At 59.9% G+C, this 49627-nt stretch carries 52 protein-coding genes and 1 pseudogene; 14 read left to right on the forward strand and 39 right to left on the reverse strand.

The annotated features are described in order from the left end of the window. Window positions 1–106: 106 nt before the first annotated feature. Window positions 107–397, reverse strand: coding sequence for a hypothetical protein (locus tag ACR3FE_RS26090; protein WP_458210769.1), 291 nt, complete (start codon window positions 395–397; stop codon window positions 107–109). Window positions 398–677: 280 nt separating this feature from the next. On the opposite strand from ACR3FE_RS26090, the gene ACR3FE_RS26095 reads away from it, so the two are divergent. From ACR3FE_RS26095 to ACR3FE_RS26110, 4 genes are all read left to right on the forward strand, one after another. Next, window positions 678–1028 carry a HalOD1 output domain-containing protein gene (locus tag ACR3FE_RS26095; RefSeq protein ID WP_458210771.1) on the forward strand — a complete coding sequence of 117 codons (351 nt, stop codon included), beginning with the start codon at window positions 678–680 and terminating at the stop codon, window positions 1026–1028. 95 nt (window positions 1029–1123) lie between these two features. Beyond that, entirely contained in the window at window positions 1124–1324 is a 201-nt protein-coding gene (locus ACR3FE_RS26100; protein WP_458210773.1) for a DUF7576 family protein, read from the forward strand. 143 nt (window positions 1325–1467) lie between these two features. Next, on the forward strand, window positions 1468–1779 hold the full coding sequence (locus tag ACR3FE_RS26105) for a hypothetical protein (protein ID WP_458210774.1): 312 nt from the start codon (window positions 1468–1470) through the stop codon (window positions 1777–1779). Window positions 1780–1853: 74 nt separating this feature from the next. After that, window positions 1854–2588 (forward strand): CPBP family intramembrane glutamic endopeptidase, encoded by a 735-nt coding sequence (locus tag ACR3FE_RS26110; RefSeq protein WP_458210775.1) that lies wholly within the window; start codon window positions 1854–1856, stop codon window positions 2586–2588. Between the two features lie 55 nt (window positions 2589–2643). On the opposite strand, the gene ACR3FE_RS26115 is transcribed toward ACR3FE_RS26110, so the two are convergent. After that, complete coding sequence (locus ACR3FE_RS26115; protein ID WP_458210776.1) at window positions 2644–2808, reverse strand: hypothetical protein; 165 nt, start codon at window positions 2806–2808, stop codon at window positions 2644–2646. 490 nt (window positions 2809–3298) lie between these two features. Between ACR3FE_RS26115 and ACR3FE_RS26120 the strand changes: the two genes are divergently transcribed. Beyond that, window positions 3299–4489: an MFS transporter gene (locus ACR3FE_RS26120; RefSeq protein WP_458210777.1), complete on the forward strand. Its 1191-nt coding sequence runs from the start codon at window positions 3299–3301 to the stop codon at window positions 4487–4489. Window positions 4490–4655: 166 nt separating this feature from the next. On the opposite strand, the gene ACR3FE_RS26125 is transcribed toward ACR3FE_RS26120, so the two are convergent. Continuing rightward, window positions 4656–5948, reverse strand: a complete 1293-nt coding sequence (locus tag ACR3FE_RS26125) for a TIGR00341 family protein (protein ID WP_458210778.1) — start codon at window positions 5946–5948, stop codon at window positions 4656–4658. 351 nt (window positions 5949–6299) lie between these two features. On the opposite strand from ACR3FE_RS26125, the gene ACR3FE_RS26130 reads away from it, so the two are divergent. Next, window positions 6300–7247, forward strand: a complete 948-nt coding sequence (locus ACR3FE_RS26130) for a zinc-binding dehydrogenase (protein ID WP_458210779.1) — start codon at window positions 6300–6302, stop codon at window positions 7245–7247. A gap of 49 nt (window positions 7248–7296) precedes the next feature. Here the strand turns inward: ACR3FE_RS26130 and ACR3FE_RS26135 are convergent, their stop codons facing one another. Genes ACR3FE_RS26135 through ACR3FE_RS26145 form a run of 3 tightly spaced genes read right to left on the reverse strand, consistent with a single transcriptional unit; the run spans window position 7297 to window position 8272 of the window. Next, window positions 7297–7632 carry a DUF7521 family protein gene (locus ACR3FE_RS26135; protein WP_458210781.1) on the reverse strand — a complete coding sequence of 112 codons (336 nt, stop codon included), beginning with the start codon at window positions 7630–7632 and terminating at the stop codon, window positions 7297–7299. Then, window positions 7565–7900 (reverse strand): DUF7521 family protein, encoded by a 336-nt coding sequence (locus ACR3FE_RS26140; RefSeq protein WP_458210782.1) that lies wholly within the window; start codon window positions 7898–7900, stop codon window positions 7565–7567. The genes ACR3FE_RS26135 and ACR3FE_RS26140 overlap by 68 nt, the downstream gene beginning before the upstream one ends. Next, window positions 7901–8272: an ArsR/SmtB family transcription factor gene (locus ACR3FE_RS26145; protein ID WP_458210783.1), complete on the reverse strand. Its 372-nt coding sequence runs from the start codon at window positions 8270–8272 to the stop codon at window positions 7901–7903. A 115-nt stretch (window positions 8273–8387) separates the two neighbouring features. Between ACR3FE_RS26145 and ACR3FE_RS26150 the strand changes: the two genes are divergently transcribed. Then, window positions 8388–9077, forward strand: coding sequence for a plastocyanin/azurin family copper-binding protein (locus ACR3FE_RS26150; RefSeq protein ID WP_458210784.1), 690 nt, complete (start codon window positions 8388–8390; stop codon window positions 9075–9077). 150 nt (window positions 9078–9227) lie between these two features. On the opposite strand, the gene ACR3FE_RS26155 is transcribed toward ACR3FE_RS26150, so the two are convergent. Next, complete coding sequence (locus ACR3FE_RS26155) at window positions 9228–10208, reverse strand: endonuclease/exonuclease/phosphatase family protein (protein WP_458210785.1); 981 nt, start codon at window positions 10206–10208, stop codon at window positions 9228–9230. 255 nt (window positions 10209–10463) lie between these two features. Here ACR3FE_RS26155 and ACR3FE_RS26160 point away from each other — a divergent pair, with 255 nt between their 5' ends. Continuing rightward, window positions 10464–10700 carry a hypothetical protein gene (locus ACR3FE_RS26160; protein WP_458210786.1) on the forward strand — a complete coding sequence of 79 codons (237 nt, stop codon included), beginning with the start codon at window positions 10464–10466 and terminating at the stop codon, window positions 10698–10700. A gap of 5 nt (window positions 10701–10705) precedes the next feature. Then, window positions 10706–10996, forward strand: coding sequence for a hypothetical protein (locus ACR3FE_RS26165; protein ID WP_458210787.1), 291 nt, complete (start codon window positions 10706–10708; stop codon window positions 10994–10996). A gap of 78 nt (window positions 10997–11074) precedes the next feature. On the opposite strand, the gene ACR3FE_RS26170 is transcribed toward ACR3FE_RS26165, so the two are convergent. From ACR3FE_RS26170 to ACR3FE_RS26215, 10 genes are all read right to left on the reverse strand, one after another. Further along, window positions 11075–11764 (reverse strand): ABC transporter permease, encoded by a 690-nt coding sequence (locus tag ACR3FE_RS26170; protein ID WP_458210788.1) that lies wholly within the window; start codon window positions 11762–11764, stop codon window positions 11075–11077. Window position 11765: 1 nt separating this feature from the next. Beyond that, the gene (locus ACR3FE_RS26175) at window positions 11766–12722 is read right to left on the reverse strand and encodes an ABC transporter ATP-binding protein (protein WP_458210789.1); all 957 of its coding nucleotides are present in this window, start codon (window positions 12720–12722) and stop codon (window positions 11766–11768) included. After that, window positions 12719–13528, reverse strand: a complete 810-nt coding sequence (locus ACR3FE_RS26180) for an ABC transporter permease (RefSeq protein ID WP_458210790.1) — start codon at window positions 13526–13528, stop codon at window positions 12719–12721. The genes ACR3FE_RS26175 and ACR3FE_RS26180 overlap by 4 nt, the downstream gene beginning before the upstream one ends. Before the next feature lie 4 nt (window positions 13529–13532). Then, window positions 13533–14492, reverse strand: a complete 960-nt coding sequence (locus ACR3FE_RS26185) for a glycine betaine ABC transporter substrate-binding protein (protein WP_458210791.1) — start codon at window positions 14490–14492, stop codon at window positions 13533–13535. Between the two features lie 99 nt (window positions 14493–14591). Then, entirely contained in the window at window positions 14592–15038 is a 447-nt protein-coding gene (locus tag ACR3FE_RS26190) for a universal stress protein (RefSeq protein ID WP_458210792.1), read from the reverse strand. 77 nt (window positions 15039–15115) lie between these two features. Continuing rightward, a complete protein-coding gene (locus ACR3FE_RS26195) occupies window positions 15116–15814 on the reverse strand; it encodes a helix-turn-helix domain-containing protein (protein ID WP_458210793.1) in 699 nt (232 codons plus the stop codon). A gap of 25 nt (window positions 15815–15839) precedes the next feature. Continuing rightward, window positions 15840–17177 (reverse strand): MmgE/PrpD family protein, encoded by a 1338-nt coding sequence (locus ACR3FE_RS26200; protein WP_458210794.1) that lies wholly within the window; start codon window positions 17175–17177, stop codon window positions 15840–15842. A 73-nt stretch (window positions 17178–17250) separates the two neighbouring features. Continuing rightward, complete coding sequence (locus tag ACR3FE_RS26205; protein ID WP_458210795.1) at window positions 17251–18072, reverse strand: amidohydrolase family protein; 822 nt, start codon at window positions 18070–18072, stop codon at window positions 17251–17253. 102 nt (window positions 18073–18174) lie between these two features. Then, window positions 18175–19038: a DUF6282 family protein gene (locus ACR3FE_RS26210; protein ID WP_458210796.1), complete on the reverse strand. Its 864-nt coding sequence runs from the start codon at window positions 19036–19038 to the stop codon at window positions 18175–18177. Between the two features lie 55 nt (window positions 19039–19093). After that, the gene (locus ACR3FE_RS26215; protein WP_458210797.1) at window positions 19094–21958 is read right to left on the reverse strand and encodes an FAD-binding and (Fe-S)-binding domain-containing protein; all 2865 of its coding nucleotides are present in this window, start codon (window positions 21956–21958) and stop codon (window positions 19094–19096) included. Window positions 21959–22088: 130 nt separating this feature from the next. On the opposite strand from ACR3FE_RS26215, the gene ACR3FE_RS26220 reads away from it, so the two are divergent. After that, window positions 22089–22856, forward strand: coding sequence for a carbon-nitrogen hydrolase family protein (locus ACR3FE_RS26220; protein ID WP_458210798.1), 768 nt, complete (start codon window positions 22089–22091; stop codon window positions 22854–22856). A 22-nt stretch (window positions 22857–22878) separates the two neighbouring features. Here the strand turns inward: ACR3FE_RS26220 and ACR3FE_RS26225 are convergent, their stop codons facing one another. Next, window positions 22879–23889 (reverse strand): aldo/keto reductase, encoded by a 1011-nt coding sequence (locus ACR3FE_RS26225; protein ID WP_458210799.1) that lies wholly within the window; start codon window positions 23887–23889, stop codon window positions 22879–22881. Window positions 23890–24114: 225 nt separating this feature from the next. Between ACR3FE_RS26225 and thrS the strand changes: the two genes are divergently transcribed. Continuing rightward, on the forward strand, window positions 24115–26055 hold the full coding sequence (gene thrS, locus ACR3FE_RS26230; protein WP_458210800.1) for a threonine--tRNA ligase: 1941 nt from the start codon (window positions 24115–24117) through the stop codon (window positions 26053–26055). Between the two features lie 40 nt (window positions 26056–26095). On the opposite strand, the gene ACR3FE_RS26235 is transcribed toward thrS, so the two are convergent. Beyond that, complete coding sequence (locus tag ACR3FE_RS26235) at window positions 26096–27925, reverse strand: acyl-CoA dehydrogenase family protein (RefSeq protein WP_458210801.1); 1830 nt, start codon at window positions 27923–27925, stop codon at window positions 26096–26098. Window positions 27926–27990: 65 nt separating this feature from the next. Beyond that, window positions 27991–28143 carry a hypothetical protein gene (locus ACR3FE_RS26240; protein ID WP_458210802.1) on the reverse strand — a complete coding sequence of 51 codons (153 nt, stop codon included), beginning with the start codon at window positions 28141–28143 and terminating at the stop codon, window positions 27991–27993. An 80-nt stretch (window positions 28144–28223) separates the two neighbouring features. Here ACR3FE_RS26240 and ACR3FE_RS26245 point away from each other — a divergent pair. Then, window positions 28224–28295 (forward strand): annotated as a pseudogene (locus ACR3FE_RS26245) (IS200/IS605 family transposase); the annotation flags it as partial. Here ACR3FE_RS26245 and ACR3FE_RS26250 read toward each other — a convergent pair. The 3 genes from ACR3FE_RS26250 to ACR3FE_RS26260 form a co-directional block, all read right to left on the reverse strand. Continuing rightward, window positions 28292–29026: an MFS transporter gene (locus ACR3FE_RS26250; protein ID WP_458210804.1), complete on the reverse strand. Its 735-nt coding sequence runs from the start codon at window positions 29024–29026 to the stop codon at window positions 28292–28294. The pseudogene ACR3FE_RS26245 and the gene ACR3FE_RS26250 sit on opposite strands and share 4 nt — an antisense overlap. Before the next feature lie 111 nt (window positions 29027–29137). Further along, entirely contained in the window at window positions 29138–29767 is a 630-nt protein-coding gene (locus tag ACR3FE_RS26255) for a hypothetical protein (protein WP_458210805.1), read from the reverse strand. A 62-nt stretch (window positions 29768–29829) separates the two neighbouring features. Next, window positions 29830–30237, reverse strand: a complete 408-nt coding sequence (locus ACR3FE_RS26260) for a nuclear transport factor 2 family protein (protein ID WP_458210806.1) — start codon at window positions 30235–30237, stop codon at window positions 29830–29832. 372 nt (window positions 30238–30609) lie between these two features. Between ACR3FE_RS26260 and ACR3FE_RS26265 the strand changes: the two genes are divergently transcribed. Then, the gene (locus ACR3FE_RS26265) at window positions 30610–30798 is read left to right on the forward strand and encodes an HVO_2922 family protein (RefSeq protein ID WP_458210808.1); all 189 of its coding nucleotides are present in this window, start codon (window positions 30610–30612) and stop codon (window positions 30796–30798) included. 78 nt (window positions 30799–30876) lie between these two features. Here ACR3FE_RS26265 and ACR3FE_RS26270 read toward each other — a convergent pair whose 3' ends face one another. Continuing rightward, window positions 30877–32022 carry a PrnB family protein gene (locus tag ACR3FE_RS26270; RefSeq protein ID WP_458210809.1) on the reverse strand — a complete coding sequence of 382 codons (1146 nt, stop codon included), beginning with the start codon at window positions 32020–32022 and terminating at the stop codon, window positions 30877–30879. A 207-nt stretch (window positions 32023–32229) separates the two neighbouring features. After that, window positions 32230–33156 carry an alpha/beta hydrolase gene (locus tag ACR3FE_RS26275; protein WP_458210811.1) on the reverse strand — a complete coding sequence of 309 codons (927 nt, stop codon included), beginning with the start codon at window positions 33154–33156 and terminating at the stop codon, window positions 32230–32232. 161 nt (window positions 33157–33317) lie between these two features. Between ACR3FE_RS26275 and kynU the strand changes: the two genes are divergently transcribed. Further along, complete coding sequence (kynU, locus tag ACR3FE_RS26280) at window positions 33318–34601, forward strand: kynureninase (protein WP_458210812.1); 1284 nt, start codon at window positions 33318–33320, stop codon at window positions 34599–34601. A gap of 683 nt (window positions 34602–35284) precedes the next feature. On the opposite strand, the gene trpB is transcribed toward kynU, so the two are convergent. From trpB to ACR3FE_RS26350, 14 genes are all read right to left on the reverse strand, one after another. Then, window positions 35285–36457: a tryptophan synthase subunit beta gene (gene trpB / locus ACR3FE_RS26285; protein WP_458210813.1), complete on the reverse strand. Its 1173-nt coding sequence runs from the start codon at window positions 36455–36457 to the stop codon at window positions 35285–35287. 123 nt (window positions 36458–36580) lie between these two features. After that, window positions 36581–37354, reverse strand: a complete 774-nt coding sequence (locus ACR3FE_RS26290) for an enoyl-CoA hydratase/isomerase family protein (protein ID WP_458210814.1) — start codon at window positions 37352–37354, stop codon at window positions 36581–36583. A 74-nt stretch (window positions 37355–37428) separates the two neighbouring features. Beyond that, window positions 37429–38196, reverse strand: coding sequence for an SDR family NAD(P)-dependent oxidoreductase (locus ACR3FE_RS26295; protein ID WP_458210815.1), 768 nt, complete (start codon window positions 38194–38196; stop codon window positions 37429–37431). Between the two features lie 60 nt (window positions 38197–38256). Next, window positions 38257–38712: a MaoC/PaaZ C-terminal domain-containing protein gene (locus ACR3FE_RS26300; RefSeq protein WP_458210816.1), complete on the reverse strand. Its 456-nt coding sequence runs from the start codon at window positions 38710–38712 to the stop codon at window positions 38257–38259. Next, window positions 38709–39899: an acyl-CoA dehydrogenase family protein gene (locus ACR3FE_RS26305; protein ID WP_458210817.1), complete on the reverse strand. Its 1191-nt coding sequence runs from the start codon at window positions 39897–39899 to the stop codon at window positions 38709–38711. Before ACR3FE_RS26305 ends, ACR3FE_RS26300 begins: the two co-directional genes overlap by 4 nt. After that, window positions 39889–40308, reverse strand: a complete 420-nt coding sequence (locus tag ACR3FE_RS26310) for a RidA family protein (protein ID WP_458210818.1) — start codon at window positions 40306–40308, stop codon at window positions 39889–39891. The genes ACR3FE_RS26305 and ACR3FE_RS26310 overlap by 11 nt, the downstream gene beginning before the upstream one ends. Window positions 40309–40953: 645 nt before the next feature. Next, window positions 40954–43110: an oxidoreductase gene (locus tag ACR3FE_RS26315; protein ID WP_458210819.1), complete on the reverse strand. Its 2157-nt coding sequence runs from the start codon at window positions 43108–43110 to the stop codon at window positions 40954–40956. Then, on the reverse strand, window positions 43107–43979 hold the full coding sequence (locus ACR3FE_RS26320) for an LLM class flavin-dependent oxidoreductase (RefSeq protein ID WP_458210820.1): 873 nt from the start codon (window positions 43977–43979) through the stop codon (window positions 43107–43109). Before ACR3FE_RS26320 ends, ACR3FE_RS26315 begins: the two co-directional genes overlap by 4 nt. Before the next feature lie 182 nt (window positions 43980–44161). Further along, window positions 44162–45814, reverse strand: coding sequence for an acyl-CoA synthetase (locus ACR3FE_RS26325; RefSeq protein WP_458210826.1), 1653 nt, complete (start codon window positions 45812–45814; stop codon window positions 44162–44164). Between the two features lie 148 nt (window positions 45815–45962). Next, a complete protein-coding gene (locus tag ACR3FE_RS26330; protein ID WP_458210821.1) occupies window positions 45963–46322 on the reverse strand; it encodes a group I truncated hemoglobin in 360 nt (119 codons plus the stop codon). Window positions 46323–46532: 210 nt separating this feature from the next. Next, entirely contained in the window at window positions 46533–47018 is a 486-nt protein-coding gene (locus ACR3FE_RS26335; RefSeq protein ID WP_458210822.1) for a plastocyanin/azurin family copper-binding protein, read from the reverse strand. A gap of 95 nt (window positions 47019–47113) precedes the next feature. Beyond that, the gene (locus ACR3FE_RS26340) at window positions 47114–47968 is read right to left on the reverse strand and encodes an RNA ligase family protein (protein ID WP_458210823.1); all 855 of its coding nucleotides are present in this window, start codon (window positions 47966–47968) and stop codon (window positions 47114–47116) included. After that, window positions 47969–48703, reverse strand: a complete 735-nt coding sequence (locus tag ACR3FE_RS26345; RefSeq protein ID WP_458210824.1) for a S1 family peptidase — start codon at window positions 48701–48703, stop codon at window positions 47969–47971. It abuts the gene before it with no gap. A gap of 117 nt (window positions 48704–48820) precedes the next feature. Then, window positions 48821–49414, reverse strand: a complete 594-nt coding sequence (locus tag ACR3FE_RS26350; protein WP_458210825.1) for a GNAT family N-acetyltransferase — start codon at window positions 49412–49414, stop codon at window positions 48821–48823. Window positions 49415–49627: the final 213 nt, after the last annotated feature.

Here is a 49627-nt window from a genome sequence, read left to right on the forward strand (position 1 = left end):
TTCTCCCAACATTCAAGATTCGCCGTCTCTAACGTTTCACTGAGCAGTTCTTGGTTGAGCATGAACACCAAAACCACGGAACTGCTCGCTTCTTAAACTGGCCTAACTAGACAGTGCCCTCGAATTCGAGCTGCCAGAAGAGATACTGGCTTGCAAACGACTCGAAATGGTTGTGACCGCAACCCGGACATTCGAATCCAGCGACCTCCCCGACGCTCGCCGAAAACGTATAGCCACATTGGTCACGACAGCTTTCGCCGGCGAACTCCGTCGCAAATACCTCCGAAAATTCCTCGTAATGGTTGTTCTCGAGGTGTTCTTTTCCGAGTTCTCTCACATCCCCCGCAGTGTCCGCTTCGATGGTCGATCGACAAAACTCACAGTCCTGTAAGCACATACAATATCGATACGGACAGTACACCAAAGGGATTCGCCCAATACGTATTGCCCCACCTCACCCCCCTCCCCGCATATGCAAACCCCCCGAGTGCCGCGAATCTCCTGTCCGACCAAACGATCCCGATACACCACAGTTGCCGAAGCAGCACACTGCTCACGAACAGTTCGGGTCGTCTCGAATGGTTGTATGATTATATGGGGGCTGTCTGACTGGGGCATACACATATACGTCCTAGTGCTATGCCGATGGCGACGTGACGATGTGACGAGTCGAGCCAATGGCACCTGTAACGATACAGACGACAGAGGAAGACGACATCTGCCGCACAGTCATCGAGACGGTCGCCGAGATAACGGGAACGTCGCCCCTCGACCTCGAACCCCTCTACGAGAGTATCGATCCAGACGCGCTCACCTCCCTCTTCGGACAGTCACACCCGGCCCGAAGCGGACCGAGGATGGTGTTCTTCGAGATGGCTGGGTGCACCGTCGTCGTCTCCAGCACTGGCACGGTCACCGTGACCGAAGGAACCGATCACCTTGCCGATATCGAGTCGAGTAACTCCCTTCCGATAGCTCCGTCACAGACGAACTCGACCGACTCACCACCGAACCAGGTATCCGACTGATCACGTAGACTACCCCCGCACGAGACGATGCACACGAACATCCCACCGAAATGGCTGAATCCCAGACCTGAATACGGGACGAGGGAAGGCAACTGATGGTTCCCGATTCCGACGAGACGATCGCTGACAGATCGCTCCGCGAGGAGACAGACGGCAACGTCGTGAAGATATGTACCGAGTGTGGACAAGAACTGGACCCAGCCGCGTGGACGCCCACGGTAGCATCAGTCGATGAGGAGGTGACCGTGTATCTGTTCTGTGATGAGGAGTGCCGAATGGCATGGCAAACCGACTGAAATCGTCGCCACGGCGACGGGGGACGGTGGAACGAGTTCTGGCACAACTAACCAATTCTTACAGTGTTTTGACAGAGCATGGTCACCGGTGTAATGTCTCGGAGTCGAAAATGTTAATCGAGCCAACCGATACATAGATATCGATGGATACGCGCTCTCGGGATGCGAGAACGGGAGATCCAGAACCCGAAGAAGGCTCGGTTCGTTGGGGATGGGTCGCCGGGTTCGGGACCGCAGTTGTCGCATTCGGAGGACTCGTCGGTGCAGTCCTTCTCACTCCAGGCGATCCCTTCGTCTGCAATCTACCGAATCCGCGTGGATGGCTGCTCTGTAACTGGACACGAGCATTTGCCGCAAATCTCGTATCGATCACCGTCGCACTCGTCGTGGGAAGCACCCTACTGGCGTTGCTGGTCGGCATCCCGCGAGCGGTTCTCCGAGCGATTCGAAACTGACTGTCCGCCACAACACCAGGGTCGGCCACGTGGTAATCGAAAGTGGCAGGTGGAAGTACACGAAAGTGATAGCGATGAGCGATTCGAACGATAAACTCCGCACGATAGGTGCCGGACTGTTGCTCGGGTTCGGTGCGTATGGGATCGGCCAGATCGTCGTCGTCGCCATCGTCCTCGGATCGATGGCCGCAGGAATCGATCTCAGATCCCGACCGGCCCTGCTACTGGGCACCAGTATCGTCATGCTTCAGGGTGTCACCTTCGGAGGCGTTGCACTCGCCTATCTTTCGTACAAAGACCGTGGAATCGGGTTCATTCGCGCTCGTGTCCCATCGCTTCGGGATATCGGACTCACCGTCGGTGGTTTTGGAGCACTTCTCGCCGGTCTCTACGTGATATCGGCGGTGATCTCCGCACTCGGCCTGCAGTCGGCCGAGAACGCGATCGTCGACATCGGAAGTCGAAACCCGGAAGTGTTCTTGCTACTCGTACCTCTCTCGTTTCTCCTCATCGGGCCGGGGGAAGAACTGTTGTTCCGGGGACTCATCCAGGGCTTACTGCGTGAATCGTTCAGCCCTGCTCGTGCGATCGTCTTGGCGAGTGCTCTGTTCGCCGTCGTACACGTGTTCTCGCTTCAGGGAGAGGGAAAACTCGTGTACCTGAGCGTCGTCTTCTTGCTCGCGCTGATTTTGGGTGGACTGTACGAGTATACGGATAATCTGGTCGTACCGTCACTCGTTCACGGTGGGTACAACGCGACGTTGTTCGGCATCCAGTATCTCGCTGCCACTGGGTCGATTCCGACGTGAACGACTCTATCGAAGAGCCATCGTTTGACATTACACTGCTATCGTTCTGACCGAGTCACGATGGATGCTGATGTCTGAGTTTCTCGGCTATCTGCCCCGGAACCGGTGTCCCGCAGTCCTTACACTTCCACGTCGGATAGACCTCGCCCTGCTCTTTCGTCAGGTCTTGTTTGAACTGGAGGGTCGCACCACACGTACACCGGTACGATGTGGGTGACATACTCGGAGGTTCTCGTTGCGATCGAATAAACCACACGCCAACGGTGAACACACCTGACGAAACGATCCGTCCGAGCGGAACTGTTCGACTTCTATTTGCGGTTTCACACCCAGAAGGACCGATTACGACCGGTGATGCGGACACTGCCGACCCGGAAATGGGACGACACATTGGCATGGGCCGTCTGATGTCTGATCGACGTGTCCACAGATCGGTTGTCCCATCGGGTTCGTTGGAGGATCACTGCTAGCCATACCCTGCTTGTTTCACCAGCACCGATATGTATATTTTCGACTTTTCCTGAGGTATGTCTGACGGCTGTCTAACGGTGGTCGTGAAGATGCACGTATCTGAATGGATCACACCACGAGCGTTGGAATGTTCTTAGTTGTCAAAGATCAAATCCGGACGAGTGACCGTCGCCGACCAGTGCGAACCGCATCGCCGCTTCCGCCCTCTTTTTGTCGATAGGATATAGAACATCGGACAGATGACGACGAACGTGTCGGGGCGACTATCGCGCATCCTCGACTACGATACGCTCCTGTTGACGGCCGCGCTCTGGTTTCTCGCGAAATTCCTTCGGTATGCGCTTCCGGCACTGTTCCCCGTCTATCAGACGGAGTTCGGGGTCACGAACGCGTTCCTCGGGACGGCGTTCACGGCGATGATGGTCGGCTATTCGCTCATGCAATTTCCCAGTGGCGTCCTCGCCGACCGTTTCGGTGCGGTACAGGTCATCGCAGCAGGCGCAGTTATCGCAGCCAGTGGCGCACTCGTGCTCGGGGTGTCTGCACCGCTCGCCGTGCTCATCGGCGGGATGCTCCTCGTCGGTCTCGGGACCGGCGTCCACAAGACGGTCTCTATCAGGTTGCTGTCGCGCGTCTATCCAAGCAAGATCGGGCGCGCACTCGGCGTGTTCGACACCCTGGGTGCCTTCGGTGGTGTCGCGGCACCCGCCGCGGTCGTTCTCGTCACCGGTGTCGGAAACTGGCACGTCCTCTTTCTCGCCGGTGCAGTCACGGGTCTCGTGCTTGCGAGTGGCGTCCTCGCATACGTTCCGCGGCGACAGCCGAATCGCGCAGACGACTCCGGGAACGACCTCGCACTGAGACAGTATCTCACGCTCTTCCAGAGTCGTCGGTTCACCCTGTTCGTCGGCGTGACGCTCTGTTTCGGGTTCGCGTACAACGGCGTCGTCGCTTTCCTCCCGCTCTATCTTACCGACCACGGCCTCACCGATGCGACAGCGTCCCTCCTCTACAGCGCACTGTTCGCGGTGAGTTTCGTTCAGGTCGTCACGGGAGACCTCTCCGACCGAGTCGGTCGACTACCGCTCGCTATCGTCGTTCTCGCCGTTTCGGCGGGGGCGCTCGGGGCACTGGTCGTCGTCGGACGGGCAAGCGCAGTCGTCCTCGGTGCTATCGTCGTCGCGTTCGGTCTCGGAAGTCATGGCTTTCGCCCGATTCGCGGCGCCTACCTGTCGGCGACGATTCCGGGGGACGTGGCAGGTGGTGGTCTCGGATTGGTTCGAACCCTGTTGATGGGCGTCGGTGCGCTCGCGCCAGCTATCGTCGGTTTCATCGCCGACACCGCCGGATTCGTCGTCGCGTTCGGACTCCTCGCTGTCGTGATGACCGGTGCAGTACTGTTGGCTGCTGCCACCGCACTCGCACGATAGGTTTCCGTTGCTTGCTGCAATCGAAATCGAGTCGAGACGGACACTCCGTAAACTGCGTAGTTTCCGAGTGAGTCGAAGTGTCAGCGTCCGCTGTCGTGAGTAGCCTGTATTCGCTGTCGAAGTGACCGTCACGCTCGAGAGATGACAGTCACATTTGAGATGACAGTCACGTTTGCTGGCGTTCGACAAACTCGACACTGACAGCTACTCTGCGTCCCGTTTTCTCCGAGATGCGTCTCTCAAGTCGATCACTCACGTGTGGGTAACCCTTGTCGGGAGGTCGACGAACGACGACGGTCACTTCTTGCGGTTGTTCCGACAGCAGGTCATCGTTGAACTGCGATCGAACTTCCAAGAGGGCGAGTTCGTCGTACCCTGGTTGGCTGAGTGTTTCGCCGACGGCCACGTTGACCGACCGTTCGAATGCAACGTGCGTCGACACAGCGCCGCCCGCGGTAACGAACAAGACCCCAAGAATGATCGCGACGACGACTGATGGGCCGATCCGTTCGAGAGTGAGGTTCGGTCGGATGGCACCAGATTTCCATCCCTGCGGGCGATAGCCGAGATACCAGAGCACAGCGACACCGGAGACGTGGATCGACGCTGCGTTTACGACGAGAAGGATGAGCGACCCCAGGGCGATCGCTGGGATGTTCCACGCGATGCCGATGCCGACTGCTGCCGCCGCGGGAATGAGGGCGGCGGCGATCATCACGCCGACCAGTGCAGCAGAGATACCAGTCGCAAGGCCGGCCGCACCCGCAGCACCAGCACAGACACCGATGATGAGTGACAACAGTCCAGGGGAGATTCGTTGCGCGATTTGATTGATCGCACCAGGATGGAGCGATGGTGAGAGGAAGTGCCCGGTTTTCAGGACGAGACTGAAGATGATCGCACCGATGATCGCTATTCCAAGACCGTAAAACTGTGTCGTGAATCCATCGATGATCATCTTGCGATTACTGAGGACTGTTCCGACACTCGCCGTCAATGCAGACCCGACCAGCGGGGCGATGACCATCGATCCGACGACGAGCGCCGGAGAATCCAGAAGCAGACCGGCGGTCGCAACCACGGCACTCAGAAAGGTCAAGAGAAAATACGTGAACGCATTCGGGAGCAGTTCGAGTGCTTGCGACCGGAGTTCCTCACTTGCGATGCTGTCATCTTCTTCCTCACCGACGATGAACCGGTCTTCCATCTTGCCGATATTTGCAGAGAGAGCAGATTTCGCATCGGCAACGACGGTGTATCGATGTTCGCTGTGACCGGCAGATTGGAATTCATCGAGCACGACTTCGAGGGCCTGTTCCGGAACTGGAAACTCCACGATGACCATCTCACCCCGGTCACTGGCCTCCTTCGAAACTATATAGTCTATTTCTTGGTCTTCGAGGACCTGAAGAACGGACTCCTTGTCCTCGTCCTTTATGAGTGTTCGGACGAGTCGCATGTACCGGCCACCTTACTCAGGGAGTATCTAAAGGTTGTTGGCTATCGTAGCAATAGTTAAACTGATACCGCCACAAACATCCAGTTCCGCAAAATTTGAGCATATATTTAGACGTTTGGTGATTAATCGTAGCTGTTAATAGCCAGTAAGTCACGAACAGAGACACGAGTGAGTGATGCCACAAAGAGGAGTACGCGCGAGGAGACGAGAAACGAGGCAACGAGCTAGTTTACGCGTGGATGTCGATCTATTTCACGAAACGAGTTGTCGTCACACGGACTGTTCGAGTCCACCACTGAAACCGTCCAGTTGGGCACAACCTATACTCCAGCAGTGGTCGTACCGGTTCGCATGGACGCGATGGTCATCACAGACTTCGGCGGTATCGACGTGTTCGAACGACGCGATGTCGAGAAGCCCACTCCCGGCCCGAACGAAGTTCTGGTTCGGGTGCATGCGTCGTCGATCAATCCCGTCGACTACAAGATCCGACAAGCCGGGTCGTGGGCCGGTATCTCCCCGCCGACGGTCATCGGATACGACGTTTCGGGCGTCGTCGAAGCGGTCGGAGAATCGGTCACGGACTTCGAACCCGGCGACGAAGTGTTCTACACGCCGGAGATATTCGGCAAGCAGGGAAGCTACGCCGAGTACCACGTCGCCGACGAATCTATCGTCGCCCGAAAACCCGTGAATCTCTCGCACACCGAGGCGGCAGCCCTCCCACTTGCTGGCGGCACTGCCTGGGAAGCGATGGTCACCCGTGGCGATGCGGGCGTTGGCGAAACGGCACTGATCCACGGCACTGGGGGCGTCGGTGCCCATGCGGTTCAGATCGCTGCTGCCGCCGGAGCAGAGGTCATCGCTACTGCGAGTCCCGAGACGGTCGACCAGACCGAGGCGCTCGGTGCGACTCGGGCGATCGACTACGAATCCGAGGATTTCACCGAGGTGATCGAGTCGGAGTTCGACGAACCGGTCGACCTCGTCTTCGACACCGTCGGCGGTGAGACGTTGGTCCAGAGCACGGGCATCACGAAGCCACACGGTCGGCTGGTTACCATCCTCGAACCGGAAGGAGAGTGGGGATCTGCATACCAGAAGAACCTGACGGTACACATGCTGTTCCTCGAACGCGATCGGCGTCCACTCGACGGACTGCGCCGTCTCGCCGAGCGCGGCCAACTCGAACCAGTCATCGACTCGGTACTGCCGCTGGAAGAGGTGGCGAACGCACACGAGATGGTCGAAGAAGGGGGATTAACGGGGAAGGTGGTGTTGGACGTAGCGGGCGAGTGACTTCCGATTGGCACGATCTGAAAGATACGTGCCTTCTGGAATTCCTTGTTCATCTTCGTAACGAGAGATGTAAAATGAACAATCCAAGACCGATTGCGAGGGATTCGATGATGTGTACTGTCGTCAGATCGAGAGTCGAGAAATTGAAAAGGACTCCTTCGATGAAAACGCCGATAGCGATGACAGCGAATCCAATCGTAGCACTTCGGAGAAATGGTTCGCCTGTTCGTCGATATGCCTTGTAACTGAACCAGGTGATACCGACACCTAACAGGAACACGCCAAATCTAATAATCGAGAGAACGAGTGTCGGTATATCAGTCACTATCGTCACCACCGGAGTTCTCACGACTGCTCTCTCGGAGTTCGTCGGGCCTGTGGCCACCAGTACGCCGGTAGAGCGAATAGAGGATTACCACCATCCCGATTGCGACGATACTCGTCTGCACTGTGCCTGCCCAGAAGATAGAGAAATGCAGGACATCGAAGAGAATCCCCTCTATCACAGCACCGATGCTGATTATCGTGAAACCGATCGCCAGATATAGCATCGACCTACTGTTGAACCGTCGATACCCACGGTAGGCCGTGGCCGCGATGACGAGTCCGATGATCATCGTGATCAGTTTTGCGATGACGAGTTCGATGTGCATTTATCCACCTCGCATCTCCCGCCACATCCGGGTGAACCGGGCGACAGCGTCCTCTCGGAGGTGAATCTTGATATCAAGATCACCATTTTCGAGATCGATACCGATGTGTTCGAGATTCGCCTCGTAGACACGATGATGATGCCCCCCGATCGTATCGATCTCGGTCTGTTCGATCAGGAAGTCGAATTCTTCGAGGCGCTCAACACGGCGGTACACCGTGGGTAGCGACATATCGTATCGTTCACTCAGAGTTTTCGCAGACATGGCTTCACGACTGGTTGCGACGAGAATGGTTCGGGCGTATTCGTCCGCCAGCAGGTCGAAGAGCATCGTCTCTCCGTCGTCTTTGCCCGTAGACCCGGTCTCGCTCACGATTGAGCCTTAGATTTACATATATAAATATTGTGGGCAGTCTTTCTGGCCCAGAAAATCGGGATACTGGGCTATATCCCTCCGGATTCCATCTTTATTTGGAAGGTGATTGGAGATGTTCGATTCCAAAATCAAGCGTCGACGGTTTCTCGTCCTCGCAGGAGCGGCGACGGCCACAGGAGTCACGGGATGCACTACCGCGGATTCGAATGCGAATAATCAGCTAAGTGACGACGGGGCGACATCAACCTCCACCTCTGATGAGAAACGCTCTGAGAGTGGGGATGACCACACAGGGGACGATGACCACGATCAAGAGGGGAGCGGCCATCACAATAACGATGATCACAGTCACGACGAACCGGTTGGGGAGCCGGTCGAAACTGCGGAGGTCGGTATGGTTTCGACGAGTAGTGGTGAGCACTTCGAACCGCACGTCGTCCGGGTTACCAAGGGTGGAACAGTTCGCTGGACGAACGAGAGCGGGAACCATGCGACGGCTGCTTACTCATCGAAGAACGACAAGCCCCAGCTCATGCCCGACGGTGGGATGTCCTGGAATAGTGCTATCTTCACCGAGAAAGGAGCCACATTCGAACATAGGTTCGAGACCGAAGGCGTCTACCACTACTACTGCCCACCCCACGAGACAGTCGGGATGATCGGAAGTATCATCGTCGGGAATCCTGACCCACACGAGCAACCTGCACTCGAAGAACCACCAGCAGAAATGTCCGCCCCAGTTCGAGCGATGATCGAAGAACTCAACGGAATATGCAACGAGGCACTGGGCCACACCCACTAACGCGATCGTATTTCCATTTTTGGGAACCTCGTTCCGTAGTCGTCTGTTTTTAGCCTGCTGAAACGGAACGTAGACCGATGTGGACAGCGATTCGTATCTTCATCTTACGGTAACAGATATCCAAAACCATCCACCGTCATTAAACATACTTTATAATTCGAACTCCGCCCACAACGGGTAATGGTCGGAGATACGGTACGACAACGACCGCATCGTCAACTCACGCCGAGGCAACGCCACGTCTCGAAAGTCGAACGAGCCCGCCTGTCGAAACGAAAGCGAAAGTGCTGGGCGGTCGCCATCCTCGGTGAACCACGCGATCTGGTCGTAGAACTTCGCCGTCGGCTCGTCGATATCCGCGAAGATGGTTCGAGGAACCGTATGGAGGTCAGCCGGAACGGTCAGCCCGGTCGACGTGAACGCCTCGTAGCGAGGGTCGTCCATCCTGTCGATATTGAAGTCGCCTAACGCGATGAGGTTGTGATCCCACGAGTTGACCTGCCGTGCCCAGTCGTTGAGCCACTCGGCGATCTTTCGGAGTTCGGGTGTCCGTTCGTCTGGCGTCCCATACCGGACGTGGAGTGTCACGAGGATGAACGTCTGGTTACCTGCTCGAAAGCTCACTGCATAGGGCGTGCGAGCGAACTGGCGAGTGAATGCATCAGGGGAGATGTCGACGTCGGGTACTTCAAGTTCTTCGTCCGGGATGACGATCTCTCCGGCGAGTCCACTGAGCTGTACCGTTCGCCGGTCGAAGAGGAATGCGAGACGTTCGTACCCCTGATCCGAACCCTGTGTGATATCGGTCATCAGAAATCCCCGATCGTCGCCGAGGAATTTCAAGAGGTGACGCAGTGCCCGCAGGTTTCCGGTCACCTCCTGGATGGCGACGACGTCGAACCGTCGGAGCGTCTCGGCGATGACGCGCAAGGAATGGAGATCACGCTTCGGGCTGTCGGAATCACCGGCGTGCCACTTTGTCGTGAGGCTCCCGAAGTTTCGAATGTTCCACGTTCCGATGAGGAGATTCCGGTCGAGAACCCGTCCTGGAATGGTCGCGTCGAGGGAGTCACGGTAGTTATCGAGGTCGCGTCGAACCGCGTCGGGTGGGGTATCGGTGATGAGCGCCATGGGTGTGAGCAACCGGGTATTCGTCCGTAGATACTCCTCACGGGAACAAAACTGTTCTCGGTATCACTACCAGTAGAGGTTCATCGATCGTCAAATCACGATGAACCAGTGTTGAAGAGATATTTCTGAAACAGAGGTCAGGATGAAACGGAACGACTACGATCGATTTACAAAGGATGGCGAGATAGCCACGAGGACCACAATACATAATTATTAATGAGTATAGTTCATTTGCTGAGGACGCGTTTCTACGCTATGGCGACTTCCGAACCACAGGTCGATGAGACGGTCGAGCCATCAACCGACACCGAACAGCGACCCTGGCACCGAGATTCGGCTGGCATCAGAATCGTCGCGCTTTATATCGTACTCTCGCTGGTGGGTGCGATAGCAGTATCTCGGCCCGTCATCGAACTGTCGACGACCACCGAACTGGCGAATGCAGTCGGAATCCCACCTATATCTTCGGTTTTGGGTTCCTGGGAGCACTGACGTACGTGTTCACGTCCGTTCTCGACGATTACGACAGTGATAGAAAGAAGGTGTTCGAGGCCGGATTACGGATTCCCGCTGCGCTTCTCTTGTCTGCTGGCGTCTACCTCCTGGCATCGCTCATGGTTCCGGACGTGGCAGCGTCAGCCGACGGCACCCAACAGACCCAACTTGGGAGACAAACACTTGCGGCGGGACTCGCCTTCCTCGTGGGCCTCTACGTGAAATTGACGCTCCGTGCGCTCGGTGCCGTCGCCGATAGTCTCTACAACGGCCTCGGACGAAGTGAAAATTAAGAGCGTTCGACCGCACTGATCAAGCGACGGACGGAGCTCCGATGGGTTCCGACCGGAGAAATCACGATAGAAAACCGTTCACGCGGTCGCGAGGTCTTCGGACTGCAGGGCCTCACCCCCGAGGTATCGTTCCAGGAGAGCGAAACCGGAGTCGAGGGTGATGGCGAGCAATGCGCCGGGAATCGCCCCAGCGATCGCCATCTCCATGTTGTACAGCTTGATACCCTGGAGCACCCAGAGACCGAGGCCGCCGCCGCCGACGAAGAAGGCGAGGTAGGCGGTACCCACACCGATGACCGAACTCGTCCTGATCCCCGCGAAGATGACCGGGATGGCTTTCGGGAGTTGGATCTTCCGCAAGATCTCCATATCCGTCATTCCCATACCTCTCGCTGCCTCGACGACGCCCTCGTCGACGCCTTCGATACCCGCGATGGTGTTGGTGAGGATGGGCAAGAGGGCGTAGACGAACAGCCCGGCGACGGCCGTCACGAAGCCGATACCCGTGATCGGAAGCATGAGGAAGATGATGGCGAGTGTCGGGATGGTCTGCGCTGTGTTTCCGAAGCCTTTGATCGTGGACTTCGCTCGAGGGAGCCGTGTTGCAGCGATTCCCAGGGGGACAGCGACGGCTATCGCCAGCATCTCGGAGACCAATACGAGCTTGATATGCGTCCACAGGAGTTGGAGGAACTTCGACCAGTTACTGGTGAGGAAATCGTACGCTCCGGGTATCTCGCCGATGATTCCCAGTGGAACGACGGCCATCTCAGATCGACCCCCGTGTCGGGTCACTCGTTCCACGGAGATCCGATTCCTCGACGACGCCGACGACCTTCCCATCCCTGGCGACCGGAATCCGGTCGTCGTCGGTTTCGAGGAGCCGCGAGAGCGCGACCTGTGCGGTGTCGCTTGGCGTGATGGGTTCGACGTCGGGGATGTGGTGGCCGTTCGCCTCGCACATCACGTTCCTGACCGGCGTGACCTGCAACTTCTTCAGTTCACGATCCTGCCCGATGAAGTCGCGGACGAAGTCGTTCTTCGGATTCTCGAGGATTCGCTGCGGGGTGTCGTACTGGACGAGTTCGCCGACGTCGAAGATGGCGATACGGTCGCCCATCTTCAGTGCTTCCTCGACGCTGTGGGTGACGAACAGGATGGTCACGTCGAGTTCCGCCTGGATGTCGAGGAACTCGTCTTGCAACTCCTCGCGGGTGATGGGGTCGAGTGCACCGAATGGTTCGTCCATCAGCATCACGTCCGGGTCGGCCGCGAGCGCACGGGCGACACCGACACGCTGACGTTGGCCGCCGGACAGCTCTGTCGGATGCTGGTCACCGTACTCTTTGGCCGGGAGATCCATCAGATCGAGGAGTTCGTGGACACGTTCCTGGATGCGGGCGTCGTCCCAGCCCTTGAGTTTCGGTACCGTCCCGACGTTCTCCGCGACGGTCATATGGTCGAACAGCCCGATCTCCTGGATGACGTAGCCGATGTCACGACGCAGTTCGATCTCGTCTTTTTCCGCGATGTCGGTACCGTCGAAGTAGACGGTTCCGTCGGTCGGGTCGATGAGTCGATTGACGAGCTTCATCGTCGTCGTCTTTCCACAGCCCGAAGGACCGACCAGCACCGTCGTCGTTCCTTCCTCGACCTCGAAACTAATATCCTCGATAGCGATGGTACCGTCGTTGTACTGTTTCGTTACGTTCTCGAATTCTATCATGGTTGTGCGCTCGTGGTGGTGGTCGTCTCGGTGTCGTCGTCGCCAGCCGTGAGCCGTGACGGAGCGATACCAGCAAGGCCGCGGACGGCCCGCGTCCCGAGGTTCGGTTGGATCTCCTCACCGTTTCGCAGCCGGAACACCTGCTCTATCACGCCGAATACGTAGTCGATGGTGAGTGTGAGCAGGGCGAGTGCGATGGTCGCGCCGACGATCTCGACCGTGTTCGAACTCCGGTAGCCTTCGAAGATGGGGACTCCGAGGCCACCAGCCCCGACGATCTCGCCGATGGCGGCGATGCCCACCAGTAAGACGACGGCGTTTCTGACGCCGGACATGACCACCGGTAACGCCATCGGTATCTGGATCTTCCGCAGCCGCTGGAACTTCGTCATTCCGAGCCCCTGTCCGGCTTCGACGGCCGCTTTGTCGACACCGGTCAACCCGACGTAGGTATTCCGGATGACGGGCAGTTGGGTGTAGAGGATGAGCGCCATCACGACCGGTGGTGACCCGGTTCCCAGTGATGGAAGGAGCAACGCGAAGAGAGCCACCGAGGGGATCGTCATCATGATGCCCGCGAGCCACAGAACCACCGTTGCGAGCTTGTCGTTGTAGGTGATGAGAGTTCCAACGACGACGCCGAGCGGAACCGCAATGACGAGTGCCCGCAGGACGAGGATGGCGTGCTCACGCGTGTATCCGAGCAGTTGCGACTGGTTTTCCGCGAAGTACTGGAGCACGTCGGTGAAAAACCCCAGTACTACGGTGGCGGGCACCCCCGCGGATACGACAGCGTTGGCGGCCATGATTTCAGACGATTCCTTCGGATTTCAGGTAGCTCTTGGCGACTGCCCGTGCGTCCTTCCCCTTGATGGAGACTTTCTCGTTCAGCGACCGGATGGTTTCAGTCGAGAGCGAGTTCGCGACCTTGTTCAGCGGCTTCTTGATACCGGAGTTCTCGTCGAGAACCTCCTGGCGGGTCATCGGTGCCGGGTTGTACACCGGGAAGAACCCTTTGTCGTCCTTGAGGGCGGTGAGGTCGAATTTCAGTATCTTCGGGTTCGTGTTGAATCCGCTGCCGAGGATGGCCTGCCCATTCCCGACCACTTTGTAGGTGAGCGACGAGCCGACGTTCTTGACGTTGAGCTTCTTCGCGGCGCTCTCGAAGTTGTAGTGTTTGGTCACGCCGGGCCAGCCGTCCTCACGCTGCTGGAACTCGGCGTTCATCACGACGGTGTTGTTGGTGTTGCCGTTTTTCACCCACTTCGCGAAATCGGAGATGGAGGAGATGCCCTGCTTTTTGGCCCACTGTTTCTTTGTGAGGAGGACGTACGTGTTGTTGAAGGGGGAGCGTTCGAGGAGGGTGATGCCGTACTTCTTCTCGAACTCCTTTTCGACCTTGTTGTAGATCTTCTCCGAATCCGTGATCACTTTATCGTGTTTCGGCGGGAGCGTCGCCCAACTCGTTCCGGTGTACTCCCAGTAGAGGTCCGATTCACCGCTTTTGAGCGCCTCAAAGTTCGTGACACTTCCGCCGAGGCCGACCTTGTCTTTCACGTCGACGTCCGTGTTGGCCTTCAGTGACTCGACTGCGAGGTACCCGAGTATCTTCTGTTCGGTGAACGATTTCGAGGAGACGGCGACGGTACCGCTGCCGCCACCGCCGCCACCGAGAATCGCGGAACAGCCAGCAGTCGAGGTCAATCCAGCAACACCAGCCACGGTGCCAGCTTTCCGGAGCGTTTCTCGCCGTGTGGTCTCTCTTCTCATGGCTACCTTTACCTTGTAAGAATATCCCGATTAATCATTGGCGCAAACTATTCCTGGTCTTTAAATGCGGGCATCAAACAACCACGGCCAAATCGGTCGTCACGTTATCCCCGCCGGAACGATAGTTACTGGAACGCTCGCGTCGAGAACGACTCGCTGGACGGTGCTCCCGAAGACTGCCTTTCCAGCCGGACTCCGCTTGCGACCGTAGAGGTATACGCGGTCGGCATCGACCGATTCGGCTGCATCAAGGATGGCGTCAGCAGTTCGGTCATCCTCACGGACACCCCGAGGCCGTGCGTCGAAACCTTCGTCGTCCAGGAGGTCGACGGCTGCGCCGACACCGTTCTTCCGAGATGCGAGCTCGTCGACCGAGAGTACATCGTCGTCATCCAGGTTGGAACGCGTCGACGCGACCTCGTCATCGTCGAAAACGTGCAAGACGACGGCATCCGTATCCTTGTCCTCCACGTTCGTGACGACCTCCGCCACGTCTCTTGCCCACGGTGCGTGATTCTTCACCGGCAACAGGACGGTACTGCCCATAACGGAACGACACCCGACGATGGTATCATTTGATTGTCCAACATGTATCGGCTATAAGTCGGTGATGATGGAGAAGCTCACCTGTCGTCCGCAGCGAGATTGACGTAAGTGACCAGAAACTCCATGAACGTACGTTCGACCTTGCGAAGATGGTTCGATGCCGTCGTCTTCGTGATATCCATCTCCTCGGCGAGCTCCTCCAGCGTCGTCTGTCGCGGAATCTCGAAGTAGCCCTCTTCGAGCGCGAGGGTGATCAGTTCGCGCTGGCGTGGCGGGATGGAACCGAGGAGTTCCTGCCACTCCGCCGCGCTCGGCGTCACCTTGCGGCTGAAATCGTTCGAGATGCGTTCGACGGCGACGGGGCCGAACTCGGAAAGCACCTCCGTTGCCTTCGAAAGTTCCTCACGGTCGTTCAACAGCAGGTCGAAACATTCGCGGCCATCTTCCAACTTGGTCGGGCCGATGGGGAGAAACCCCTCGTAGAGCAAGGTCTGGAGCGGAGTGAACTCGGTGAGTGACCCACGGACGAACAGCGTCGCCGACTCGCGGTCGGCGTAATCGAGTTCGTAACGTTCGAGGACGTCGACGTCGTCCGTGGCCTGATGCTCTTCGATGACCGTCAGCGATGCGTCCAGGTCGTCCGTCTCCAGCGCCACGATACCGATGTAGCGTCGGTTCCGGAACGTCGACGCGAGGAACTCCGCGAAGACACCATATCGCTCGAGTTCGGCGGTCCAGTCCTCTTCGTACTGGACACAGACCTTTGCGGTGAGCATTGAAGGTACGCTATCGGGCTGAATATTAAACCCACCCGTGACCGGTCGTTTCGTCCGTTCCCCTCCAGGGGTCGAGGAGCGTCGAGACTGGGGTGTCCGGGGCACCGAGTACGGCCTCGACGTGTTCGACAGTCTCCGGTGGAACCGTCGGTTCGAACAGATCAGCCGCTTTCGAGCGACGCTTCGGCGGCGAGAGTGGCCGTTCACGTGCACCCCGTGGGCGCGTCACGTCCGACGTGAGGGTTCGTCCGTCGTTCGTGACGAGTTCGACCTGGGCGAGACACTCCGCCGGGAAACGGTCTTCGAGATCGGGATCGACGACCAGCTCCACGCGGTCTGCGAGTGCACGAACCGTCGGGTCTTCGCGCCAGGTTGCGTCGAGTTCGTCGGGGGTGAACTCGCCACTGACCAGTGCAGTCGCGACGGGATACGGATAGGAGTACTCGGCCTCCTCAGCCGTGTCTGGATGCCGGATGTGGAGGTGCGTCGCCGCCTCGAACGTCTGAACGCGAATCGACTCGACGGATTCCGGCGCGACATCGCGAACGTCACGAAGATCGAGCATGGCATCGACACCCGGCTGTGCCCATCGACAGCACGGATACGGTTTGAGGTAGCCCGTGGTCATGTAGAACCGGTCGCCAAGGTCGTCCGTTACCGTAACAGTCGTCTCGTCGAAGACGGTTCCGGCGGCGGTGAACCCTGCTTCCGCGAGGTCGACCGCCGCGAGACCGGAATATGCACCCCAGCCGATGCCATCCTTCGTCATCCCCGGACGCTCTACACCCCGCATGATGGGGGTTCGCGGTGCGTGGTACTCGGCGGTTCCGAGGGCCTCAGCCGTCGTCTCTCGGTCGTGACCACGGAGTCGCGCGACCGCGGCCGCCGCCCCGATCGCACCCCACGAACCAGTACCGGTGTAGACGCCGTCGGTCGTGTGGATAGCGAGTCCTGCGCGAACCGCGAGTTCGTAGCCAACACCGACCGCGGTGAGGAACTCACCGACCGTCGCGCCGGTAGTCTCTGCGGCGGCAAGGGCAGGTGGAACGACGACAGCGGCGGGATGCCCTTTCACCGCACGATGTCCGTCGTCCACGTCCAGCGCGTTCGCTGCTGTTGCGTTGACGAGCGTTGCGCCCTGTTCGGACAGGGTGCCGCCATCTCCGCCGAGCAGGGTCGCTTCATCGCCATCGTGGTGGTGGGTCGCGTACCGTCGGACGACGTCTGCGGTCGGGAGGCGGAATCCGGCGGTCGTGGCGGCGAGCGTGTCGAGAACGCGACTCCGCAGGTGGTCACGTGCCTCACGGCTGAAATCATCTAACGTTGCTTCGTGGACGAACGAGACGGCAGTGTCGGTAGTCATTGAAAACGAATGGACGGCTGGTGGGACAGGATACTGGGAACGGGTGGATGACGAGCGTGGGTGGTCGTCGTGTTCAGTCGTCTGCGGGCGCGGCCTCGACCTCCTCCCAGTTTTGTTTCGCCACGTCGAGGTCGTAGAGGTCGATGGCGTTCTGGCCGAGTATCTTGGCCTTCTGCTCTTCGTCGGCTCCGATGCAGTTGATCTTCTCCAGCGCGACCGGGATGTTCGAGGAGTGTTCGGCAGCCATGATGAGTTTCTCCGCACCGACCCGCTCCATCGCACGACGGATGTACATGTTCATGGCGAGGGTGGTGTCGAGGTAGATGTTGTCCCAGCGGTCGGCCATCTGGATGGCCTCCTGCGTGAGTGTGTACGCACCGCCCATGTGTGCGAAGATGATGGGCAGGTCGGGATAGTCGTCCGCGACGTCCATGTACATGCCCGGAACCGAGAACGGCATCCCGTGGGGGCCGGTGTGAACCATCACGGGAACGTCGTTCTCGACACAGGCATCGTAGACGTCGTAGGCGATGTCGGAGGTTGGGTCGACACCCCACGCGAGCGTGTGGAGTTTGACGAACTTGAAGTCGAGTTCCTGCACGCAGCGGGTGATCTCCTCGTGGACGAAGTCGGTGCCGAGGTGCGGGTTGACCGCCGCGGTTCCGAAGATGCGTCCGGGGTACTCTTGGCTCGCCTCGTAGATCTGATCGTGAACCTCCGAGACGGATTTATCCGTCTCACCGCCGAGTGGCTGGAGGATGGTCGCATCGACCTTGTTCTCGTCCATCGCGTGGATGATCTGTTCGACGCTCTCGGACCACTCGAACGTGCGGTCTTGCTCTGCGTTCTCGTTGCCAAGGTGGTGGTGGCCGTTGACGACGGGGTAGTCTGCCATAGCGAATGATTGTTGTTGGCATACTATGCATGAGAGTTGACCACAACGTGTAAACGATTGATATGGGGGCAGGAATATCGAATCGAGGCAGAGGTATCGACGTCAGTCGAGACGGAGGAGGTCAGCAGGCGTCCGGGTGAGACAGCGTCGTACCGTCTCGCGCGGAACACCCGCTTCGATGACGAGCGCAGCGAACTCCCGCAAGCCCGGAACGGGTGGATTCTCAGCCTGACCGTAATCCGTCGCGAGTACCGCGTGTTCGGGACCGACGCGCTCGACTGCCTCCGCAACGCGGTCGATACCGTGGCCGTCGGTGCTCTGGACCGAATACGCGCAGTACTCCATGACCGCACCCAGTTCCGCGAGTCGTTCCTGCTGGTCGAGAGGGATGTCCACGACTCGGAAACACGGGTGGTTGACCAGGCAGTCAACACCCGCGTCGTCGCAGGCCGCTGCGACGGTCTCCACTTCGACAGGAGTGGCGTGGCCGGTTCCGACCACTGCATCGTACTCCCCGGCGAGGTCGATGATGGTTCGGGTCGCAGGCGTCACCTCGCCATCCACGGCGACCGGTATCTCTTCGTCTGCATCGGGGACACGCTGGCCGACGAACCGTTCGACGCCCGCCTCTCGTGCCTGCGACGCGTGGTTCGCGCTCCACGCCGTGGGGAGCCAGACGATCTTGGCACCGAGTTCGAGCGCGGTCGCCACGGCATCCCGGTTCAGTCCACCGACGGTACCGTTGCAAGCGATGCCGCCATAGAGCAGTTCGTCACCGACCGCCTCGTTCACGAGATCGACGCGGCCCGCCGTCGGGACGACGTGGCTCTTGATGACGACGCCGCGCATCCCGGCTTCGCGGGCGTCACGCGCCAATTCGACGTCGCTTTCGAAGCGATCGACGAGGTCGGGCGCAGTGTGGACGTGCAGGTCGATGGCATCCCTGAGCAGATCGCTGTCGGTCATGTGACCACCTCTGGTGCAGGACACCAACGTGAGCCAGTTCGCTCGCGGTGCTCGCTCACCGAACCACCTCCGATAGCAGTTCCATGGGATGGTGAGTCTCCACGTCGCAGTCTGCGAGTTGCTGACTACACGAAGCACCTCCTGCAGCGACGAGGTCGGCGTCGACTGCGTCGAGTCGCTCCGCGAGGTCGGTTCCCAGTTCCATCGAGAGTTCGTAATGGTCTGTCTCGTAGCCGAATGCACCCGCCATCCCACAACAGGTCGCGTCGACCGGCGTCACGTCGTAACCTGCCTGTCTGAGCAGACCGACAGGCGCGTGGTCGCGCCCGCGGGCCGTGGCGTGACAGTGGCCGTGGTACGCCACCGTCTCGTCGGCTTCTTCGGGAATCGTGAGGTCACCGGTCACGACCTGGTCGAAGAGGAACCCGGCCACGGTGTCGGTAGCAGTGGGAATCGGGCCGGGGTCGGCCACGAGGTCGTCGTACTCCTCCAGCGCGCTGGCACAGGAAGGTTCGAGGCTCAACACTGGCACGTCTTCTGCTCTGTCCCGCAGTGTCTCGACGTTTTCGGCGGCGTCAGCACGGGCCTTCTCGACCATCCCTTGCGAAAGCGCCGGGCGGCCACAGCAGTTCACATCAGGTATCTCGACGGCGTAGCCGAGTCCTTCGAGGACGCGTATCGTCGCCCTACCGACAGCCGGGTGGTTGTAGGTCGTATAGCAGTCGGGATAGAGGACGACGGTACCGCGGTCGCCCGCCGTCGTCGCGGGGTCGCGGGCGGCGAACCAGTCGAGCAATGACTCGTTGGTGAACTCGGGAAGGCCGCGTCGCCGGTCGATGCCGAACATCTTCTCCGCGACGATTCGACCCGGTTCGAACTCGGCGAGTCGGTTCGCAACCGGCGCGAGGGCGCTTCCGACTCGGTTCAACGTCCGAACGTTGCCGAACAGACGGGCACGGAGAGGAGTGCCCTCTCGTTCGTGCTTCTGGTGTTTAGCCTCCGTCTTCAGCTTCGCCATGTCGACGCCGGTCGGACACTCCGTCTCGCAGGCCTTACAGGAGAGACAGAGGTCGAGCACCTCCTCCTGGAACCAGTCGCTCGTCAGCGCATCCTCGCCGAGTTCGCCGTCGATCGCGTCCCGGAGGGCGTTGGCTCGTCCCCGAGTGCTCGTGACCTCCTCACCGGTCGCCCGATACGATGGACACATCACACCGCCGTCTTTCGTCCGGCATTTCGAACAGCCGTTGCACTGTTCGACGAGGGATCCGAACCCCTGTTCGTCGTCGAAGTCGAGTGCCGTCTCGATCGCACGAGGGTCGTAGCCGTCGTACCGCAGTGCCTCGTCTACACGGGCGAGTTCGCCTGTGGAGTCGGGGACGACCTTCGTCGGGTTGCAGACATCGGCGGGGTCGACCGTTCGCTTGACCGTCTCGAACGCTTCGTACAACGTCTCGCCGTACATCTCGGGGAGGTATTCGGATCGCAGGCGACCGTCACCATGCTCGCCGGAGACGGCACCGCCGACATCGAGCACCACGTCGTGCACCTCTTCGGAGACCGATCGAAGATGCTCTCGATCCGTCTCGGTCTTGAGGTTCAGAAACGGTTTGATGTGGAGCACGCCCTGCCCGGCGTGCCCGAACACGCTGGCGTCGAGTCCGTGGTCGGCGAGGATGTCGGCAACACGGTCGAGGTACGCAGGGAGTTCGCTGGGCGGAATCGCCGCGTCTTCGACGAACGAGGGGGCTTGCTCGTCCCCAGGATGGCGGTTGAGCAGCGGGTTCGACGCCTTGCGAACCCGCCAGAGTCGCTCCTGTTTCTCGTCCGTGACAGCACGCTCGACGGCGACGGTGTTCACGGTTCGGGAAGCAGCGACCACCTCGTCGAGGCGGTGGTCCTGCTCGTTCGCGTCGCACTCGACCTCGACGAGTAACGCTGCTCCGGCCTCGTCGGGGACGAGGTCGATTCCCCACGCTTCGCGGGCGTGTCCTAACACCGCGTCGTCCACGAGTTCGACTGCGCTCGGGTCGGCAGTCAGTGCCTCGGTTACTGCGTCTGCCGCGCTTCGTACATCGTCGTAGAACACCAGCGCGGCTGCTCGCGTCTCCGGGCGCTCGGTGAGTTCGAGCGTCACTTCGGTGACGATACCGAGAGTGCCTTCACTCCCGACGATGAGGTTCGAGAGATCGACCCACGAGCCATCGCTGGCGACGCTCGATTCGAGATCGTAGCCACTGGAGTTTCGGTCGACGTCGGGATACTGACGGGCGATCTCGTCGGCGTGTTCGTCTGCGAGGTCGAAGACAGTTCGGTAGAGTTCTCCGACTCGGTCGTCGCGGGCGAGTTCTCTGTCGAGTCGATCACCATCTCGTCGTTCGAACGTCGCAGTGGTGCCGTCCGGCAATACACACTCGACTCGGCTGACGTTGTCTCGGGTCGTCCCGTGTCGAACCGAGTGGGGGCCAGCCGCGTCGTTGGCGACCATACCACCGATGGTACACGTGCTCGACGTACTCGGGTCAGGTGGGAAGTACAGGCCATGCTCGGCCAGTTCGTCGTTCAATTCGTCCAAGACGACGCCTGGTTGGACGGTGACGGTCTTCGCCTCCGGGTCGACCGACACCACCTCGTCGAAGTGGCGCGAGCAATCGAGAACGACTCCTTCACCGACCGCGTTCCCGGTGAGACTCGAACCGGCACCCCGAGCGACCACGCTCGTCTCGGTATCACTGGCGAACCGGAGCGTCCGCCGGACGTCGGCGAGGGAGCCTGGCCAGACGACTCCGGCGGGTTCGACCCGGTAGATGCTCGCGTCCGTCGCGTACAGCGTCCGGGTCGTCTCGCCGAAATCAGCCTCCCCGTCGAGGCTCGGGAGATCGGTCGGAACCGCTCCCTTTCCCGCGTCTCTGTCTGTGCTCATGGTCGTTCGTGTGCCCGCGAGGGGGATGACCCTTCACTCGAACATGGCTGGGGGTTTATGGAAGCGACATCAAAAAGCGCCGGACATGTATTCGAACAACCTGAAGTGGCTGGCCTGAGACGTGGTACCTATGAGCGAGAACCAGCACGTCGCCGCTTGCCAGTTCGAACCGACAATCGGTGACGTGACCGGTAACCTCGAAACCATCGAGCGAACGCTCGCGAGCCTTCCATCGAGTGTTACCGTCGCCGTCCTTCCCGAACTCTGCGTGACGGGGTACGACCTCGACGTCGCCAGAGAACGAGCGACCACGGTTCCGGGCGACCTGACGGATCGAATCGTCCCCATCGCCGCCGAACACGACGTGACCGTCGTCGCTGGTGTTCCCGAACGAGACGGCGAGGAACTGTACAACAGCCTCGTCATCGTGGACGGCGACGGCGTTCGTGATACCTACCGGAAACAGTACCCGTGGGGTGACGAGGCAGACGTATTCGAAACTGGTGACGGGCCGACGACGATCGAGACGCCGGTCGGTACCGTCGGCTTCGCGCTCTGTTACGACCTCAACTTTCCAGAAGTCGGACTCGACTACGCCCGCGAGGGCTGTGACGTGCTCGCGGTGTCGGCGGCCTGGCGGACGAGTTTCGTCGCAGACTGGCGACTCCTGCTCCGAGCACGGGCGCTCGATGGACCGTACTACGTCGTCGGGTCGAATCACGCTGGCGACCAGCGCGGGCGCGATCACGCGGGGCGAAGTCTCGTCGCCGATCCGTCTGGGACGGTGCTATCGGAAGTTACGGATGGCACCGGCCACGCCGTCGTCCCTGTCGAACCGGACCGGATCGAGGTAGGTCGAGAACGCAATCCGGTCCGAGAGAGCCGGGATTGGTCTTAGATCGCGTCGAAATCCGTCACCTTCACAGCCCTGCGTAGGGGCCGCCCTTCGCTTCGGTGAGTCGTTCGACCTGTTCGTCGGAGAGGTCGATCTCGGCAGCGGCGAGGTTCTCCGTCAGTTGGTCGACGGTGCGGGCACCGACGATGGGCGCGGTGACGCCGTCGCGGTGCATGAGCCACGCGAGAGCGGTCTGGGCGGGCGTCGCCTCGACCTCGTTCGCCACTGCTTCGAGTTCGGCGTGGACATCGAAGTTCTCCTCGGTGAGGTACGCATCCTCGAAGCGGCTGGACTCCGCAGCGCGGGACTCCCCGGTCAACCCTTCCTCGCGGCTGTACTTGCCGGTCAGGAACCCCTGCCCGAGTGGACTCCACGGACAGACGGCGAGGTCGTAGTGGCGACTCATCTCCAGGTAGTCCCCTTCGATCTCCCGGTCGACGAGGTTGTAGCGTGGCTGGAGGACGGTGAACGGCTCCCAGCCCTCGTTGCGAGCGATCTCGTTCGCCTTCGCCACTTTCCAGGCGTTGGGACGCATCGTCGAGGCACCGAGATAGTTGACCTTCCCCGCTTCGACGAGGGAGTTCAGCGTCTTCATCATCTCGCGTGCGGAGGTCTGGTCGTCCCAGCGGTGGATGTACAGCACGTCGACGTAGTCGGTGTCGAGGCGGTCGAGGAGCTCGTCGGTACGGTGGCGGAGGTTCTTGCGGTTGGTTCCCCTGCTGTTCGGGTCACCTTCTCGAATCTGCCAGTAGATCTTCGAGGCGATGGTGTACCGCTCTCGGTCGCGGTCTTCGAGCCAGTTGCCGATCCATCGTTCGCTATCGCCGCCACCGTACACGTCGGCTGTGTCGATGTAACGCCCGCCCGCTGCTTCGTAGGCGTCGAGCAGTTCGTAGGCGCGTTCCTCGCCGATCTCGACGTTCCCTTCTTCGGTCTCCTTTCCGAACCGCCACGTTCCGAACTGCAGTTCGCTCGTCTGTAAGCCAGTGGTGCCGAGTTTGACGAAATCGAGGTCGAGTGATTCTAGGTCAGTCATGGACGATTACAAAGAGGGCTAACAGCCTGAAAAGGATTCACCAAGCGGCAGACGAGCAACGACCACACGATTTTCGAATGAGGGGATTTATATACTTCGGGGCGAAAGAAAGACACGAATATGACGGTAGGTGTTCGCTTTACAGGCTCCCCAGAGAACGAATAATCAGAACCCTACCGTCGTTGCTGTCGTCCGAATCCCGGCAGTGATAAAAGTGATTCATTCATGTCAAATAACGATGAGAAACAGATAGTGGTAACGCTTCCAGACGGCTCCAAGTTGACGGTCGACGAAGGCTCGACGGTTGAGGACGTCGCTTACGAGATCGGCCCCGGACTCGGGCGTGACACCGTCGCCGGCGTGGTGGATGGTGACCTCGTCGCTAAGGAGAAACCACTCACGGATGACGTCAAACTCGTCATCGTCACCGACCAGAGCGACGAGTATCTGGACGTGTTGCGACACTCTGCGGCACACGTATTCGCCCAGGCACTGCTCCGACTGTACCCCGAGGCGAAGCTGACCATCGGCCCCTGGACCGACGACCGGTTCTATTACGACATCTACGGCGTCGAACTCGACAGCGACGACTTAGAGGCGATCGAAGAAGAGGCACACCGGATCATCGAAGAAGACCTCGATATCGAACGTGCAGAGTACGACCGACAGGAAGCGTTCGATATCTACGAGGACAACCCCTTCAAACAGGACATCCTCGAAACGGAAGCGGCAGGCGATGGGGGAGTCTCCTTCTACGAACAAGGCGAGTTCAAGGATCTTTGTCGCGGCCCGCACGTCGATTCGACGGGCGAGATCGGGGGCTTCAAACTCCTCGAAACGTCGGCTGCCTACTGGCGTGGCGACGAAGAGAACGAGTCGCTCACCCGCGTCTACGGAACGGCATTTCCGTCCGAATCCGAACTGGAGGAGTATCTGGAGCGCCGCGAGGAGGCCAAAGAGCGCGACCACCGGAAGATCGGGCGCGAGATGGATCTGTTCTCGATTCCGGAACACTCGCCGGGCTGTCCGCACTACCACCCGAACGGGATGAAGATTCGCCGGGAACTGGAAGACTACATCCGGACGAAGAACGACGAACTCGGTTACGACGAGGTCTGGACGCCCGAGCTGAACAAGGCCGACCTGTGGAAGCCGACGGGCCACTACGACAACTTCACCGCCTCGGGGGAGATGTTCAACTGGGAGCAGGACGACACGGAGTACGGCCTGAAGCCGATGAACTGTGCCAACCACGCGTCCATCTACGCCAACGAACAACATTCCTACCGCGACCTGCCGATCCGGTTCTCCGAGTTCGGCACGGTCTACCGGAACGAGCAATCGGGCGAACTCTCCGGGCTCCTGCGAGTGCGCGGGATGACCCAGGACGACGGCCACGCGTTCGTTCGCCCCGACCAGATCCAGGGCGAGATCGTCAACGCCCTCCGGGTCATCAACGACATCTACGCCAACGTCGACCTCGACGTGCAGTACAAACTGGAGACGAAAGGTGACAACGCCGTCGGCAGCGACGATATCTGGGAGAACGCAACGAACGCGCTGACCGACGCGCTCGAATCCGAAGGGTTGGAGTACGACATCGAAGAGGGCGAGGCAGCCTTCTACGGCCCGAAGATCGGCATCAACGCCGTAGACGCCATCGGACGCGAGTGGACCATCGGGACGGTACAGGTCGACTTCAACATCCCCGAGCGCCTCGGCCTGACGTACACGGGCGAGGACAACGAAGAACACCGCCCGGTGATGATCCACCGCGCTCTACTCGGCACCTTCGAGCGATTCATGGGTGTCATCATCGAGCACTTCAACGGGAAGTTCCCGTTCTGGCTCGCACCCGAACAGGTGCGTATCCTCCCCGTCAGCGACGACAACCTCGACTACGCACGGGAGATCGCCGACGAGCTCGGCGACTTCCGCGTCGAAGTCGAAGACCGTTCGTGGACGGTCGGGCGGAAGATCCAGCAGGCTCACGACGACAACGTCCCTTACATGATAATCGTCGGTGACAACGAAGAAGCGGCGAACACCATCTCGGTTCGTGACCGCCAGGAACGCGAACAGAAGGGCGTCGCGCTCGCCGAGTTCCGCGACCACATCAGCGAGGAGTACGAGCAAAAGCGCGGCGAATCCGACTTCCTCGCATAAGTCCCGGTACTCTCGGTTCTTCCACCGACAAGCCTCCAACCTAATTTTCACGAACAGCAGACGAAGTCGCTTCGAGTTCCGCTGGGTCGAGCGGTGCGTAGCGAACGACGCTGTCGAAATATTCCATCGGCAAGGCGTCACCATCCGCGATTCCCCGTGCGCGTGGGGTTTCGAGCGTGTGGCGGACGAACCACTCGGCGACGATAGCTTTACGGCCATCGCCGTCGGAATCGATCGCGTGTTGGGCGTTCGAGAGCAGGAGACTGGCGGTTACGACGTCGAAGACGTAATCGACGAGCTGTTTGGCTTCGTGCTGTGCGTACTCGTCGTCTTCGGTCGCCAGCGTCAGCATGGCCTCCTGAAGCGCCTCGAACTCCTCGGTGACGGTTTCGGCGAGTGGTTCGAGATACGGGTGCTCGACCGCGTCGAGATTGTCGTCGATGAGTGGGATGAGCGCCTCGTGAGTCGCCTCCTTTTCGAGCGTTCGCAGGAAATCGAGCGAGAGGATGTTCGACGTTCCCTCCCAGATGGGAAGCACCTGTGCGTCGCGGTAGAGGCGGTTGGTGACGAAGTCGTTCACGTAGCCGTTGCCACCCTGAATCTCCATCGCGTAGGAAGCCGTATCGACTGACATCCGAGCAGTGCGATGCTTGGCAACCGGCGTGAGCGCACGCATCAGGCGGAACGCCTCGCGGTCGTCGTGGTCGCGCTCGTAGCGGTCGAGCCAGCGCCCGGCTTCCATAGCGAACGCCAGTGCGGCTTCGTAATCGACCGCCATGTTCACGAGGTCGCGTTGCATCAGCGGATACTCCTGGATGGGGTTGCCGAACGCCTCTCGATTCGCGGCTTTGACCTTGCTGTCGACGAGTGCGCGACCCATGATGCCGACTGCACCAACGGCGTTCGTGATGCGCTCCCAGTTCAACATCGTCGTCATGTATTTGAATCCTCGCTCGGGTTCGCCGACGAGATACCCTCTCGCACCCTGGAACTCGACCTCTCCCGTGGGGACGCTGATGGTGCCGAGTTTGTCTTTGAGACGTCGGTACAGTTGGTCGTTCAACTCGCCCTCCGGCGTCTCGTGCGGGACGAGAAACAGCGAGAGGCCCTTCGTCCCGTCCGGCGCGTCGGCGCGTCGGGCGAGTGCGAGGGTTCCCTGTGCGTCGATGTTGCTACAGAACCATTTCTCGCCGGTGAGTTCGTAGACTCGCGGTTCGGTCTGGCCGTCTGCTCGGTCGTCGTCTACTCGATGGCCGTCTTCGGTCGATTTCACGGGAGTAGCGACGGTCTCGGTCGCTCCGACGTCACTGCCACCCTGCTCTTCGGTGAGGAACATCGCACCTTCGATGAGGTCGTCGTGATTCCGGCTGGTCAGCCCCTCGAAATACTCGTCGAGAGAGCCGTCCTCGTCGTGGTTTCGGAGGACGAGTGCAGCACCTGCCGTCATCGAGACCGGGCAAACGAATCCCGCGTCCACGTAGGAGAGTAACAACTGCATCGTGAGCGTGTGGATGAGACCGACCGGTTCGTATCGCTCCGGCGGTGCGCGGAACGCGTCTGCGACGATTCCGCGTTCGTAGGTGAGTCGCTCGTTTTCGAGGTGAGCCGGATGGTATCGAACGTGGTTCCGGACGTTCCCGTGCTTGTCGTACGGTTCGAGTTCCGGGCCGTGGTCGTCGACGACATCCGAATTGTCTGCGATTGCGGAACCGACGATGGCACCGAACTCGTCGAGCCGTGATTCGGCCCACTCGAACTCGTCGTCGGGATACACCCGTCGCGCCTCCGCCTGCAGCGCCGGATCGAAACGCCAGTAGTTCATGCCCCGTCCCTCGTCGAAACTGCCGAAATCGAACGGAGGTGATGTCATACGATACCAACCTCCATCCCTGCGGGTAAAGTGATTCTGGAACTGTGAGAGCGTTCGAAAGAGTTTCACTCCGGCGCGACCGGTTGTTCTGCGTCCACGGCTCCCGTCTCCTCCCTGGCTCGAACCGGTAATGCGAGCACCCAGAAGACGCCTGCGACACCAGCGACGATCACGCCCGCAGCCGCAAGAAACGGGACGACGCCGGTATCTGCCGCCAATCAACCTCCAACGAGGTTCGCGCCACCTGCGACCAACGACAGGGCCATCGACGCACCCGAAAGCACGGTCGCACGTCTGACACGTCGGAACGGCGGGCGATGTTTCGACCGACACGATTGAGCAGTATATCGAGCGAACGGAACACGTCTAATCGGGCTTACGGCCTTCACCATCGGGGTCAAGCCCCGAGGCACTCGGCCTACTCCATCTGTAGAATAGCGCGGTGTAGGCGACGAGGCACCGAACCTCGGGGCGGCCAACCTGCAGCCGAAGGGTGTGAGTCGCTTCACGAACCGTGAACGTGTCGGCGTAGTCGATCTCGCTTTCGACCGCTGGCAACGTGAACAAGATGGGGATGCCGAGTGCAGCCAGCGCAGCATTGGCGAGGAAGGGGATCGACCAGTCGACACTGACGAGAACGCCAGCCGCGGCAGCAGTCACGGCTGAGGTGACGAGCAAGACCGTACTCGCTCGACCGCTGATCCGCGTGTACTCGGATGCGTCGAACCGGGAATCGAGCAGTTCGTACAGCCAGGCTTCGCCGGTTCCCGATTGAAAGCCCCAGCCGATGGCCCAGACGACGTTCACGAGGACGTACACGAGTGGCGAATCGAGGAAGACGTAAGTTCCCAGCGAGAGCGCGGCGAGACTGTTGCCGAGGGCGAGACTCGCTCGTCGCCCGATCCGGTCGCCGATGTAGCCGGTCGGGATCTCGGCGGCCATCAATGCGAGCAGAAAGGCCGCTTGCGTGAGGCCGATCACGCCCAGACCGTAACCCCGAACCTCGGTGAGATAGAGGATTCCGACAGGGAGATAGAAACCGTACGAATTCGAGATCTTGTACGCGCAGTAGCGCCAGATCACACTTCGAGATTCCGACATCGGTCGAAGTATCGTAGAGTGCGACAGTTATTGTTCCTGAAATACCTTAGTAGAATTTTTGATATTTACACGGTGGCTGTAATTCATTCGTAACCGACAGCGTATTGGCGATTAACCGACCTGTTTCAAGCCAAGAACACGAGCGATGTAGAGCTGCTTCCAGACCAGCCAGCTGCCGAAAGCGACGGCGAGTAGTCCGAGGACCGTTACTCCGACTGCATCCCAGTGCGTATTGTCGATGACACAGTTCACGGTCTCACTCGCGCACGCCTGAAACAGTTCTCTAGTGAAGGCACCCCTGTACACGAGCCATCCGCCGAGGCCCACGGAACTGATCCCAGCCAGTGCCTTCGACAGTGATTCCCGGACAGTCGGCGGGTTTGCGATAATCGCTTCTTGGACGCCCTCGCGCGGGCCGGCCCACTGTGAGAGGAAGGCGGAACCGAGCAAGAAGAGCGCGGCATGTGCGATGAAGAGTCCGATCGACCACATTCCCAGAATCGAAAGCCCCGTCATCAGGAGCGCAGTCACCCAGACGAGGGATGTCCGGTTCGTCCACGCACCAATCCCACCGACGAGGGAGAGAACGACGCTGAACAGCACCCACCCGGCGAAGAACGCATCAGCGAGTGGCTCCGGGAACAGTAGAAAGACCGCGGCCACGCTGGTGGAGAAGAGGGCAAGCGCGCTTAGCAGACGACTGGTCGTTCGCGCTGTGGGAGACCGGGACGCGAAGCCCATACCCTAGAAAGTCTATTATTTTTACTAATATATTTGCGGGGTCGTCTCCGCTGGTCGTCTCGTCAGTCTTCGAGTGGTTCGTTGAATCGAACGGTATCGACGTACTGTTGGAATCGCGCTATCTCCCCGTCTTCGAAGTCGAATGCGTGAACGACGGGCGACTCGAACTCTCTGCCGGTCTCGCCGTAGGTGCCCCGGTAGGTCACGAATGCCACGATGGTGTCCTCCCCATCGACGAATCGTTCCGGTTCGACGACGAACTCGTCCCACTCCTCGCTAATGGGGCCGAGCACGTTGTCGAACACCTCGTCGGGGCCGTGATATGTCCCTCCATAGGGACTTCCCTCGGCTTCGATGAATTCGATGTCGTCGTCGAACGCGGCCAGAACTCCTTCGATATCCCCCCGTGCGAGGTCTTCGTACCACCTCTGTACGACTTCGAGATTGGTCGTTCGTGTTGACGCTGTCATACTACTCCCCCCGACTTGGTAGACGGCGGCCGGCTACGTAGAAGTTCAGTAAACAGTTCCGGGGAGTGTTGGGCGGATAAATTTACCAAAATTCGATCCAGCGGGATGGCGGTACTCGATGGAGATTCCGTTCGGAGACGCCTAACAATGTTGCCGTGAAGTAACATCAGTCAGTAATATAAAACAGTATGATTAGTAATACTGGGCAGTATTATTTTCGATCCTGATACGGGTCGTTTTCCGACTAACCCGACCACGTCCAGCGAAAGTCGAAAATTGCTGACGAAATCCCGTACGTCGACCTCTTGCAAACGATTAGAATCCATATACAGCACCGGAATACGTATTTATCGTCCGCTATCACAGTGGAGTATGACAAATACTCCGACGTTCGAAGTCTATCAGGACAAGGCCGGTGAGTGGCGCTGGCGACTCGTCGTCCCGAATGGTAACATCATCGCCGATAGCGGTGAGGGCTACTCGTCGAAGCAAGGAGCCAAACGCGGAATCGAGAGCGTGAAGAACAACGTTCCGAAGGCGGATATCGTCGAAACCGAGTGAGGTCATCTAACAGCCCTCAGTAATGCTGAGATCGTCTTATCGCTTCTCGTCGCGGGGTCGTAAGTTGCCGAGGCGAGGTTAGATTCTACTCTCTCGCGTGTCGTCGGTGAACGTCCCGAGGTATCGACCGTACGGCGTCCCCCCAGTCCCGGTCGTTTCGTCGAGGGGTTTCGTCAGGTACTGCTCGACGACATCGATGTGGTGGTCACGGAAGGTGACCAGCCGGTCGATACACTCGTTGTACGCCTTACGGACGGTATCGTCGGCATTCTCGGCGTAGTCCCGAATATCTGGGCCGCCCTCGACAGCTTCGATGAACGCTCGATGTTCGGGTGGCATGTCCCCACGCAGCACGTGGAGGTGGTTGACGAGCGGGTTGTCGCCGTGGTCGATACCCAACGCGGAATCGAGCGTCTGGAAGAGGCTGGACTGTGCACCCGAAGCACCGCGATAGGATTGTGGCCCGGTGAGTTCCTCGACACCCTCGTACTCGACGCTCGACAGCGACCGCAGATACGGTCGGAATCCCCGACCGTACCGTTCTGGATCGTTGTGTTCGGGCATCCTATCGAGAACGCAGGTGATGTCATGAAGCGAATCTTCCATCGTCCGAAGCGCACGCAGAACTCGACTCGAGTCGTCGTCACGGATTCCTTGTTGTGCATCACCGATGGCGGCTATCGCCGGGCCAGCCGCGCTCTCGATCGCGATGTGGATGGCGACGAACCACTGTTCGTCCTCAGGCTCGAAGAAGTTCGTGACAGTGCGGATGTTGTGTGGCTGTAAGCCACGGTCGGGGTCGTCGCGAACCCAATTGTGCAGGATGTAACCGTCGTAGGAGAGCACGGGGGTACGACCGAGCCGTTTAGTCGATTCGTAGAGTGGAACGGCCACGCCAGCCGGGATAGTATCGGCGACGGGCGCGTCTGCTTTGTTGACGTACGCATTCGCAAGAAACCCACTGACACTGTAGACGCGTACAAGTTCACGGTCTGTCAGGTCGTCGAAAATATCCGTCGGTGGTGAATCGAGCGTGCGTACCTCGGGTCGCAACTGATCTCGTTCCAGCAGACCCGGAAGGTCGTGACCCAGTTCGTCGAGCGCCGCGAGATGTGGATGGGTATCCGGCCCGAACGTCGTAAGCGGCTCGACAGAGGGGATGAAACCGTGCTCAGGGCTGATATCGAAACGCTCGTAGTCGAGCGTTTCAACTCGTTCGATCATGGATGGTTTGTCTACCACGTAACGCATATTAAAACATGAAGTTTGATTCTGCTGTCAACTTTGGGCGTGAGATTGCGGATTTGGGTAACGATATCCAGATTTACCCATTGGCAGACGCACTTTGACAACAGTCATGAGACGGCACGGATACTCCTCGTTCGCCGCCGATGGAGACGCTCATCCTACCCTGCCGATAGGGACGCTTACCTACCAGATACTCTCGGCGACCGAATCCATCGCATCGTCCGCGACCGTCACGTCGTCGGTCAGGCTGAGGAAGCCGTGGGCCATCGCTGGATAGTGAAGGTGCTCGACAACGACACCGTCGTCCGTCAGATGGTCGGCGTAGGCGGCTCCCTCGTCTCGCAGGGGGTCGTAGCCAGCAGTGACGACCGTTGCCGGGGCAACTCCCGTAAGGTAGTCGGTCCGGAGTGGCGAAGCGAAGGGATTGTAGCCATCGACCGAGCTTCGAAGGTACTGGTTCCAGAACCACTCCATGTCGGCACGAGTCATCAGCGGGCCCTCCGCGTTCTCCTGGTAGGAGTCGGTGTCGAGCGCCCGGTCGATGATCGGATACAGGAGCACCTGTCGCGTGAGTTCGGGGCCACCTTCCTCCCTGACTCGAAGGGCAGTAACGGCGGCGAGATTTCCACCTGCACTGGTTCCACCGACTGCCAGGCGCCCATCTCCGCCGAAAACGTCGACGTTTCGTGCGACCCATTCGAGTGCGGCGTACGCATCGTCGACCGCAGCAGGGAACGGATGTTTGGGTGCGAGTCGATAGTCCACCGAGACGACGATGCACTCAGCCCGCGCCGCGAGTTCACGACAGATGTTCTCGACCGAATCGAGCGTTCCGAGCACCCATCCCCCTCCGTGGTAGTAGACGAGCGTCGGGAGGGGATGGTCGGCATCCGGACGGAAGACGCGGAGCGGAATCTCACCGCCGTGGCCTTCGAAGGCGAGATCACGGACGAATTCCATCTCGGGGCCACCACCGGTCGTGAACAGTTCGTCCTCGACGTGACGAGCACTTTCGACCGACAGTTCGTGCCACTCCGGAATCCCCATCGCTTCGATCTGCTCGACGACGGTGGCGAGTTCGGCGTCGAGTTCGTCGGCGCGCTCTGACATGAATTGGACGATTCGTTGCTCCATCTTGGCTGTTCCGGTGGTTCGTGCGGTCCTGGTGGTTCGCCCGTCGAGTATCACGTGTTCGGTTCCAACACGCTGCTCGGATCATCCATCTTGTAATCCTCCGAAAAACTCTCCCTGACGGAGATTGCAGAGGTAGCATGGACGAGTTCGAACTCGGGCGCGAACACGCCCGCCAGCGCGACGAGAGAGCCACCGTGGATCTCCGCGATCGGTTCTATCTTCCCGACGAACTGTACCTCGATGGCAACTCGCTCGGCCCGCTCTCGAAGGACGCCGAGCAGAGCCTCCAGCACGTCGTCGAAGAGTGGCGCGACCTCGGGATTCGCGGATGGACGGATGGCGATCCACCGTGGTTCCACTACGGCGAACGACTCGGCGACCGCCTCGCGCCGATGGTCGGTGCCCGCGAGGACGAGGTCGTCGTGGCGAACTCGACGACGGTCAACATCCACACGCTCGTCGGCACCTTCCTCGACCGCTGTCAACGAGAAGGTCGTGGCCAGAAGGTCGTCGTGAACGATCTGGACTTTCCGACCGACCATTACGCGATCAGAGCGCAACTCAGGACGCGCGGACTCGATCCCGCCGAGCATCTCGTGGTCGTCGAGTCACGCGACGGACGCACCATCCGTGAATCGGACATCGAGGCAGCCCTCGACGCGAACGACGAGGTCGGTATCGTCTTCATGCCCTCGGTTTTCTACCGGTCTGGCCAACTGCTCGACATCGAGCGCGTCACCGACCTCGCGCACGATCACGATGCGTATGCGGGCTTCGACCTCGCGCATTCAGTGGGTGTGATTCCACACTCGATGGCCGACCACGGCGTCGACTTCGCCGTCTGGTGCCACTACAAATACCTGAATGCGGGGCCGGGTGCTGTCGCAGGGTTGTACGTCCACCGCGACTACCACGGAGAGATGCCCGCCCTCGCAGGATGGTGGGGACACGATAAGGAGACGCAGTTCGAGATGCGGATGACGTACACACCCGCACAGTCGGCAGGTGCCTGGCAGACCGGAACGATTCCCGTCATGAGCACCGCACCACTCTCCGGTGTGTTCGATATCATCGATGATGTCGGAATCGAGACGCTTCGTGAACGGTCGGTCGAACTCACGGAATATCTCATATCGCTCGTGGACGAACGCTTGCCGGAGTGTGACGTGGGTTCGCCACGCGACCCTGCGCGACGGGGTGGACACGTCGCCGTAGAACACCCCGAGTCGTATCGTATCAATGAGGCACTCAAAGCACGCGGCGTCGTCGTCGACTTCCGTCCACCGAACGTCGTTCGGGTGTGTCCATCGCCTCTCTACGTCGGATTCGAAGACGTCTGGAAGGCTGTTGAGCATTTACGAGAGATCCTGGACGAACGCGAGTTCGAGCAGTTCGACGAGCGCGGGGGCGGCGTGACCTGACTGCTCGGCTCTGTAGCTCGGTCGATCGGAAATAAGAAGAAATACGGTAATTCGAGAGTGCTACTGCGTCGGATGGAGGGAGTCAGCTACGTTTGAGACGCTCCCACACTCCTCGACATTCTTCACAGAGGTGGCCGGAGAAGCCATCGACATCGTATCGCTTGACGAGAGCCTCTCTACTGCACCGGCCGCATCGCATCGTCTCGCCCTCCATTTCGTTCGGCATCGGTCCTGGTTCGAGAGAGTTCATCTCCCGAATCAGAGCCGACAGTAACGCTCGATTCGCCGCTCGTACTCTGTGTCGCCTGCTGGTTTGAGGAGCCTACTGAAGACCTCGTCAGCAGTCGTGGCACCGTAATCGAAGTGTAAGACATCGTAGTGCTCCCGGGGAAGTTTGTGGAGATGGTCAAACCGTAGCGTGACAGAACCCGTCTCGATGGAGAGAACCTCCACCGCAAGGGAGCAGTGTCGCCACACTCCACCACAGGGAGAGAGTCCAAGGGGTATCTCACAATGAGGCTTGCATCAATCCAAGTTGACGTTGATTACGAACGGGGATAGTCATTGGGGTATGCCACCGATTAGCTATATTTTCAGGCTATCCGAATGAACAACCGCGCACACCTATCACACATCTTCGGTTCGTGATGTGGCATTGTCAAAACGAGCGGGAAAGCGGATGATCAGTTGGCGTTTAGATACTCGTTTGCGATCTTGTCTACGTCCTTGTCACCACGGCCACTTAAGTTAACGATGATGATGTCGTCCCGGTCACGCTCTGCAGCGAGTTTCTTCGCCAGTGCGACACCGTGGCTCGACTCCAACGCCGGAACGATCCCTTCGAGGCGGCAGAGATCTTGGAACGCTTCGAGTGCTTCGTCGTCAACGATTGCCTGATACTCACAGCGACCGACTTCGCGGAACATCGCGTGCTCGGGACCGACACCGGGGTAATCCAGGCCCGCCGCGATGGAGTGAACCTCGACATCGTCGTCGATGATTCGCGTCCGCATCCCGTGGATGACGTCCTCTTTCCCCTTGGCGAGTGGGGCCGCGTGGCGTTTCGAATCGTCGCCTTCGCCGCCGCCCTCTGCGCCGTAGAATGGGACATCGTCGTCGCGGAAGGCGTGGAACAGCCCCATCGCGTTGGAGCCGCCGCCGACGCACGCGACCGCAGCGTCCGGGAGGCGTCCCTCCTTTTCTAAAATCTGCTCGCGGGCTTCCTTGCCGATTACCGATTGGAAGTCGCGTACCATCCGCGGGAAGGGGTCTGGGCCGACGACAGAACCGACCAGGTAGTGGGTGTCGTCGATGTTCTCGATCAGATCTTCCAGTGCGACATCGACCGCATCGGCCAGTCCCTGACCGCCCTGTGTCACTTCGTTGACCGTCGCGCCCATCAACTCCATGCGGAAGGCGTTCATCTTCTGGCGTTCGAGGTCTTTCTTGCCCTGATAGATCACCGTATCGAGGCCCAGGAGCGCTCCGACGATGGAGGTCGCCGTCCCGTGCTGGCCCGCCCCGGTTTCCGCGATGAGACGCTCCTTTCCGGCGTGTTTCGCCATGAGTCCTTGCCCGAGACAGTTGTTGAGTTTGTGGGCACCACCGTGGAGCAGGTCTTCACGTTTCAGGTAGATCGTCGCGCCGTACTCCTCGGACAGTCGGTCGGCCCGATACAGGGGCGTGGGGCGTCCAGCGAAATCCCGCTGGAGTCGTCGGAGTTCGGCTTGGAAATCGTCGTCGTCCTTGACGCTGTCGTAGGCGTCGGCGAGCTGCTGAAGCACTTCGTCCAGTTCCTCAGGAACGTAGCGACCTCCGAACGACCCGAACTCGTGTTGTTGGCCTTCTCCAGGCATGAGCAACCGTACCACACGATTGATAATAAACATGTGGTGCGGTCAACTTACTCGCTCGCACGACCGAACATGACTGGTAATTCAGCACGCTTGGGTACGCTAGCTACTCGGAGCCGCACTTGACTACTCAGGCCACTCGGGGTCACGCCGTTCGAGTTGTGCATCGACGCCCTCCCGATAATCGGGGTCGTTGCGCGCCGCCTCCAGCGAGACGGCTTCCAGATGTGCTTTCGCCGCAGTTGGAGACATCTCCGTGCTCGCGTAGAGACCGCGTTTGAGCTTCTTCAGCACTCGTGGGCTTTTGGCTTTCAGCGCGTCGAGGACCGACTCGACCGTTTCGTCCAGTTCCTCGGCAGGAACGCTTCTCGCCACGAGGCCGATCTCGTCGGCACGCTCGCCCGATATCGTCTCGCCGGTCATAAGCAGATCCATCGTCGTCGGAAGGCCGACCCGGCCCAGCAACTCCGGCGGCGAGAAGTGGTTGACGATGCCGAGTGCGGACTCCGGTTGGCCGATCTGCGCGCCCTCCGCGGCGATGGGGATGTCGGTGTGCAAGAGGAGGTCGAACCCACCACCGTACGTATGTCCGTCTATCTTCGCCACCGTCGGCTGTGGCATCGTTCGCATCTCCGTGAACAGGTCTTCCCACGTCTCGGTGAACGGTTCGAGAGCGTACTCACGCTCCTTGACTTCCTGGAGGTCGCCACCGGCACAGAACGCGTCACCCGCGCTCTCGAAGAGAACGACTCGCACGTCGTCTCGCACACGATAGTCGCGGAGTCGATCGGTGATCGCCAGCTTCGTCTCCATATCGACCGCGTTCAGTTTCTCCGCCCGGCGTATCTCGATTCGAGCGACATCGTCCGTGACCTCGAACTCGGCGTTGACCTCCGTCATGCCGGAGGTATTCGTCCCGCCCTCGAAAAAAGATACCTCCGGAAACAGTCTCGAACTACATCAGTCGAATCAACTCACTCGGCGAGCCAGCCACCATCCACGACCAGACACTCTCCGGTCACGTAGGTCGCCATGTCGCTGGCGAGAAAGAGGACGGGTGCGGCCACTTCGGCAGGGTCGGCGAACCGTTCCATCGGCGTTCGGTCGAGCAGGCGCTGGTAGAGGGCTTCGTTCTCGCGGATACCGTCCGTCAGGTCGGTGGTCACGTAGCCGGGGGCGACTGCATTGACGCGCACGTCGGGTGCCCAATCGAGTGCGAGACTCTTGGTCAGGCCGACGAGACCGTGTTTGGACGCGACGTAGGGATGTTGGCGTGGGATGCCGACGACGCCGCCGACGCTAGCGATGTTGACGAGCGCCCCACCGGATTCCCGGAGGGCTGGGCCTGCCTCCGACGCACAGGCGAACGCCCCCCGGAGGTTGACGTCGAGCGTTCGGTCGAACTCCTCCATCTCGATCGTTTCGGGGGTGCCGAGCGCGCCTCGTGGGTTGATTCCGGCATTGTTGACGACGACGTCGATGCGTCCGAACTCGTCTTCGACCTGTGCGAAGAGGTCTGCGACAGCCGCAGGGTCGCCAACGTCTGTCGGAACGACGAGCGAATCACCGCCACGCTCGCGGACGGCCTCGACGGCCTCGGTGACGTCGCTTTCGGTTCGAGAAGTCGGTACGACATCGGCACCCGCCTCCGCGAACGCTTCGGTGATCGCACGCCCGATACCGCGTGTGCCGCCGGTGACGACGGCCACCTGTTCCGAGAAGTCCGGTGTTAGTTCGGTCATCTCCCTGAGATGCGAGAGCACGGCTAATCAAGGTGGTGTCGGATGGCGATCGACGTATCGTCACTCGCACTCGACAAGCACTCGCTTCGTCAGCTGTAACACGGAGTCGCCATCGTCCGTTCGAATCACCAGTTCGAACCGAACGATGCCCTGTTCGTCGTTCCACCCTTCGAGGCCGACGATCTCCGCGTCCGTGCTGATGACGTCACCGGGGCGGACGGGGCGTCGCCACTGGAGATTCTCGACCTCGACACCCGCGACGATGGCGATTCCTTCCCGCTCGATGATCCCGTCCACGAACCGGCGCATGCTGATCGCCGCCGTGTGCCAGCCGCTGGCGACGAGTTCGCCGAACATCGACTCTCTAGCTGCGTCCGCATCGGTGTGAATCGGTTGCGGGTCGAACCGCTCGGCAAACGAGACGATCTCTTCCTCGGTGACCGTCTCGGTTCCGAGGTCGAACGTCTCGCCCACCACGAGATCTTCGTAGTAGCGCGATGGTGAGTCGGCGGTCATTCGTACATCCGCTTGCTCACGACCAGTCGGTTCACCTCGTTCGTTCCGTCGTAAATCTGGGTTCCCTTGGCCTCGCGCATGTACCGTTCGACGGGATGATCCTGCGAGTACCCCCGCGACCCCAGCACCTGCACCGCCTCCGTGGCGATGTCCATCGCGGCGTCCGTGGCGAACGTCTTGGCCATCGCCGCGTCCTGCGTGACGCGCTCGCCTCGGTCGCGCTTTCCGGCAGCGTACATGGTCATGAGTCGCGCCGCCTGCGTTCGCGTGGCCATGTCCGCGAGTTTGAATCCGATCCCCTGGAACTCACGGATGGGCTGGCCGAACTGCTCGCGCTCGTCAGCGAACGCCGTTGCCGCGTCGAGTGACCCCTGCGCGAGGCCGACACCTTGCGCGGCGGTGCCGATCCGACCGATGTCGAGTCCTTCCATGACGTAGCGAAATCCCCGTCCCTCCTCGCCGACGACGTTCTCCGCGGGCAGGCGGACACCGTCGAATCGTATCTCGCTCTCGATGGCCGTTTCGCCCTCCATACAGGGGATGTTCCGAACGAGCTCGATACCGTCTCGGCCAGTGGGGTCGGGAATGCCGATAAGACACAGTTCGTCGTGGCTCGCTTTTTCGTTGTTCGTTCGTCCGTCGCCTTCTCCTTCATCCTCTCCGACAGTACGCGCGACGACGAGGAGGAAGTCCGCGGCTTCCCCGTTGGTCGTCCAGACCTTGTGGCCGTCGAGCACCCACTCGTCGCCCTCGCGTCGTGCGGTCGTCTCCATCGCGGCGGCGTCGCTTCCCGCTTCGGGTTCGGTCATCGACAGCGCCGGGATGGACTCCCCGCGACAGATGGGTGCGAGCCACTCGTCGCGTTGCCAGTCGGTACCGAACTCGGCGATGGGATAGCCGACCAGACCACAGGCGATGTTGACCGCGCCAGCGACGAGCTTCCACGCGCGGGAGAGTTCTTCGACCGTGACGACGAACGAGCGGTAGTCGAGTCCGGCACCGTCCACGTCGGTCGAGAAGGGAACACCCGTCAGTCCGGCCTCACCGACCCGTCGAATGAGATCAGCCGGGAACTCCTCGCGTTCTTCGTACGCATCGATATGGGGGATGATCTCTTCCTGGCAGAACTCCCGCACCGTCTCGCGGTGCGCTTCGTGGGCGTCGGTGACTTCGAACTCACCGAGCATCGGTCGCCTCCTCGTCGATGACGGCGAATCCTTCCAACTCGACCAGTGCGGCTTCCTTGAAGAAGCCGCTCACCTCGAAGAGCGCGAGCGCCGGATACTCCTCGAAGTAGCGTCCGAACACCTCGCCCAACGGTTCGAGGTTCGCACGGTACTCCTCGCGGTCGGCGACGAAGATGGTGAGTTTCACGATGTCTTCGCTCGTGCCGCCCACGTTCTCGACGACCGCGGAGAGGTTTTTGAGCACCTGTTCGAACTGTCCGACGAGGTCGCCGTGAGCGACGATGTCGCCGTCCGGCCCCGTCGCGTCCTGCCCGGCGAGATAGAGCGTCTTCCCGCCATCGACTAGGACACCGTGGTTGAACCCACGCGGCTCCACCAATTCGGGCGGTGTGACGATCTGGCGTTCCATGCGTGAGAACCACTGCCGCAGGTGTCTTAATAGCTCTCCCTTCGGTGATACATTTCCGGTGAAAGGCAGTACTAGAGCGACATCTTCGAAACTCCTTAGCGATCGTCAATGATGCTATTCTACCGTCAGCCGAATCGAACGGCGAAAAAGACGACAGACGCACGCGAGTCATCTACAAGTGATTTATATCGATACAGTTGAATGGAGATCGTATGGCGGATGGGCAGCTCTTACCTCTGGCCTTGTTTCTTCTCGTGGCAGGAGTATCTGCCCTCGTGAGACCGGATTGGCATGCTGCGATAGAACGACGGCGGCGAACGTCGATGTCCAAGACACGTCTGAAGGAGATCGAGTTGAGTGAGAGCTGGTACGGGTTAACGCAGGGAATCGGTCTCATTATGACCGTCGTCGGGGTATCCCTCCTCCTTAACTCTCTTCTTTGAGGTTATTCAGTGTCAAGAGGTTTATACTCCGGAGTCGGCACTGTCGGCGTGGAGACGAAAGAACCGGCGCGGTCGTGTGGTGACGAGACAGAAGGCCGTTCGTCCGAATAACTGTAGTACATTTCAGTACGTTTCAGTACAAATCAGTAGAGATACACGCGTTTCGAAATCGAATAGAGCGTTCCACGACGCCCGAACGCATCTAGCGCTCAGTAGACGGAGGTTCGGGATGGAACAGCACGAGATCCGCCCTGCCACTGCCGACCATCGTGTTCACTTCGTCGTAGGTCGTGAGATAGTTGGTCGAGAGAGTCGGAATCTCGACCTCGTTGCGGAACTGTTCGCTGAACCGCCCCAGGGTGTCAGTGTCGAACTGAGGGTGCTCTCTGACCGAGGCTTGCCCGGCCACGACCGCGAGGAGATCACATCCACGTTCGTCGAGCGACCGGGCCACCTCGTACGACTCGCGGGTCTTGAAGCCGTTCAGGTTCCAGTCGGTCGCTTGCAGGGTGACGCCAAGAGATTTCTCCTCCGGCCACACGTCTCGGACTGCGTCGAACACCTCCAACGGATAGCGCATCCGGTCTTCCAGCGACCCGCCGTACTCGTCGTCGCGGTCGTTCGAGAGCGGCGAGAGGAAACTCGACAGGAGATAGCCGTGGCCAGCGTGCAGTTGCAGGTGGTCGAATCCGGCGTCGTCGGCCTGTTCCGCCGCACTGGCGAACGCATCGCGCGCCCGTTCCATGTCGTCTGCGTTCATCGCGGTCGGCGTTTGGCTCGCAGGGCCGAACGGCTTCGCCGAAGGGGCGAACAGTTCCCAGCTGTCGTGCTCCGAAAGAGGGCGGTCGAGTCCCTTTTCACGGGACTTGGTCGCACCTCGCCGTCCAGCGTGGAACAGGTGTGCACCGACGACGGTGTCCGCGGGCGAAGCTTCACGCACCCGAGCGACCGCGTCGGCGAGCGCGTCGGCGTGTTCGTCGGCGTACAGTCCCGGTGTACCACGTGTGATCCGTCCGTTGGGCGTGACTGCGAGTGGGTCGGAGAGAAGCATCCCAGGCCCCTGTTCGCCATGCGCTTCCAACCGGTCGATATACGAGTCGGCGGGCAGACCGTCGGTCGCCAGTTCAGTGGGTGCGAGCGTCATGACCGTGCGGTTCGGAACCCGCACCTCCCGCAACGAGAGGTGTTTGAACAGCGGCGGCGTCGCCACCGCCGTCGCCGCCTCACCTTCGGCTTCTGCGAACCACCGGTCGAACTGGTCGACGAACGACGGATCACGGACGCGGAGGTTGTCGTAGGTGATCCGCCCGCTCCGCGTGAGGAGATTGAACGCGAACCGTCGCGGGCGAAGGTTCTGGTAGCGCTCGACGTTCTCGAAGTAGTTCTCGCTTCGTTCGGCGGCCTCCTGCAATCCTTGCACGCGCGGGCGACGCTCTTTCTCGTACCAGTTGAACGCGGCCCTGATGTCCCGACCGTGCTCTTCGAATGCCTCGTGCAGGGCGATGGCGTCTTCCATCGCCATCTTCGTCCCCGACCCGATGGAGAAATGTGCGGTGTGAGCTGCATCGCCGACGAGAACGACGTTCTCGTGCGACCACGTGGCGTTCTTCACGGTCGGGAAGTTCCGCCACGCGTAGAGCTTCGCTTCGAGTTCGTACCCGTCCAGGTGATCCGAGAAGAGCTCCTCGAAATAGCCGAGTGCTTCCGCCTCACTCGCTTCATCCATCCCGGCTGCTCGCCAGGTCTCCTCGGTACATTCGACGATGAAGGTGCTCTTGCGGCCTGGATAGGCGTGGACGCGCCAGAGTCCGTGTTCGTTCTCGCGGAAGACGAACGTGAACACGTCGAAGGGTTTCTCGGTTCCGAACCACGCGAACTTGGCGTTCCCCATGCTGTTGCTGGGGCGAAACGCATCCTCGTAGCTCTCCCTAACGGTGCTATTCAGTCCATCTGCACCGATGAGGATGTCCGCATCCGACCGCAGACGCTCCGGATCGTCGATCTCCTCGCCGTGGTGCAGTTCGACGCCGACTTCGGCAGCGCGCTGTTGCAGTATCGAGAGGAGGTCAGCCCGCATGATACCCGCGAAGGAGTGACCACCACAGCGGAAATACTCACCTTCGTAGTAGATGTCGATCGGGTTCCAGCAGATGAACGCGTCGGTGATTCGTTCGTGACTCTGCCGATCTGCCTCACGGAGCGACGACAGGGTGGCGTCCGAGAAGACGACACCCCACCCGTAGGTGTTGTCCGCCGGGTCGCGCTCGTAGACGGTGACGTCCCACTCCGGGAAGGTCTTCTTCAGCAGCAAAGAGGCGTACAGTCCTCCAGGGCCGCCACCGAGCACGGCCAATTTCACGCATCATCACTCCCGTTCCACCTGTTACCGACGGTGTCGGCCAGTAGATCGAACTGTTCCGGGTCGGCGACGGTCGGAAACAGCACGAGTTCGTCACAGCCTTCGTCCTCGTACCCTCGGACGAACTGCGTCACCTCCTGTGGCGTCGTGAGAAGACCATCGGCGATACGCTCGGCGAACGGGCCGGTGAACTCGTAGTAGTCCAGCAGATACTCGCGTCCCTTCTCGGCTGCCTCCTCACCGCCGAGCGCGTAGTAGCCGTGGCCCCAGATCTCCGGCTCCCCCGGTCGCTCGCTTTCCACCCACGCCGCCTGCGCACGTTCCGCCTGCTTGGCGAACGCCCGTGGTGGACCGCCGCCGTGGATGTACCCATCGGCGAACCGCCCGACACGCCGGTAGGTGTGGTCGCTATCGCCACCGACGAGGATGGTCGGGCCACCCTCTTGAACCGGGTCGGGGCCGACTTCGTCGCCTTCCCAGTACTCGCGGAGCTCGGCCAACTGCTGGTCGAAGCGGCGACCACGATTTCGAAAGTCGACACCCGCAGTTTCGTAGTCGTCCTTTCGAGCGCCGAGTGCCATCCCGAGCGTGAGTCGCCCGCCTGAGAGCACGTCGATTGTCGCCGCTTTCTTCGCTAGCGCCGCGTTCTGTCGCAATGGCCCTGCGATGATCGTCGTCGCCAACTCGATCTCGTCGGTGACCGACGCACAGGCCGCGAGCGTCGCCACCGGATCGAGACCGTGATAGCGTAACCTGTCGAAGACACCGAGACTCGTGAATGGGCCGTCGTCCGCCCACTCAGCCCACGACAGTACCAGTTCTCTGTCCGCTCCGTGCAACGTGTTCGGTAGACCGATCCCGACGTGCATTTTTATGTTATCTGTCTGGCACCTACATCACCCTATAACTATCGGTGATTGTTACCACCCCCCATGTATTATCAACCGACGAGTAACACGGTGTGAACGTCACGAAACCAGGAGATCGTCAACCTGGTCTGCCGATCTAATTCTCTCCCTGCTCCCGTCCGTCTCCACCCGCCGACCCGCCTCTAGGCCCTTTGTTGCTGTTCGCGCTCCCGCAGGAGATTGCGTCGTATCTTCCCGGTCTCCGTCTTCGGAAGTTCGGAGACGTATTCGATCCTTCGCGGATATTTGTAGGGGGCGATCTGGCTCTTGACGTGTTCCTGGAGCGTCGTCGTGAGTTCCTCGCCGGGTTCGTAGCCCTCGGCGACGACGACGAACGCTTTGACAACCTTCCCGCGTTCCTCGTCCGGACTGCCAACGACGGCAGTTTCGTAGACCTCACTCCGTTCCTGAAGCACCGACTCGACCTCCGGGCCGGGGACGTTGTACCCGCTGGAGATGATGAGGTCGTCACGCCGTGATTTGTACTCGAACCGGTCGTCTTCCGTCCTGACGAACACGTCGCCGGGGAGACTCCACCCGTCTCGAACCGCCAACTCCTGTTTCTCCGGTCGCCCCCAGTACGTGACACCAGTCGGTCCGCGAACTGCGAGCAATCCTGCTTCACCGTAATCGAGTTCCTCGCCAGTGTCCGGGTCGATGACCTTGCATTCGTATCCCGGTACGGGGTAGCCCGTCACTGAGGGGTCGATATCGTCACCGATGCGGTGACTGACGAAGATGTGGAGCATCTCGGTCGAACCGAGGCCGTCGAGGAGTTCGATACCGAACGACGATTTCACGCGCTCGAACGTCGATGGTGAGAGCGGTTCACCCGCGCTGATACCGACCCGAAGCGAGGAGAGATCGGCCGTCTCGATGCGGGCGGCGTGCTCGTTGAGCATCTGATTGTAGGCGGTCGGTATCGACCCGAGAACCGTCACGCCGTACTCTTCGACCGTCTCGATGAGATCGAGCGGTTCGGCGTTTTGGATGATGACCGTGCTCGCGCCGAATCGAAGCGGAAACGCGACGAGGACGCCGTAGCCGAACGTGAACGCGATGGGGGGATTGCCGGAGAAGATGTCGTCCTCGGACGGTTCGAGACAGTATCGTGCGTAGCCATCCACGATAGCGAGCATCTGCCGATGGGTGTGGACCGTTCCTTTCGGTCGCCCCGTCGTCCCGCTCGTGTACGCGATCATCGAGAGGTCGTCTCGGTGAGTCGGCGCGGCGGTGAGTTCCGACGAGGCGGTTTCGGTGAGTTCGTCGTAATCGTGATAATCGTGCTCGATTCCTTCGCGGTCGGCGACGACGATCTCCTGAAGCGAGTCGCAGGTCTTGTTGGCGGCTTCGACCGGTTCCAGCAGTCCATCGTGGACGAGGGCGACCGATGCTTCCGAATCGTCGATGACGTAGGTACACTCTTTCGCCTGCAGGAGTTTCATCGACGGTACCGGGATGGCACCGATCTTCTGCACCGCGAGACAGGAGACAGCGTACTCCGGCCGGTTCGGAAATCTGACGAAGACGCGGTCACCCGGTTCGACACCGAGATCTTTCAGTGCGTTTCCGAGTCGGTCGACTCGACCTCGAAGCTCGTGATACGTGATGGTCTCGTCCTCGAAATAGATCGCCACGTTGTCGCCGCGCCCCGCATCGACGAGTTCGACCGCCGCATTGAGTGATTTCGAGTAGTGGAGTTCGGGAAGCGCGTGGAAGAGATCTGCTCGTGTTTCCGCAGGTGGGAATTTCTCTACAGGGACGTTCGCAGCCTGGATGCTGTTATCACGGAGCATATCGGTCATTCAGTGTCAATCATAATATATCCTGATAAAATTTTCAACTATCAGTCAGTTAATCGTGTTCCGTCGATAACCGTCGGCAGTCTGTGATAGTCTTGCTCGAAACCCCCAGCAGAAAAAGATCGTCAGTCGACGAGGAAAACTACCTGCCGAGAACCGGTGCTTTCAGGCCGTTCACTTCGGTCAGTATTGCATCGATCTCCGCATCGCCAACTCCGTTCTCTCGAAGGGCAGCTTCGAGATGGTTCACGACAGCATCGAAATCAGGTTCGTCGATGGCGAGGTGGTCGTGAGCCTCGCGCATGTCGTCCCCATCGTACTCGACCGGCCCGCCCGCCACTGCGCTGATGAACTGTATCTGGTGCGCACGGAGTTCCTCCATATCCATCCCCTCGAAATATTCGACGAGCTGTTCGTCTGCGAGCACGCGGTCGTAGAAGTCCGTGACGACATCCGCTATGGCGTCACGACCACCGATCTCGTGGTACACTGATTGGGACATTGCGGTCAGTCCGATGGTAGCCGCGGAGCGAAGATACACGCTATTGCTAACATTAAAGGGGTTATTTAACAAACCTTGGCAGTTAGTGACACACACATCTAGAGAAAATCCAATATTTCACTCGTTCGTGGCAATCATTCACATTCAACGGTTAGTTCGATCGGACCTGTCGTGTCCCCGGAAGCGACGAAACTGTTTTCCGAGGTGGTTTCAGCCCTCGTTGACCTCTATCGTCCCTTTCATTCCCGCCGACTCGTGTGGGATACAAAAATACTCGTACGTTCCCTCGACTTCGAAGGTGTGCTCGTACGATTCGCCACCGGGGATGTCTCCCTGCTGGGGGTAGTTGTCGCGTGCGTCTTGTTCGGAGTCGAAACCACCACTGGCGAAGTAACTGGCATCGGACGGAATCTTCTCTTCGTAGGCAGTTACAGAGTGTCCGACCGACCCGACGTTCTCCCAGACGACGGTATCCCCGACGCTGATGGTGAGCTGTTCCGGGTCGTACACCAGTTGGTCGGTCATGTCGACCGACTGGTTACCCCCATCGCCACCGCCATCTCCATCTCCGCCATCGCCACCGCCGTCTCCATCGCCGCCTCCGCCGCCACCATCCATGCACCCGGCTATCGAAACGCCCACCACAGTTGTCCCCACCGTCGTAACGACCTGTCGTCGAGTGAGTTCGGAGTCCATACCAGTTCTTTCGACCGGAGAAGCGTTATTTCTTGGGGGTTCGACAGTGGTGGTCGACGATTGACGGTTGGAAATCAGGTCGGTTCTTCGACACATCACTCGTCGACGAACCGGCGGGTTTGGGCAGCGACTTCAGACCTGAACTCCTGCATGTCCACCGACGTTCTATCGTGAAAGAGGGTGGCGTACTCTTCACGATATATGTCTTCGAGCACGCGCTCGTACACTGATTCGACAGAAACAGGCCGCCCGCTCTTCTTTACACTCTCCACGACCGATGCTATCCGTCGGTTCGTCGCATATCGCGCTGCGAGCTCGGCTGCCGGAGTGTCGGTGGGAACGGAATCGGGATCGGCTTCGAATCGTGGAGCGTCGTCTTCGAAACGTGGGACAGGCAGTTTCGCGCGCTGCCCGGTCTTGTTGCGGATGACGACACCCTTCGGGGTACCATCGTACCACGCCGACCGTGGCATCTCGTACGACTCGGGGTCGAAATCGACTGCGCGAGCTTCCTTCTCGAACGTGTTGACCGGGTCGAGTCCGAGTCTCGTGTAGATCCGTTCGACCGCGTCCGGCGGAAGAAATCGCTCTTTGTCACCCGTCCACACGTCGAACCCGAGGAACGACGGGATTCGATTCCAATCGTAGTCGATTGTCTGGTGTCGTGTCGCGACGCCGAAAAAGACGACGGATTCGACGTCGTCGGTCGCTGTGCGAACCGCTTCTCGGTCGAGATTCTCCCGGACGTGTCGAACGACGTGCTGATACGGTGCCGGAATCGACTCCGGATCGAACACCCGTTCTTCGTCACCGAACCGGAGCAAGCCCGATCCTTGCAGTTGGAAGCGAAGGCTCGCCCCGTCGATATCCTCCTGTATCCAGAGATGACCGCCCTCGAAGAGTTCGGGTGGCGCATCGTCGACCGACGGAACCGATGGAAAATCCTGCATTCATTGCCATTTCGCAACCCACTCTGTAATCGTTTTCGCAGGCGCCGCGGTCGCCAACGATCGTTCTGGATACGACGTAAACACCGATTCGGGGCGGTTCAGTCGCTTCTTCTCGTGCTCGGTCGGCGTCGTCCCGTGGATGCAGCCGACGACGACACCGTCGAGGGTCAACAGTGGCGAACCACTGCATCCATCTGCCGTCGGGATATCTGCCAAAAGCCAGTTCGTCCGGGAGTTGGAGGAAACGTACCGACCGAGACTCATCACCCAATCGCCGACGTTTCCGGGGTGTCCCACCGAGAGCAACGGTTCGCCCTTCGAAACGTCCGTGCTCGTCGCCATCGAGAGCGATGGCGGTGTTTCGAGGGAGGTCTTCAGGAGCGCGATATCGGGAAGCAGGTCACGCTGGTAGCCGACGCGAGTCGCAGCTCCGGTTCGCTCGTCGAACGTCTCGATATCGACCGTCTCCGTCTCCATGACGACGTGCGAGTTGGTGAGGATGAATCCTTCGTCGATGACCCATCCGGTGCCCACCGCGTCCCCAGCCAGTATCTTCACGACGGACTGTCGAACCCGCTTTCCAAGCTTCGACGCTCGTTTCCGGGTGCTCTCGGAGAATTTGCTAGAGTGGGACTGGTGTTCGGGGTTCGATGCCGCAGTGGTTCGAGCGAGAAGTGTGAGAGAGACGAGTCCGGTCGAACGGAGAAACCGTCGGCGCGTGGGTGTGTCGGTCATCGTTCTCGGTCGATCCTATTACCACGCTTACCAGTATAAAGTCGATTGCCGGACTCGACCGTTCCACATCGTACCGCACTGGCTACAGCTTCGAAATGGTGACGGAGATGTCGTCGTTCACTCGTCGCTACCGTCACGCAGTTCCTTTCGGTACCACACGTACTCCGTGTCCGAGACTTCAGCTGGATCCGCAGACGAACGGATCTCGACCAGGTGATACCCTAAGGATTCGTAGAACCGCTGGGCCGTGGACAGATCGATCGTCGTCGTGAGAACGACTGACGAAAAGCCCATCTTCACCGCGCGGTGTTCCAACTCGGACACGATTGCCGTGCCGATGCCATGCGATTGGAACGTCGGGAGGACTGCGACGCTCCGGATGCGGGCCGTGGACGTGGTTGTGTCTCGGGGAAGCGTCTGTCGAATGGCCGAATCCGGGTCGTCAGTCTCGACGAGTGGTTGGAAACCCCCGATGGCGACGACATCGTTCGTTTCCGAGTCGTCCTCGTCGGGAGGGTTCACCGCAGAATCCACGGTGGCGACGAGAAATTCGCCTCTCCCATCCAGAAATTTTCTGTCGATGTGTCGCAGATACCGGTTGTATTCGGGCGAGTAGTCCATCGCCGAGTTTCGGAGTGTGTGGTCGTGAACCCACCAGACCGCGTTCCTATCGTCGGGTCGGTATCGCCGAATCGCCCATTCGTCGTTCATGCGTGTCCGCTGGAACGTTCGTCTCTCTGTCTCTTAAACACTCGCCGGAGCAGTATAACACAGTCTTCTCAGGAAGAGATCTCATATTCGAGTTGGCACTGTCTAGTTAGGCCAGTTTAAGAAGCGAGCAGTTCCGTGGTTTTGGTGTTCATGCTCAACCAAGAACTGCTCAGTGAAACGTTAGAGACGGCGAATCTTGAATGTTGGGAGAAC

The sequence above is a fragment of the Haladaptatus rarus genome (assembly GCF_054177585.1).

Coding starts and splice junctions, on each gene's coding strand:
- ACR3FE_RS26090 (WP_458210769.1), bottom strand. CDS start 397: ATGTGCTTACAGGACTGTGAGTTTTGTCGATCGACCATCGAAGCGGAC.
- ACR3FE_RS26095 (WP_458210771.1), top strand. CDS start 678: ATGGCACCTGTAACGATACAGACGACAGAGGAAGACGACATCTGCCGC.
- ACR3FE_RS26100 (WP_458210773.1), top strand. CDS start 1,124: ATGGTTCCCGATTCCGACGAGACGATCGCTGACAGATCGCTCCGCGAG.
- ACR3FE_RS26105 (WP_458210774.1), top strand. CDS start 1,468: ATGGATACGCGCTCTCGGGATGCGAGAACGGGAGATCCAGAACCCGAA.
- ACR3FE_RS26110 (WP_458210775.1), top strand. CDS start 1,854: ATGAGCGATTCGAACGATAAACTCCGCACGATAGGTGCCGGACTGTTG.
- ACR3FE_RS26115 (WP_458210776.1), bottom strand. CDS start 2,808: ATGTCACCCACATCGTACCGGTGTACGTGTGGTGCGACCCTCCAGTTC.
- ACR3FE_RS26120 (WP_458210777.1), top strand. CDS start 3,299: ATGACGACGAACGTGTCGGGGCGACTATCGCGCATCCTCGACTACGAT.
- ACR3FE_RS26125 (WP_458210778.1), bottom strand. CDS start 5,948: ATGCGACTCGTCCGAACACTCATAAAGGACGAGGACAAGGAGTCCGTT.
- ACR3FE_RS26130 (WP_458210779.1), top strand. CDS start 6,300: ATGGACGCGATGGTCATCACAGACTTCGGCGGTATCGACGTGTTCGAA.
- ACR3FE_RS26140 (WP_458210782.1), bottom strand. CDS start 7,900: ATGCACATCGAACTCGTCATCGCAAAACTGATCACGATGATCATCGGA.
- ACR3FE_RS26150 (WP_458210784.1), top strand. CDS start 8,388: ATGTTCGATTCCAAAATCAAGCGTCGACGGTTTCTCGTCCTCGCAGGA.
- ACR3FE_RS26155 (WP_458210785.1), bottom strand. CDS start 10,208: ATGGCGCTCATCACCGATACCCCACCCGACGCGGTTCGACGCGACCTC.
- ACR3FE_RS26160 (WP_458210786.1), top strand. CDS start 10,464: ATGGCGACTTCCGAACCACAGGTCGATGAGACGGTCGAGCCATCAACC.
- ACR3FE_RS26170 (WP_458210788.1), bottom strand. CDS start 11,764: ATGGCCGTCGTTCCACTGGGAATCATCGGCGAGATACCCGGAGCGTAC.
- ACR3FE_RS26175 (WP_458210789.1), bottom strand. CDS start 12,722: ATGATAGAATTCGAGAACGTAACGAAACAGTACAACGACGGTACCATC.
- ACR3FE_RS26180 (WP_458210790.1), bottom strand. CDS start 13,528: ATGGCCGCCAACGCTGTCGTATCCGCGGGGGTGCCCGCCACCGTAGTA.
- ACR3FE_RS26185 (WP_458210791.1), bottom strand. CDS start 14,492: ATGAGAAGAGAGACCACACGGCGAGAAACGCTCCGGAAAGCTGGCACC.
- ACR3FE_RS26190 (WP_458210792.1), bottom strand. CDS start 15,038: ATGGGCAGTACCGTCCTGTTGCCGGTGAAGAATCACGCACCGTGGGCA.
- ACR3FE_RS26195 (WP_458210793.1), bottom strand. CDS start 15,814: ATGCTCACCGCAAAGGTCTGTGTCCAGTACGAAGAGGACTGGACCGCC.
- ACR3FE_RS26200 (WP_458210794.1), bottom strand. CDS start 17,177: ATGACTACCGACACTGCCGTCTCGTTCGTCCACGAAGCAACGTTAGAT.
- ACR3FE_RS26205 (WP_458210795.1), bottom strand. CDS start 18,072: ATGGCAGACTACCCCGTCGTCAACGGCCACCACCACCTTGGCAACGAG.
- ACR3FE_RS26210 (WP_458210796.1), bottom strand. CDS start 19,038: ATGACCGACAGCGATCTGCTCAGGGATGCCATCGACCTGCACGTCCAC.
- ACR3FE_RS26215 (WP_458210797.1), bottom strand. CDS start 21,958: ATGAGCACAGACAGAGACGCGGGAAAGGGAGCGGTTCCGACCGATCTC.
- ACR3FE_RS26220 (WP_458210798.1), top strand. CDS start 22,089: ATGAGCGAGAACCAGCACGTCGCCGCTTGCCAGTTCGAACCGACAATC.
- ACR3FE_RS26225 (WP_458210799.1), bottom strand. CDS start 23,889: ATGACTGACCTAGAATCACTCGACCTCGATTTCGTCAAACTCGGCACC.
- thrS (WP_458210800.1), top strand. CDS start 24,115: ATGTCAAATAACGATGAGAAACAGATAGTGGTAACGCTTCCAGACGGC.
- ACR3FE_RS26235 (WP_458210801.1), bottom strand. CDS start 27,925: ATGACATCACCTCCGTTCGATTTCGGCAGTTTCGACGAGGGACGGGGC.
- ACR3FE_RS26250 (WP_458210804.1), bottom strand. CDS start 29,026: ATGTCGGAATCTCGAAGTGTGATCTGGCGCTACTGCGCGTACAAGATC.
- ACR3FE_RS26255 (WP_458210805.1), bottom strand. CDS start 29,767: ATGGGCTTCGCGTCCCGGTCTCCCACAGCGCGAACGACCAGTCGTCTG.
- ACR3FE_RS26260 (WP_458210806.1), bottom strand. CDS start 30,237: ATGACAGCGTCAACACGAACGACCAATCTCGAAGTCGTACAGAGGTGG.
- ACR3FE_RS26265 (WP_458210808.1), top strand. CDS start 30,610: ATGACAAATACTCCGACGTTCGAAGTCTATCAGGACAAGGCCGGTGAG.
- ACR3FE_RS26270 (WP_458210809.1), bottom strand. CDS start 32,022: ATGATCGAACGAGTTGAAACGCTCGACTACGAGCGTTTCGATATCAGC.
- ACR3FE_RS26275 (WP_458210811.1), bottom strand. CDS start 33,156: ATGTCAGAGCGCGCCGACGAACTCGACGCCGAACTCGCCACCGTCGTC.
- kynU (WP_458210812.1), top strand. CDS start 33,318: ATGGACGAGTTCGAACTCGGGCGCGAACACGCCCGCCAGCGCGACGAG.
- trpB (WP_458210813.1), bottom strand. CDS start 36,457: ATGCCTGGAGAAGGCCAACAACACGAGTTCGGGTCGTTCGGAGGTCGC.
- ACR3FE_RS26290 (WP_458210814.1), bottom strand. CDS start 37,354: ATGACGGAGGTCAACGCCGAGTTCGAGGTCACGGACGATGTCGCTCGA.
- ACR3FE_RS26295 (WP_458210815.1), bottom strand. CDS start 38,196: ATGACCGAACTAACACCGGACTTCTCGGAACAGGTGGCCGTCGTCACC.
- ACR3FE_RS26300 (WP_458210816.1), bottom strand. CDS start 38,712: ATGACCGCCGACTCACCATCGCGCTACTACGAAGATCTCGTGGTGGGC.
- ACR3FE_RS26305 (WP_458210817.1), bottom strand. CDS start 39,899: ATGCTCGGTGAGTTCGAAGTCACCGACGCCCACGAAGCGCACCGCGAG.
- ACR3FE_RS26310 (WP_458210818.1), bottom strand. CDS start 40,308: ATGGAACGCCAGATCGTCACACCGCCCGAATTGGTGGAGCCGCGTGGG.
- ACR3FE_RS26320 (WP_458210820.1), bottom strand. CDS start 43,979: ATGCACGTCGGGATCGGTCTACCGAACACGTTGCACGGAGCGGACAGA.
- ACR3FE_RS26325 (WP_458210826.1), bottom strand. CDS start 45,814: ATGCTCCGTGATAACAGCATCCAGGCTGCGAACGTCCCTGTAGAGAAA.
- ACR3FE_RS26330 (WP_458210821.1), bottom strand. CDS start 46,322: ATGTCCCAATCAGTGTACCACGAGATCGGTGGTCGTGACGCCATAGCG.
- ACR3FE_RS26335 (WP_458210822.1), bottom strand. CDS start 47,018: ATGGACTCCGAACTCACTCGACGACAGGTCGTTACGACGGTGGGGACA.
- ACR3FE_RS26340 (WP_458210823.1), bottom strand. CDS start 47,968: ATGCAGGATTTTCCATCGGTTCCGTCGGTCGACGATGCGCCACCCGAA.
- ACR3FE_RS26345 (WP_458210824.1), bottom strand. CDS start 48,703: ATGACCGACACACCCACGCGCCGACGGTTTCTCCGTTCGACCGGACTC.
- ACR3FE_RS26350 (WP_458210825.1), bottom strand. CDS start 49,414: ATGAACGACGAATGGGCGATTCGGCGATACCGACCCGACGATAGGAAC.